The 57,671-nt window shown below is 38.9% G+C and carries 46 protein-coding genes and 1 tRNA gene (2 of these 47 cut by a window edge); 2 read left to right on the top strand and 45 right to left on the bottom strand.

Going from position 1 to position 57,671, the window contains the following annotated elements; genetic code table 11:
* The 37 genes from RB215_RS02165 to RB215_RS01990 all read right to left on the bottom strand — a co-directional run.
* Window positions 1-1,913, bottom strand: the 5' portion of a protein-coding gene (locus RB215_RS02165; RefSeq protein WP_309216793.1) for a nucleoside-diphosphate sugar epimerase/dehydratase. It extends 49 nt beyond the left edge of the window; only the first 1,913 of its 1,962 coding nucleotides appear in the window; the start codon lies at window positions 1,911-1,913; its stop codon lies beyond the left edge, outside the window.
* 485 nt (window positions 1,914-2,398) lie between these two features.
* Entirely contained in the window at window positions 2,399-3,577 is a 1,179-nt protein-coding gene (locus RB215_RS02160) for a DegT/DnrJ/EryC1/StrS aminotransferase family protein (RefSeq protein ID WP_309216792.1), read from the bottom strand.
* 45 nt (window positions 3,578-3,622) lie between these two features.
* Window positions 3,623-4,261: an acetyltransferase gene (locus RB215_RS02155; RefSeq protein WP_309216791.1), complete on the bottom strand. Its 639-nt coding sequence runs from the start codon at window positions 4,259-4,261 to the stop codon at window positions 3,623-3,625.
* Complete coding sequence (locus RB215_RS02150; protein WP_309216790.1) at window positions 4,254-4,853, bottom strand: sugar transferase; 600 nt, start codon at window positions 4,851-4,853, stop codon at window positions 4,254-4,256. Before RB215_RS02150 ends, RB215_RS02155 begins: the two co-directional genes overlap by 8 nt.
* Window positions 4,850-5,971 carry a glycosyltransferase family 4 protein gene (locus RB215_RS02145; protein ID WP_309216789.1) on the bottom strand — a complete coding sequence of 374 codons (1,122 nt, stop codon included), beginning with the start codon at window positions 5,969-5,971 and terminating at the stop codon, window positions 4,850-4,852. Before RB215_RS02145 ends, RB215_RS02150 begins: the two co-directional genes overlap by 4 nt.
* Window positions 5,971-6,861 carry a glycosyltransferase family 2 protein gene (locus RB215_RS02140; RefSeq protein WP_309216788.1) on the bottom strand — a complete coding sequence of 297 codons (891 nt, stop codon included), beginning with the start codon at window positions 6,859-6,861 and terminating at the stop codon, window positions 5,971-5,973. The genes RB215_RS02145 and RB215_RS02140 overlap by 1 nt, the downstream gene beginning before the upstream one ends.
* Before the next feature lie 195 nt (window positions 6,862-7,056).
* The gene (locus RB215_RS02135) at window positions 7,057-8,124 is read right to left on the bottom strand and encodes an EpsG family protein (RefSeq protein ID WP_309216786.1); all 1,068 of its coding nucleotides are present in this window, start codon (window positions 8,122-8,124) and stop codon (window positions 7,057-7,059) included.
* Window positions 8,125-8,476: 352 nt separating this feature from the next.
* Complete coding sequence (locus RB215_RS02130; RefSeq protein ID WP_309216785.1) at window positions 8,477-9,592, bottom strand: glycosyltransferase family 1 protein; 1,116 nt, start codon at window positions 9,590-9,592, stop codon at window positions 8,477-8,479.
* 56 nt (window positions 9,593-9,648) lie between these two features.
* Window positions 9,649-10,680 (bottom strand): glycosyltransferase, encoded by a 1,032-nt coding sequence (locus RB215_RS02125; protein WP_309216784.1) that lies wholly within the window; start codon window positions 10,678-10,680, stop codon window positions 9,649-9,651.
* Complete coding sequence (locus tag RB215_RS02120) at window positions 10,677-11,771, bottom strand: polysaccharide pyruvyl transferase family protein (RefSeq protein WP_309216783.1); 1,095 nt, start codon at window positions 11,769-11,771, stop codon at window positions 10,677-10,679. The genes RB215_RS02125 and RB215_RS02120 overlap by 4 nt, the downstream gene beginning before the upstream one ends.
* The gene (locus RB215_RS02115; protein ID WP_309216782.1) at window positions 11,768-12,790 is read right to left on the bottom strand and encodes a glycosyltransferase; all 1,023 of its coding nucleotides are present in this window, start codon (window positions 12,788-12,790) and stop codon (window positions 11,768-11,770) included. Before RB215_RS02115 ends, RB215_RS02120 begins: the two co-directional genes overlap by 4 nt.
* A complete protein-coding gene (locus RB215_RS02110; protein ID WP_309216781.1) occupies window positions 12,787-13,923 on the bottom strand; it encodes a polysaccharide pyruvyl transferase family protein in 1,137 nt (378 codons plus the stop codon). Before RB215_RS02110 ends, RB215_RS02115 begins: the two co-directional genes overlap by 4 nt.
* On the bottom strand, window positions 13,923-15,662 hold the full coding sequence (locus tag RB215_RS02105; RefSeq protein WP_309216780.1) for a thiamine pyrophosphate-binding protein: 1,740 nt from the start codon (window positions 15,660-15,662) through the stop codon (window positions 13,923-13,925). The genes RB215_RS02110 and RB215_RS02105 overlap by 1 nt, the downstream gene beginning before the upstream one ends.
* 19 nt (window positions 15,663-15,681) lie before the next feature.
* Window positions 15,682-16,743, bottom strand: coding sequence for an NAD-dependent epimerase/dehydratase family protein (locus RB215_RS02100; RefSeq protein WP_309216779.1), 1,062 nt, complete (start codon window positions 16,741-16,743; stop codon window positions 15,682-15,684).
* Window positions 16,740-18,278: a polysaccharide biosynthesis protein gene (locus RB215_RS02095; RefSeq protein ID WP_309216778.1), complete on the bottom strand. Its 1,539-nt coding sequence runs from the start codon at window positions 18,276-18,278 to the stop codon at window positions 16,740-16,742. The genes RB215_RS02100 and RB215_RS02095 overlap by 4 nt, the downstream gene beginning before the upstream one ends.
* A 383-nt stretch (window positions 18,279-18,661) precedes the next feature.
* Window positions 18,662-20,896 (bottom strand): polysaccharide biosynthesis tyrosine autokinase, encoded by a 2,235-nt coding sequence (locus tag RB215_RS02090; protein WP_309216777.1) that lies wholly within the window; start codon window positions 20,894-20,896, stop codon window positions 18,662-18,664.
* Window positions 20,897-20,911: 15 nt separating this feature from the next.
* Complete coding sequence (locus tag RB215_RS02085) at window positions 20,912-21,346, bottom strand: low molecular weight protein-tyrosine-phosphatase (RefSeq protein WP_192532831.1); 435 nt, start codon at window positions 21,344-21,346, stop codon at window positions 20,912-20,914.
* 12 nt (window positions 21,347-21,358) lie between these two features.
* Window positions 21,359-22,471 carry a polysaccharide export protein gene (locus tag RB215_RS02080; RefSeq protein WP_192532830.1) on the bottom strand — a complete coding sequence of 371 codons (1,113 nt, stop codon included), beginning with the start codon at window positions 22,469-22,471 and terminating at the stop codon, window positions 21,359-21,361.
* A gap of 1,304 nt (window positions 22,472-23,775) precedes the next feature.
* Complete coding sequence (galU, locus tag RB215_RS02075) at window positions 23,776-24,657, bottom strand: UTP--glucose-1-phosphate uridylyltransferase GalU (protein ID WP_309216776.1); 882 nt, start codon at window positions 24,655-24,657, stop codon at window positions 23,776-23,778.
* A 230-nt stretch (window positions 24,658-24,887) separates the two neighbouring features.
* Entirely contained in the window at window positions 24,888-26,054 is a 1,167-nt protein-coding gene (locus tag RB215_RS02070) for a nucleotide sugar dehydrogenase (RefSeq protein ID WP_309216775.1), read from the bottom strand.
* Window positions 26,055-26,097: 43 nt separating this feature from the next.
* Window positions 26,098-26,613, bottom strand: coding sequence for a hypothetical protein (locus tag RB215_RS02065; RefSeq protein ID WP_309216774.1), 516 nt, complete (start codon window positions 26,611-26,613; stop codon window positions 26,098-26,100).
* Window positions 26,603-27,793: a glycosyltransferase gene (locus RB215_RS02060; RefSeq protein ID WP_309216773.1), complete on the bottom strand. Its 1,191-nt coding sequence runs from the start codon at window positions 27,791-27,793 to the stop codon at window positions 26,603-26,605. The genes RB215_RS02065 and RB215_RS02060 overlap by 11 nt, the downstream gene beginning before the upstream one ends.
* 4 nt (window positions 27,794-27,797) lie before the next feature.
* Complete coding sequence (locus RB215_RS17820) at window positions 27,798-28,664, bottom strand: EpsG family protein (protein WP_375144252.1); 867 nt, start codon at window positions 28,662-28,664, stop codon at window positions 27,798-27,800.
* 80 nt (window positions 28,665-28,744) lie between these two features.
* Window positions 28,745-29,617, bottom strand: coding sequence for a glycosyltransferase family 2 protein (locus RB215_RS02055; RefSeq protein ID WP_309217151.1), 873 nt, complete (start codon window positions 29,615-29,617; stop codon window positions 28,745-28,747).
* 99 nt (window positions 29,618-29,716) lie between these two features.
* Entirely contained in the window at window positions 29,717-31,126 is a 1,410-nt protein-coding gene (locus RB215_RS02050; RefSeq protein WP_309216772.1) for an oligosaccharide flippase family protein, read from the bottom strand.
* A gap of 46 nt (window positions 31,127-31,172) precedes the next feature.
* Window positions 31,173-32,237: a TDP-N-acetylfucosamine:lipid II N-acetylfucosaminyltransferase gene (locus tag RB215_RS02045; protein ID WP_309216771.1), complete on the bottom strand. Its 1,065-nt coding sequence runs from the start codon at window positions 32,235-32,237 to the stop codon at window positions 31,173-31,175.
* Window positions 32,238-32,265: 28 nt separating this feature from the next.
* A complete protein-coding gene (gene rffA / locus RB215_RS02040; RefSeq protein WP_309216769.1) occupies window positions 32,266-33,393 on the bottom strand; it encodes a dTDP-4-amino-4,6-dideoxygalactose transaminase in 1,128 nt (375 codons plus the stop codon).
* Window positions 33,380-33,949, bottom strand: a complete 570-nt coding sequence (locus tag RB215_RS02035) for an acyltransferase (RefSeq protein ID WP_309216767.1) — start codon at window positions 33,947-33,949, stop codon at window positions 33,380-33,382. The genes rffA and RB215_RS02035 overlap by 14 nt, the downstream gene beginning before the upstream one ends.
* A gap of 7 nt (window positions 33,950-33,956) precedes the next feature.
* Entirely contained in the window at window positions 33,957-34,688 is a 732-nt protein-coding gene (phbB, locus tag RB215_RS02030) for an acetoacetyl-CoA reductase (RefSeq protein WP_010555583.1), read from the bottom strand.
* 20 nt (window positions 34,689-34,708) lie between these two features.
* A complete protein-coding gene (gene rfbA, locus RB215_RS02025; protein WP_309216766.1) occupies window positions 34,709-35,581 on the bottom strand; it encodes a glucose-1-phosphate thymidylyltransferase RfbA in 873 nt (290 codons plus the stop codon).
* Window position 35,582: 1 nt separating this feature from the next.
* Window positions 35,583-36,686: a dTDP-glucose 4,6-dehydratase gene (rfbB, locus tag RB215_RS02020; RefSeq protein WP_309216765.1), complete on the bottom strand. Its 1,104-nt coding sequence runs from the start codon at window positions 36,684-36,686 to the stop codon at window positions 35,583-35,585.
* The gene (locus RB215_RS02015; protein ID WP_309216764.1) at window positions 36,683-37,429 is read right to left on the bottom strand and encodes a glycosyltransferase family 2 protein; all 747 of its coding nucleotides are present in this window, start codon (window positions 37,427-37,429) and stop codon (window positions 36,683-36,685) included. Before RB215_RS02015 ends, rfbB begins: the two co-directional genes overlap by 4 nt.
* A complete protein-coding gene (locus RB215_RS02010) occupies window positions 37,429-38,415 on the bottom strand; it encodes a sugar transferase (RefSeq protein ID WP_309216762.1) in 987 nt (328 codons plus the stop codon). The genes RB215_RS02015 and RB215_RS02010 overlap by 1 nt, the downstream gene beginning before the upstream one ends.
* Window positions 38,416-38,490: 75 nt before the next feature.
* On the bottom strand, window positions 38,491-39,459 hold the full coding sequence (locus RB215_RS02005; protein ID WP_309216761.1) for a Wzz/FepE/Etk N-terminal domain-containing protein: 969 nt from the start codon (window positions 39,457-39,459) through the stop codon (window positions 38,491-38,493).
* A 252-nt stretch (window positions 39,460-39,711) separates the two neighbouring features.
* The gene (locus RB215_RS02000) at window positions 39,712-42,384 is read right to left on the bottom strand and encodes an SLBB domain-containing protein (RefSeq protein WP_309216760.1); all 2,673 of its coding nucleotides are present in this window, start codon (window positions 42,382-42,384) and stop codon (window positions 39,712-39,714) included.
* 122 nt (window positions 42,385-42,506) lie between these two features.
* Window positions 42,507-43,289 (bottom strand): DUF481 domain-containing protein, encoded by a 783-nt coding sequence (locus tag RB215_RS01995; protein ID WP_309216759.1) that lies wholly within the window; start codon window positions 43,287-43,289, stop codon window positions 42,507-42,509.
* Between the two features lie 32 nt (window positions 43,290-43,321).
* Window positions 43,322-44,140, bottom strand: coding sequence for a mechanosensitive ion channel domain-containing protein (locus tag RB215_RS01990; protein ID WP_309216758.1), 819 nt, complete (start codon window positions 44,138-44,140; stop codon window positions 43,322-43,324).
* A gap of 262 nt (window positions 44,141-44,402) precedes the next feature.
* Between RB215_RS01990 and RB215_RS01985 the strand changes: the two genes are divergently transcribed.
* Window positions 44,403-44,478, top strand: a tRNA-His gene (locus RB215_RS01985).
* Between the two features lie 524 nt (window positions 44,479-45,002).
* On the opposite strand, the gene RB215_RS01980 is transcribed toward RB215_RS01985, so the two are convergent.
* Window positions 45,003-46,544 (bottom strand): PAS domain-containing methyl-accepting chemotaxis protein, encoded by a 1,542-nt coding sequence (locus RB215_RS01980; protein WP_182684035.1) that lies wholly within the window; start codon window positions 46,542-46,544, stop codon window positions 45,003-45,005.
* A 382-nt stretch (window positions 46,545-46,926) separates the two neighbouring features.
* The gene (locus RB215_RS01975) at window positions 46,927-47,601 is read right to left on the bottom strand and encodes a tRNA-uridine aminocarboxypropyltransferase (RefSeq protein ID WP_192532463.1); all 675 of its coding nucleotides are present in this window, start codon (window positions 47,599-47,601) and stop codon (window positions 46,927-46,929) included.
* A 224-nt stretch (window positions 47,602-47,825) separates the two neighbouring features.
* On the opposite strand from RB215_RS01975, the gene RB215_RS01970 reads away from it, so the two are divergent.
* A complete protein-coding gene (locus RB215_RS01970) occupies window positions 47,826-48,278 on the top strand; it encodes a transposase (RefSeq protein ID WP_089367699.1) in 453 nt (150 codons plus the stop codon).
* A 433-nt stretch (window positions 48,279-48,711) separates the two neighbouring features.
* Here the strand turns inward: RB215_RS01970 and lpdA are convergent, their stop codons facing one another.
* The 6 genes from lpdA to ampD form a co-directional block, all read right to left on the bottom strand.
* Window positions 48,712-50,139 carry a dihydrolipoyl dehydrogenase gene (lpdA, locus tag RB215_RS01965; RefSeq protein WP_309216757.1) on the bottom strand — a complete coding sequence of 476 codons (1,428 nt, stop codon included), beginning with the start codon at window positions 50,137-50,139 and terminating at the stop codon, window positions 48,712-48,714.
* Window positions 50,140-50,296: 157 nt separating this feature from the next.
* The gene (aceF, locus tag RB215_RS01960) at window positions 50,297-52,249 is read right to left on the bottom strand and encodes a pyruvate dehydrogenase complex dihydrolipoyllysine-residue acetyltransferase (RefSeq protein WP_309216756.1); all 1,953 of its coding nucleotides are present in this window, start codon (window positions 52,247-52,249) and stop codon (window positions 50,297-50,299) included.
* Window positions 52,250-52,259: 10 nt separating this feature from the next.
* Window positions 52,260-54,926 (bottom strand): pyruvate dehydrogenase (acetyl-transferring), homodimeric type, encoded by a 2,667-nt coding sequence (gene aceE / locus RB215_RS01955; RefSeq protein ID WP_309216755.1) that lies wholly within the window; start codon window positions 54,924-54,926, stop codon window positions 52,260-52,262.
* A gap of 84 nt (window positions 54,927-55,010) precedes the next feature.
* Entirely contained in the window at window positions 55,011-55,760 is a 750-nt protein-coding gene (gene pdhR / locus RB215_RS01950; RefSeq protein ID WP_011327101.1) for a pyruvate dehydrogenase complex transcriptional repressor PdhR, read from the bottom strand.
* A 719-nt stretch (window positions 55,761-56,479) separates the two neighbouring features.
* Window positions 56,480-57,331 carry a beta-lactamase regulator AmpE gene (ampE, locus tag RB215_RS01945; RefSeq protein WP_011327100.1) on the bottom strand — a complete coding sequence of 284 codons (852 nt, stop codon included), beginning with the start codon at window positions 57,329-57,331 and terminating at the stop codon, window positions 56,480-56,482.
* A 13-nt stretch (window positions 57,332-57,344) separates the two neighbouring features.
* Window positions 57,345-57,671: the 3' portion of a 1,6-anhydro-N-acetylmuramyl-L-alanine amidase AmpD gene (ampD, locus tag RB215_RS01940; RefSeq protein WP_309216754.1), read on the bottom strand. It continues 228 nt past the right edge of the window; only the last 327 of its 555 coding nucleotides appear in the window; its start codon lies beyond the right edge, outside the window; the stop codon is at window positions 57,345-57,347.

The following is a 57,671-nucleotide window of genomic DNA, read 5'->3' as shown; positions in this document are numbered from 1 at the left end:
GATTCATTTTCAAGTCTGGCATTCCACACTAAATCACAAATACCATCAGTGGGGTTAAAGCCAGTTGGTGCATCGAGTAATAATTGGCGAATTTTTTCATGCTCAAAGTTATGGCATGCAATATCAAGCGCATCAATAAATACATTAAGCTCACTGAGCGGCAGCATTACTTCATGTGCGGTCATTATACGCTCATGCGGTGTTTGCTCTACGTTATCGCCTATTAATAGCTCTTCATACAGCTTTTCGCCTGGGCGTAAACCGGTACACTTTATTTCTATATCACCATGTGGATTCGCATCAGTTTTAATTTCGAGGCCCGATAACCTAACCATCTTGGTTGCCAAATCTTTAATTTTTACTGAGTCACCCATATCAAGTACAAATACATCACCGCCCTTGCCCATCGCACCCGCTTGTATAACAAGCTGTGCAGCTTCAGGTATGGTCATAAAGTAACGAGTTATATCAGGGTGAGTAAGTGTTATTGGGCCACCTTCTTTTATTTGGCGTCGAAACAGTGGTACAACTGAGCCACTTGAACCAAGTACATTACCAAAACGCACCATACAAAAACGTGTTTTGTGTTTAGCGCCTTGCTCTTGTGCTAAGCCTTGTAGTACTAACTCAGCCATTCGCTTAGTTGCGCCCATAACATTAGTTGGGCGTACCGCTTTATCGGTAGAAATGAGTACAAAGGTATCTACCTTAGCCTCAACAGCAGCCTTTGCAGCGTAGTAGGTACCAAATACATTATTACGTACACCTTCTACTACATTGTGCTCAACCAATGGCACATGTTTATAAGCAGCGGCGTGATAGATGGTTTGCACACCAAAGGTTCTCATTACCGTTTCAAGACGATTTACACGCTGCACTGAGCCCATAATGGGGATGAGTTCAATATTAAGCGCATTATTAGTAATGAATTCACCCAATTCTTTTTCAATTGAATAAAGGGCAATTTCACTGCGCTCAAACAACACTAATTTAGTTGGTTTAAGCTTTACTATTTGTCTACACAGCTCAGAGCCTATTGATCCACCAGCGCCGGTAACCATCACTACCTTATTGGTTATATTAGCGGTCATTAAATCATCTTTAGGGGTTACAGGATCGCGACCCAATAAATCTTCTATACCCACATCTCTAAATTCAGTAAGCTGTGCTTTACCTTCGACTATATCGGCCATGCCTGGTATTGAAAGTACTTTGATAGATAACGGCTCAAGTTGTGCGAGCACCTGCTTTCGCCTTGCACGGCTTTCACTAGGCATTGCCAGCAATATTTTCGTTGCTTTACGTTTTCTTATTAATTCATGTATCTCGTCAAACGCACGTATAGGAATGCCCTGTACTATCGAGCCATGCTTTGTCACGTCATCATCAATAAAAGCATTTACAAAATACTCTGGCCCCGCATTCAATGCCGTGGCTAATTGACGCCCAGATGAGCCCGCACCATAAATAATAACCGGCTCTTTGCTACCAGTAGTCATTTTTCCTATCAGTGCACGCACCAATACACGCGAGCCCCCTACTGTTAATAAACATAACCAAGCAAAAATAAACGGCATAGTGCGCGGTATACTTACCCCAGCAAAAAAAGCCAGTAACACTAGGCTCGCTGTAGTAATAAGCGTGCCTAATACAATAGCCCATAACGCTTGCGAGTTCATGTATCTCAGTACTGCGCGGTATAAACCCAATCCAATAAACGCATATAAAGCAATAGGGATTAACATTAATAACAGCAGCCAATTATCAGCACTTTTTAATGGCTCAAAGCTATCGAGCCTAACAATAAGGGCTAACCAAAAGGCGGTCGCTATAAAAAGTGAGTCAATGAAAAGCGTAATAAGGCGTTTTCTAGGCCTAGAAGCACTTAAAATAGAACGAATAAAACTATCCACGGCACGTTCCTTTGCGGTTCAATTACAGGGTAAAACCTGATATGATATTTAAAATTAACAACATTGTAACTATAACAAAAAACTCATTAATGTAAGTAGCTTTAAATGATGATTTATTTATTACACGCTTAGGGAGCAATTGCAGCTTAAGCGATTAATTGAGACAGTTAAAATAAGTGGGCGATGCGACTATTGGTGCATTAAATAATAGCAAAAAAGTGTCTCAAAAGCGTCTCAACGCTGAGACATCTTTAAAAATAAACTCTTATGAATTAATGCGTTAAACGCATCAAGAAAATATGCCTAATAGAATATACGATTGGGTGATGAGCTTATGTGCTATACATCTTATCAATTAATGAATTAAACAACCCACTTTATTCCAATCTGCATCATATAAGCAAATATTCAAGCATTAAGCCTATACAACGAGTACAGCTTATAATTATTAATTAATAATTATAAGCTGAGTGCTATTCACACCTTTAAGATTTAGAAGCCAATTCAAATACTTCTTTCATTACTTGTGTTGTTTTAGCTATTTCAGCTTCAGTAAGTGTTGGGTGTACTAAAAACATGATAGACGTTTCGCCCAGCTCTACTGCATTAGGTAAACGTTTTTCTGGGCGCCACGGGGTATTATCAAACGCTTTTTCAAGGTAAACCTCTGAGCAGCTTCCCTGAAAACATGGTATACCACGTTCAACTATTTCGTTAACAATACGGTCACGATCCCAACCATCAGCTAGTTGCTCAGGCTTAACAAACATATAGTGTTTATACTCAGCGTGCTCAATATAACTTGGTACGGTTACTAAACGAATACAACTAAATTCACTGGCAGCTTTATCTAGCTCAGCTCCATATGCTTGACGTTTAGCATTCCAATCAGCCATACGCGTTAGTTGAATACGACCTAGTACAGCTTGAATTTCGGTCATGCGCCAGTTGGTACCAAAGCTATCATGATACCACTTAAAGCCTGGTGGGTGTTCACGGTTATAAATTGCATCAAAGCTTTTACCGTGATCTTTATAGCTCCACATAGTAGACCATAACTCTTTAGAGTTTGTGGTTACCATGCCGCCTTCGCCACCAGTAGTCATTATTTTATCTTGGCAGAAACTCCACGCACCAACATGACCAATACTACCCACTGAACGACCTTTATATTTAGCACCATGTGCTTGGGCACAGTCTTCAATCACATAAAAGCCATGCTCTTTACTCAATGCCATTATTTCATCCATTTCAGCAGGCATACCTGCTAAATGCACCACAATCACCGCTTTAGTTTTTGGTGTAAGTACTGCTTTAATACTTTCGGCTGTAATTGCTTGGCTATTTAAATCAACATCAGCAAAAACAGGTGCTGCACCAGCGGTAACAATGCTTGAGGCAGACGCTAAAAATGTACGTGGTGTAGTTATTACTTCGTCGCCAGCGCCTACATTTAACGCTTTAAGTGCCAAATCGAGCGCTAGTGTGCCATTACCAAGTGCTATAGCAAATTTACTATCAGTCCAAGTAGCAAATTCTTTTTCGAATTCACGGCCTTCTGTGCCAGTCCAGTAGTTAACTTTATTTGATAAAACTACGCGACTAACAGCATCGGCCTCTTCTTGGGTGAAGCTAGGCCAAGGTGAGAAAGGGGTATTTAACATGGTATTCCTATTTATTCTATATAGAAAAGATCATAAAAAGTATTTTTAGTCGCTTTTTATTACAACAGCGGGAGAGCCATACGCTGTTACATTATCAGGTATATTTTTTACAACTGTACTACCTGCACCAATTAAACAGTTATCACCAATCGCTATCAATTGCATTACTTGACTGCCAATCCCAACCCAGCATTTAGCACCAACAGATACGCCACCAGCTAAAGCAGCATTAGGGCAAATATGAGTAAAGTCACCAATGATGCTGTCATGCTCAACGACAGCAGCGGTATTGATAATACAACCAACGCCAACTTTGGCAAAAGCATTAATAGCAGCGCCAGCAAAAACTACAGTTCCTGCAGCTATTGCTGCATATTGGCTTATTACTGCGGTTGGGTGAATTAAGGTAATAATGTTAAAATTACTTTGTTGAAGTAACTGTATTTTTTGCTGGCGAATTTCGTTATTACCTATAGCAACTACAACGTCATTATTTAACGTGGTAGTTGTATTATTTAGGGCTATTAAATTAGCGCAAGTACCGTGTATTGCCCAATGCTCAATATTTTTTTTACTTGGGTAAGCATCATCATAAAAATTAACTGTATATCCAAGTTGCTCAGCAATATCAGCGATTACTTTACCGTGACCGCTTGCGCCAACTATGGCCAAATTTTTAGTCATTATTAGAACCTTTAAATGGCTCAATAGTGACATGCCCATCAGCACTTATGCCTTCACGCACAAACACCTTTTTTACTGTTAATAATAATATTTTCATGTCGAGTAAAAAGCTTTGGTTATCTACATACCAAACATCAAGCTTAAACTTTTTATCCCAGCTAATGGCATTGCGACCATTTACTTGCGCCCAGCCAGTAATACCTGGGCGAACATTATGACGGCGCGCTTGCTCAATGCTATACAGAGGTAAATACTGTACTAATAAAGGGCGTGGACCAACTAAGCTCATATCTCCTTTTAATACATTAAATAAACCAGGTAATTCATCTAAACTCGTTGAACGTAAAAAAGCACCAAATTTAGTCATACGCTCATCATCTGGCAATAAGTTGCCATGCTTATCTTTACCATCAAGCATGGTTCTAAACTTCATCATTTTAAATATTTTATCATTCAAACCAGGGCGGTCTTGAGTGAATAGAATAGGTGAGCCTAATTTAAAACGAATAAGCACTGCGACGAAAATTATTACTGGTAATAAAACAAACACCGCGCTGAGCGCTGTGATAAAGTCGAATAAACGCTTAATCATTGTGATAGCCTACTTTGTTCATGTTCGTAAAATTTAATAAACTCGTCAACTATAAGACGCTCAGAGAATTCAGAATGAACACGTTTTAAAGCTCGTTCACTCATTCTCTTTAACAGTTCTTTATTTTGACATAAATTCAACATTTTTTCTTCGATATCAGCTGCATCTTCAACTTGATGTAAGACACCTGTCTCATTGTCAACAATTGCATCAGACAACCCATAAATAAGAGATGCTAATGTAGGTAGACCACACGCAGCAGCTTCAATAACTACATTTCCAAATCCTTCTCGATGACTTGGTAAGCAAAGTAAATCAGCCGCTGAAAAGTAGGCTACTATATCATCTGTAAAACCACAAAAGATCACGCCATCTGTATGATTCACTTCCGACAACAAACCATCCTCATCGGCACCAACAATAACAAGTACTGCAGAAACTTTCTTCGCAACGTTTCTATAGGCACTTAAAAGTTCAGGTATGCCTTTATCTTTTTTTAAGCGTCCTGCATATAAAAAAACAAACTCACCATCTTTAAGTTGAAGTTCAGCTCTTATATTGTCACGCTTTTCTTGCGAGAACTGGAATTTAGATAAGTTAACACCAGAGATTGAACCTTTGCCTAAAACCCCACTCTTAACTGCTGTTACAATCTTATTCTTGATTAAGAAAGATTGCTGAGAGGGACTATCAACTAGCACTGAAGTAGTAAAAGAGGCTGTTAGTTTATCTAGCGACTTCAATAAAAAGCGTTTAAAGCCAGTTTGAGTTGCCCATACTTGTCCCGTGAAGGTGTGGAACCTTAGTTCTACTCGTGACAACCAAGCTGCTATTTGACCTATAAACCCTGCCTTGGGCGTGAAAGTATGAACTATATCGTACTTTTCAACTTTGAGAATACCCACTAGCTTAATTAGAGATACAAGGTCATCGAATATAGAAGGCTCTCTTTGAATTTGGATCCGGATCATTTTTACATTAGCTGGCAAAAAGTCCTCATCGCCATGCCAATTAGAGATAACATGTATTTCATAGCTTTTCTCGATTTCTTTGATGAACGGCAGCAAAAAAGCTTTCACCGTCATAGGAGAAGCGGTGATAAAAGCGATTTTTTTCATTATTGGTGCTCTTTAAAGTTTTTGATTTTATCAATCTCATCATTGACGAGGTTGTATAGTTGACCACTTTGTGGAGTAGCTTTGTTCCTCAACGAAATTAATTTATTCATAATCCCTAAAATGTTAAATAAGCGAGTTACAAGTATCTTCAGCTCAATTTTAGAATAAAAAGAAAACCTCATACCAAAAGGAATTGTGGTTTTGTACTTCTCTCTAATTACATTTCTTTGATTTTTATATGCACGAATTAGTTTATCAAACTGTATAGAACTTTCTTCCCTATAAAAATAAAGGGGTTCTCTTATATAGCCTGCTTTTAAGTCATCCTTGATTAAAGCGTCGAGCCAAAGCTGGTAATCTTCCATTAGTTTTGCATTTTCATCATACAAATTCCTTAGGTACCACTTCCGCCTTACCATAATAGTGGCATGAGCAATTTCTGTAGAGCCTTGAACTCCATTTTTTAATGTTAGGTCTAGCCTTTTAGCCCCACTGGGTAACCTTATAGACATGACACTACAATCATTTGCGATGGAGCAAATACCTGTGGAAACCAAATCAACATCTTTATTTTCGTTCAAAAAGGTTACTTGTTTTTGAATACGGTTTAAAGCAACCAAGTCATCAGCATCCATTCTTGCAATATAATCCCCTTTAGCAATCTGAATAATCTGGTTTAGTCTGGCAGGTAATCCTAAGTTAATTCCATCTGAAATAACTTTTATCCGTGAGTCTCGAAAAGAATTAGCAATCTCGAGCGAGCGATCGGTAGAACCGTCATCGACCAGCAGCAACTCAAAATTTGAATAGTTCTGTAACAGTATACTTTTAACACTTTCGTACAAAAAATCTTCTGCATTAAAAAAAGGGATGCCTATTGTAACTTTCATTCAGATTCCATTAATAATTAGGTTATTCGGGACTAATTCTATATAAAAATTTATAGTAGACAACTTCAAGTTGAGCAGTTTCTAATTTAATTGCAGCAGAATAAGATGTACGTTTTAACCTCGTCATTTTTCACCCAAATTTATATACTTATCAGCATGTTGCCCAAAATAAACCTACAACTAAGATTCTCCAGCTTAAAAGAGCATACTTAAGCTTCTGTCTACTGTATATGGGTAGAGACCTGAAAAGTTGACTGTTGTTAAGTAAAAGTAAAGCACTGCGACGATAAGCACACTTAGCAATACAAAGCTGCGCGTACTGGCATTTTTAAAATAGAGCACAGACATAGGCAGTGAAAATATTGAAAATTGCGTAAAGTATACACTTAGTCGTAATATACCCGATGGGTTAAGAGATAGAATTATGGAAACCCAACCAATACACACCGCTATTAACATGGAAAGCAGGGAAATGTCATACAGCTTGTCATTAATTGTATTTAGCCTTTTACTCACCCACAACCACATAAGCAAGCTGGTGTTAAATAACACAGCGACTACCCCCCCTCCTTCAAAGTCGCTTTTTGCATATGATTGATAGCGCTGATCATATTGAGATGCAAAGTCCACCAAAGACGTCACCGACAGCGCAACCACAACGGCACACACAACAACCAGGATCAACTGCTTTGCATTTAACTCTTTTCTGAAGATAAAATACAAAGGCAAACAAATTAACATGGTTTTATGTACTAAAAACCCGAACAGCACAACTGCCAGATACTTTAATAGATTACCATTCAATACATATTTAATGGAATATAAGAACAAAGCGATAGCAATTGCTTGCCTGGCACCGTTAAAGTGGAAGGTATAAAAACCGAGCAAAAAGAAAAAGACAAATGAAAACAGTTTATAATTTGCATATTTACAAATGGTTGAGTAATAAAATAAACAAACTAAAAAGCTAATTGAGAACAAATGAAAAATTTGGCTTTGACTAAAAAATGTATAACTAACTTTCTTTGTAAAAAATGATAGCAATGCATACGCAGGCTCGCTAAAAAAGTTATTTTTTAAAAATAACTCAGAAAGTTCATCAGGGCCATTTCGCCAAATAAACAAATAAGATCCAGTATCAGTACCGACATTATATGCTCTTAATGCTGACAATAAGACAAGTAAACATAATGAGAGAAATAAAAAATAACGATAGCCAACAGCTTCTTTTTTACACAGCACTTCATAAAAATAAAAAAACAATACGCTAATTAAAAAGACACATAAATAAGATAACAAAACGAATTCAACTTATAGATTTATATAAAAATTCACTGCAATATGAAAAGAAAAGATTTTAAACTTCCAAACCAAATTGAAAGCATCTTAACCCAGCACCCAGCCTGATTTATTAGCTTCATCAAGAAAATTTAAATCATTAATATTCAAAATAAACCCATCTGAATTTCTTAAAAAATTTTAATGAAAAGGTATATTAGATTAAAACTACCATAAAAAACACTAATTACAGGCACCGCCATTCCTTCAGAGCTATAAAAAGGAAACTATACCAAAAATCAGCATATCCCCCCTTACTGCTACAACAGCATCTAGCTTAAACTATAATGACAATTAAACGTAAAATTAAATGCAGCATCATTAAACGTTCAGCCCCTGCTTTTGCAGAAAAGCCATGAGTTTCAAGAAATTGCTTCCTGGCTTCTGCTGAAGGCTTTGAGCATTTCACTATAGTCTGCATACGGGTTACCCACATCTCTGGAGAATCATCCAGGTCAACAAACTCAATCAAACCAATACCTAAATCGACTTCTGACGATATTGTGCTGGAAATCACGGCTGGCAATCCCGCAGCCTGCGACTCAACTAACACAACCGGAAACCCCTCATGTAAAGAAGGCATCAGCATCACATTCGCCGCAGCCATCAGTTCAGCAATATCCTCCCTTAGCCCGAGGAGCTTAATATGCTTCTCTAATTTCAAAGCGCGTATCTCTTCTTCTATCTTAGGTTGCTCATAACCAGCACCTACAAAAAGCATCTGAAACTCTTGCCCCGCATCACGTAAGGCTGCTGCAATTTTCACAGACCAGGTATAGTTTTTCACCGGCATCAGCCGCCCGACTTGGACAATAGTCATGCAGTCATCGGCAATTCCTAATTCCTGAATGGTAGTTGCACCATTAGCCCGAGTGAAGTGTTCAACATCAACAGCATTGGGGATGATCTCTACCCCTTCTTTCCCTGGGAATAGATATTTAGCAGCAGCTTGACCGCACGCTACATAGCGAGTAGGTACCCACGATATCAGCCAACGCATCACACGCTGGTACATGCGCCCCAGCACAGAGTAAGAGTTACCATCGCTGGTACTATGGGAGTGGGCAATACGAACGGGAACTCCTGCAAACTTAGCTGCAAGCAGGTTCAACCCGATATTGAAAAGCATATGGGAGTGAACAATCGGCCAGTTGCCTGCCTTAAGTACTCTATATAGTTTCCAAAATCGGCAAACCGGATTACTTCCCTTAAGACGTATAACTCGCCCCCCGAGTGCCTCAATCTCGTTATCGAAGTCACAGCGTTCTTCTGTAAAGTAAACAAAGTCAAACTGGAACTGAGAACTGTCTATTTCTCGGTACAGGTTCATGATCATAGTTTCAGCGCCAGCGCGATCCATTCGGCCAACGATGTGGAGTATTCGTTTTGTCATATAAGCAACTCAAACTTGGAGGTTGGTGAAGAGAATATTGTTGACAGAGTATTTAGCTACTTTGCGGGCTTAGTTAAGGAGCCGGCCACTTGCTGATTACGTCTGGCTGGCGATAATAAGGTCAGCAAGGCTCTCAAAGTGCGGAGTGCCGGCAACCCAACGCTTACAGGCAGGCGAAGCAGGATGGTTATTAGACACCGCCGAAAATTATAAGCGGGCACCAAAGCCTTGTTGCGAATTTCTTGGACACCGAGCTTCGCTTCCCTAAAAGCTTTTTCTAACAAACGTTCATCAATGCGAGTGAGTATGCTCCAGTAGCTGTCGTGCAATTTATTGCCTAATGCCGTTCTTATACCTGTGTCTGCAGCTTCCCCAACCATCGCAATCACAATAGCCTGCACGCGGTAAAGGTCAAGCAACTTGGACCCGGTTGACCCAGTGATTGAGGTTCCTCTCTGTCGGTAGTGATAAAGCCCGGCCTCTACTCTATAGATAGAGGAGGCCGTGAGACCAAGCCACCAGTGAAAAGGCCAGTCTTCGTAACAAAGGCCGACAGGAAACCTGAGCCCAGAGTCCTTGAACAGTTCTGCTCGCACAAATTTAAGCCAAGTAAAATGCGGCAATTCAAAGTATTCACACCCGGATCGCTCACCAGTTTTCGCAAGCTGTTCAACATCAACTACAGCCGGCTTTATGGGCTCACCATCGTCAAATGGAATGCAATCATAAGTGATCACATCCGCATTCAACATCTGAGTTGCACGGAAACAAACCTCAACCAGGCTCAGTTCAACAACATCATCCGAGTCAACAAACATCAAATACTCACCTGTTGCCGCCTCAATCCCTGTATTTCGGGCAGCGGATAGCCCGCTATTTTGCGCGTGTTGTATCAACCGAATACGCTTATCCGCTAAGTGCGGTTCAAGCGCCTTTAAGGAGTTATCTGTGGAACAGTCCTCCACCACAATAATTTCCAGGTTCTGATAGGTCTGCTGCCTAACTGAAACCAAGCAAGCATCAATGTAACGCTCAACATTGAAGACAGGAACGATAATACTAATTAGTGGATTTTCTACTGTGCTCATGATCGAGTCAGCGCCTCCTTTAGGCTAGCGTAGTTACTGAGCTCAACGGGAGATTTATTGAGTTCCCCACGCGACTCGGACAGAAGTTTATCTATCAGAGCCGGGATCTCATCAAGCTGCTCGGGCTCGACAAAGGCAAGACGTGGATGATCATTCAGCCAGTCTAACCAAGTTTGTCGTATCTTGTGATTTGCATTAGGCAGTACTAAACAAGGTGTCCCCGCGAGTAAGCATAAAATCATACCGTGCAGCCGATCCGTTACCACCAGGCTGGCCTTACGAAACTGGCTTAGCTTATCAGCCAGTAATTGTGCACAATGTGCTTCATCCAGCTGCATGCCCCCCGCATGCGTATCTGTTTTCTCAATTGGGTATCCGGTATTGGCCAGCGCGGCGTCAAGATTGGCATATTGTTCTGCCGATAGCAGAGATTCGCGATCATCGCGCAGACATCGCAGGATGCCCGAGGGTTGCGTGCAGTCTCTGGCGCCAAGTGTTCCTGCTGTAGCACTCATCACAATATCCGGCACCCAGCAAACATTTACATTTGAGTGATGTTTAAAAAGCTCGGTTAGTTTATTACGCGTAATAGACTCCCTTACACACACATGAATATCCGGATGCCGAGAATAGACTTTCACGATACGCTGCAAGGCACGGCTAGATGCTGGCGACTCACCCCAGTCGAGTGTTTGAGGGAAGCAGACGATCCGATTACAGGGGAAAGAACGAATTACCAGTTGGCGCAGCTCTTCTATATCCGGATACATAGTCCCCATATTGCCGCCGCCTATAATGGTGACCAAATCTCTTGGTTTTATCTGTTTTTTTATTGATTGCAACTGCGTTCTCGTTTTGCTAATAGGAACGCGAATAACAGTATACCCGCCGAGTGTTTTGGAAAGAAATGCGTCCTGAGCCGCGGTTATTGCCAGATCACCTATGTTACCGTAGTCAGCTGCGAGGAATATAAAAGCACGGGGGCCAGTAGGCAGTTCCACATTCTTTTTATTAACCCAAGTCGATAGAATAATTTTCACTTTTCTTGGGACCATGGGAGACACTTTTTTGATTAACGAAGCACTCATCATACTACTCCTACATTTTGGTTAGACATGCCACGAGAACGAAAAGCTATCCAGGCTCTTAGAGCCCTAAACATCCTTGCTCGAAATAATGTATGAGTGACCTTCAAACCGATAGTTTTCGGTTTTGGTGCACCCCATGCCAGGCAAGTTTTAACAAATTCTGAATTTCTAATACCATGCAACTCAGCAAGCTGAGCATCAATGTTGTCATTCCTCATGGCGTTAGACGTTAGCCAAGTGACTATATGAAGTAGATAATATTCACAGATATCCTGCTTAACGTACTTTGAAAGACCTTCCCCCCGAGAATGAATAGCCACGCGCGCTTCGAAATGGCTCTGCATATTTGCCAACAGGGCGGGCTTGTATTTTGGGCTAGAGAGCGACCCTTCGACCTCAAAGTAGGAGTAAAGTATATCTGCTACCCGGATAATCAGCTTCGCTTTGCTCACGGCCTCTATATTGAAAATGGTGTCTTCACCGAGACGAATTCTTTCATCAAACCTAAGTTCATCCAAAGTCTCGCTACGGTAGATCTTTGTCCACGCAAACCAAAATAACGGCAGATCCTTAGACACCGTCTCTAACAATTGTCTGCTCGAGTTCTTATGCTCAGCTACCTTTGGTGAAAATGCCCTGCGCTGGCCTGTAGTTGATACTCGTTCGTAACCAAAAACCACAATGTCCGGCTTCCGCTCACAAAGGGGCTCAAGTACTGAAAAGAAGTTTTCGGAAATTTGGTCATCGCTATCCACAAACGTAATATAGTCACCTTTAGCTCGAGACAGGCCGGTGTTACGTGCAGCGGACGGGCCTCCATTAGCCTGGGAAATCAAATGTATGAAATTGAAACGTTCTTCATACTCTTTTACAATTCCTGAAGATGAATCGGTGGAGCCGTCATCAATTACAAGAACTTCAATTGCTACGCTCTTTGTTGCAGATACGATACTATCGAGGCACGAAGATATGTGCTCCTCAGAATTATAGACAGGAACAATCACCGAGAATCTAGGCTTCATAGGTACTGCCTCAAAAACTTGAATGAACTCTCCTGTAACGAATCCAATCTGCGACGAACGTCATCAAAATCTATAGGCTCCACAAGCTTATCAATGTCATACTTAGCATCTGGATAAAGCAAGCGATCCTTAAGACCTACCAGCTCAAGCAGGGACTCAAACCTCGCAGCTCCGCGACCCGGATTCACAATTGCGATAAAAGGTTTTTCAAATATCAGAGAAAAAACGACACCATGGAATGAGTCTGTAACCACAAACTTAGACTGATGAAACCCTTCTACCCATTCATTTGTAGGTGGATAACAATAGTTGTCTAACTGATTGATTTTAATTAACTGCTCTGGTGAAGCAGCTTGCCTTGAAAAACATTCTTCCCCGAGACTTCGCGCCACGGCATCCTTCACTTCTTGCTTGAAACCGGTTGAATCAAGCAGGTAAGTTAGCACCCCTTTGCTATTCTGTGCACCTTCTTGGCAAAACTCCGATATATAATCCTGCTTATTTACGAGCAAGGTTGGATCTATAACCATCGACGCACTAACATCAAAATGCTTCTGGCACAAAGCTACTGCGTCTTTCTCTCTGACGGAAACAGCATCAAAGTTTTTTATAAGCTGCTTACACACTTTAGTTTGGCACTCTGAATACTCCCACTCACTTACACCAAAAGAAGCAGCATAAGAGACCTTAGTGGGTATATCAATCTGATCATCATATAGAAAATCTAAAAAATAGGTTTCAAGGCGTGGCGCATATTTAGGACGCCAAACCTGATCACTCCCAACAACAACAGCATCAAACCTTGATTTAGAGAAGTACTGACGCAGCGCTTGATCGTCGAAAATTGGCTTTGTACGATGTATATTTGAATCTATAAACTTAGCTTGATGACCGCGAATTTCTGCTAGGTTTTCGGAGTATAGAGTCTCCCCCCGAAATCTATAGATTATATTTTGAAGTGCCCGTTTGGTCTTTCCTGCGTATAGCCTGATTAAAGAGCTGTTTAAATTATAGTGGCGATCAACAGTGATCGGCTCATGCCCCATACTCCTAAGCACTCTTTGCAGCGCCCATGCTTGGAGAATTCCACCATAATTTGTTGATAAGGGCTGGGTGAGAATGGCTATTTTCATTATCTACCTAAAACTTTTTTAAGTGTGTTAATTGACTTTGTACCTAAAGCTTTTCTGACCGCTGATTTTGCAGAGCTCTTAAACTCTTTTTTTATGTTTCTTACCATTTCTAAAGCTTTACTTTCTTCATCGCTATCGGTAAAAACTTCAAATACAATTGATTGACCACCAGAGTCTTTAACTAAAAACTCCTTATATACTGACTCATACTCTTCTTTAGAAGAAGCGCTTATATATTTAAAACCTAAGTCTTGAGCATAATTTTTAATCAAAGTAGGTGATTTATTTCCATAATGCCCAGAAGCTGAAATAAACTCATCGGCCTGTTCACCAAAATGTGCTGCTACGTGATTATATTGTCTGAACTCGGTACCTTTACCATTATTAATAACCATTATACGAAGGTTATTGCCTGCATGACGATTTCCTATTGAATTCATATCATAAAAAAATGCAAGATCACCAATTACACAAAAGTAAAGTTTCTTAGGGTTTACAAGTGATGCTCCTAATAAGCTTGAAACCCCTCCATCTATTCCAAAACCGCCAACATTCGACATTGTTCTCACTGAAGAAGGTAAGTCAAACAGATTCCAAGAACGTAGGCTGTTTAAAATACCAAAATGAACAACTGAATCAGCAGGTATTTTAGCCGCAGTGCGGCTAGCAACCCAAACATTTGAAAAAGGCACCTCTGGGAACTCATTGCGTATGTCTAAAAGTTTTGACTGACACTGTTTTAAATATGCATCTGATTGTTTGTGTTTTGGATTTGTATAACGCTCAAAAAAGTTTTTTTCATCCATTTCAAATACATATTTTAAGCGCTGAAATGTATCACGAATCTCGCCATCTTCACTTACTCGCCAGACCTCTTTTCCAATCATTGCTAAACCAGAGTAATCCCCAGTAATTTCACCTATATGAATTGTAATATCAGGTTTGTCATTAATAGCTCCAGCCTGATCTTGGCTGGCTGCCAAAGAGTAAATTAATCGATACTTCCCTTTATAGCTACTAGTATGGTCACAAAAGACCACTGCGTTATTACTGCTACAAAAATCATCAAGCGCTTTTGTTTCCTGTTGAGAAAACTCACGATGAGCACCAATAAACACAGCAACACGACCTTTTAATTCGGGTAGTTTGTCAGTAAATGTAAAGCGATTCATAACACGACAAACCGGTAACGTTTTAGTTTCATAAGCGCGGCTATAACGAGTAGGTAAGTTAATATGTACTGGGCCACCTCCTGCGCGTTTTAGTTCAAGAATTGCTTGGTTAACTTTTATTTCACATTCCAAAAAGTCCTCATCATCTTTTACAATTGGCAAGGTAACGCTATGGCGTTGTGTATCATTTGGTTTATTACTACGGTCAATAACTTGTGCTACATGATGGCCTACCTTAGCAATATTTTGTGTAGAGGTAATTGCTAAAACGGGTAGCTTTCTATAATAGGCCTCGGTCATACCTGGCATATAGTTTCTTGATGCAGTTGCTCCAGTACAACTAATTACAACTGGTTCGCCAGTTTCGTGCGCCAACCCGCATGCCATATACGCTGCTGATCTTTCATCTACCGCTGAATAAACCTGGAAAAAATCGTCATGTTGCATACTGCAAACTAATGCCATGTTTGTTGTGCCAGGAGAAGCAATGACTTTACTTATTCCATTAGCTTTTAGTAATGCAATAATAATAAGAGCATTTTTTTCATCTGTATAAAATTTACTCATAATTTAACCTTCCGGGTGTTTAGTACTTTATAAATCGGTAAACAATATATTTAATTAACTGCTTAACACTTTTAAACTCATTAAAACTGGCTAGCTCAGAGGCATATCTGTCCATAATTGCCTCAGAACGCCAATCTATTCCCTGAAAGTTTGGACTTTTAAGAAACTCTTCAAAGCAGTTTGCCAGCATTAACTCGTGCTTATTAAAAGCTGCCACATTAACAAATTCAGCCACTTTAGCGTTATCAAATGAGCGATTGAACATGCGGTCGTAATTAATTTGATATTTACCATGCTTACAGCGTGAAAACTTATCTAAATCAAGCAATATGACGTTAGTTTTTTTACCTAAATGTTTTTCTAAAGCAGCAAGGTAAATCTTCAGTATATCATTCCAACTACAAGCTTTGCTTTGCGTAATATGATACGCCTCAGTAAGAGACTTTGGCTCTCCTATTAAAGCTGACATTGCATTAGCTACATCCAAACCATAAGTTAATGTTGTTAATTTTTTTGCAATATCTTCAGAAAAAATAATGGTACGACCCTTTAATGCTCGGTAGAGCCAACTTTCCTTCTCTAAAGTGCCTAACTGTAGCCTTTGCTCACTATAAGTGATGTAAGGCCTTATTATTGTCCAGTTTGTGTATTTTGACTTTTTTAAAAGGTCTTCTTGTCTTGCTTTAGCTAAAGAATACTCATCAGTAGCAAGGAATTCTTTATCAGATGAGCTATCAAGTAAGCGAGGAGAATCTTCTGTAATAGGATTTTGAGTATGTGAATAAACCCTTGCAGAACTAAGAAACATATATTGAGTGGTAGCTGCTAATAATTTGTCTAGCCGCTGTGCAAAGCTTGTGGTTGTGTATACCATAAAATCAACAATAGCATCCCACTGTTGGTCTAATAAAGAGTATAGAAACTCTTCATCTCTAGCATTTCCTTGAACATATTCAATATTAGTAGTGTTGTCGCGGATGGTACGAGTTGTTACAGTTACTTTGTCGCCTCTTTCAGCTAACAAGTTAACTAAGTGTTTACCCATTGCACCAGTACCACCTAAAACTAGAATTTTCATCATCTATTTAATAACCTATTAATTCGAACAAAAGCCATATTTTTTACTTTTAAACGCCACTCTTTATTCAGTCCAATAAAGTACATTGAAAATGATGAAAAAATAAAACTAAAAGCGATTATCAATACAGACCAATAAAAGCCTTTGGGTAGTAATTCATTTAATAAAAGAGTAGGAATACATGAGGCTAATACAATACTTATGACTGGCAGCACTGTTTTCTTTATGAAAAGCATCATAGGTAATGTAATTAAACGATTTAGTAAATACAATCGTACTGCAAACATTAAAACATTAGCGACTATAGCAACTATAAACACACTGTACGCAGGAGCTCCTTTTGCAACAGCAATCCAAGCTACAATAAATATTCCAATTTGCATTAAACCTAATGATAATTCATAGCCTTTCATTCTACCTGGTGCTCTTGCAGCAGCGGCTAATGGCATACTAATTGACATTATTAACGACTCAACTAAAGCTAACCTCGCAAACAAAATGGCATCTGAAGGGGCTGTTGTTAGCCATATTCCTAAGATAAGCTCCATTTTTAGCATCATGGGTAAAGCAAAAACCCAAAGTAGAAAAAAGGTGGCTTTACTTCCTGCGATAATGAGCGAAAACATATCTTGCCTTTCATTTGCAGCATAACTTTTCACTATTGCTGGGGTTAAACTTGCATTGAAATTATTCGAAAATATATTAACTTGGCTTGCAATTTGTACGGAAATAGCCCGCGCGGCAACGACTGCTGGATTGAATGCTTGATTTAAGAGCAAAGTTACAGCGTGTGTTCTTGCTACAGTTGATATTTGCCCAAACACAGTCCAACCTGTAAAACCTAATATTTCTTTGAAGACGGTGAAGTTCCAATAAAACTTCTTAAACTGACATTCATCATACTTATAAAGACAAAAGCCTATATACATTAATGCATTTATCAGCCCCACACACATGACTAATAACCCATAAAGTTCAAGTTTATCCCAATCAACATATTGAAGCAGATAAACAACGCCTAACTTAATAAAGGCTTCAACAATTGATATATAGGCATAAGTTTTCATATCTTCATGTGCCATAATAATGGCCATGAACGGTGTGGTGAACACGCTTAATATAAAGGTGATACTTGCAAAAAAGTAAAGAGACTTTGCAGCTTCAAAACGTCCATCTGGAACGACTAATTGGGTATCAACAAACCAGAGACCAATAGTCTGCAGAAGAGCAAATGCAATTACTGCTACACCCAAATATAAAATAAGATTAACCGAAAAAGTTTGATTTAGCTTTTCCGTGTTCTTTTCACCTAATGAAAATGAAAAAAAGCGCTGAGTTGCCATTGCTAATGAACCAGGTAAGAATGCGCTTAATGCTACTAGCCCGCCTACTGCCCCATAAATACCATAATCTTCAATACCTAAAACATCGAGAACAATACGAACAGTATATAAGCTGACAAATAGAATCAATATTTGGCGGAAATACAGCATTAGGGTATTTTTTGCTATCCGGTTATTTCTGTTTTCAGAGGTCATGTTAATGCTTTAATTCCATTTGCTAAGTTAGTAAGCCTTGATATATTTATGCTATCCATTAATGGCGTTAGAGAAGAAAACTTATAACCCCTTCCATTACACCCCTTAAATATAACCATAGTGAATAGAGATACTCATAAGTTTTAATATAAATAACATACGTTTTTATAACAGGATAAACCTAAAAGCTACGTAGCTATTGCGTAATAAAAACTTACTCGCTAATTATGAAGTTGCATTTTAGCAACTTTCTATCTCAGCTTTTATACACACCATTGAGACACTTTTTTCCATTTTGAGACAGTCAATTTAGACTATCTCATTGTAATACCTTGTTTTTATACTTTTATTAAAAAGTGCCCAATAGGCCACCGAAAAATGTACTATTTTTTATCACTTTCGTAAGCATAATTATAATACCCATAAGCATTGCTGGCTTTTTTAACTACGCCGTTAAATACCACGCCTTTCACATCTATACCATTTTGCTCAAAACGGTTACGGGTTAGCTCTATTTCGCGTAAATGGTTTTGTCCATATCGTGCTACGAGTAACGTAGTGCCTGTATGGGCGCTTACGATAGCTGCGTCGGTTACTGCTAAAATAGGCGGCGTATCTATAATTACTAAGTCGTACAGCGCGCTTACCTCTGCTACAAACTTACTAAAGTTGCTGTGCATAAGTAGCTCTGATGGGTTAGGTGGTATTTGACCTCGCGTAACGACGCTTAACCCTTCAACCGGAGTTACTTCGGTAACTTCCTCTAGGTTCAATCGACCTGATAGGTAATCGCTTAGGCCGTTTTCCCATTGTAATCCAAACTGAGTTTGCAGATAACCTTTACGCATATCGGCATCAACGATGAGTACTTTCTTACCACTTTGTGCTAATACTGTAGCTAAGTTAACCGATATAAACGATTTACCTACACCTGGGCTTGGGCCTGATATAGCGATTAAATTATTTTTTGCTTCCATCATCGCAAAGTGCAGGCTAGTACGTAAGCTACGCAGTGCCTCTATTGATAAATCGGCAGGGTTGTCGAGTGCTAATATGGTTTTGGCTTTAGGTATTTTACCTTTGCGTGTTCTTGTTGCAAAGCCGGTTAGCTTTTCTTGGTGATCTGAATGTGGCACGCTCGCATAAACAGGTATACCGAGTGCTTCTATTTCAGCTGGATCTTCTATGCCTTTGTGCATTGCTTTTTGTACTAATACAATAGCGACGCTTAGCATCCCACCTAACATGGTTGCCATTACTACTATTAGCGCTTTTTTAGGTTTTACTGGTTTACTAGTATTAACCTCAGCGTAATCGATTATACGTACATTACCTACTGTGCCAGCACGAACGATGTCTAGTTCTTGGGCTTTACCTAGTAGCAATGTATAAATTTGGTTACTTACTTCTACATCACGCTTTAAGCGTAGTAGCTCTTGTTGCGTTTCGGGTAAGCCACCTACTTCACCAATAAACTGTTGCTTTTGTTTATTAACCGCTGCAATTTGCTCAATAATACCCTGGTATGTTGGATGGTCTTTTTTAAATTTACGACCAACTTCTAAGCGTTTAAGTTCAAGCTCTTGTAGCTTTGTTTCTAGCAGTACCACTTGCTCTAATATGCCTTGGGTTTCTAGCGTTATATTTATAGTTTGGCGTTTTATTTGATAGTCGTTAAAGCGCTGCTCTGCATGCTCTAATTGCTTTTTAATTTCAGGGAGCTGTACTTCTAAAAACTCAAGCGACTTTTGTGCCTCAGCGCTACTACGCTCTACATTACGGCGTACATATATAGCTGCGACTTTGTTAAGCACAGTTTCGGCGTAATTTGGTTTAGTGCTTTGTAAGCTTAAATCAATTATTCCTGAATCTTTTCCTTTCTCGCTTGCACCAATTGCCGTTTGTAGGTCTAAAATTGTGTTAAGACGATCTTTACGACTCAATAAAAACTCTGTGCCTGGACGAGCATTTAAGCTGCGTATTGTTAAGCTAAACTTACCATTAGTTAGCTCTTCACCGACTTTACCCGCTAATATTTGCTCGTCATCGCCATTTAATAATGCAACGCTATTATTTGCTTGCGCTATTAAAGTATATGTTTGGTTAATTGCGTTGCGCGGTACATCGAACCTAAATACATTAATGCTTTCGCCACCCCATGCATATGAACTTGCACCAAAACTTGGCTCAGCTAAATCATTTTCTTGCAGAGGCGTAAATGTACGAAATGCACGGTTACCAATATATGGGAATAATTTAGGCTCTACTGTTATATCTAAATTTAAAGCGTCGACTGCTTCACCTATAATGCTGCGCGATTTAAGGAGTTCTATTTCGGTTACCGCTGCAGAGGTGCTTTCAAACATACCGCCCATATCGTCTAAACCAGGCACTGAACTACCACTGCTTTCAACTTGGAGCATCGCTGTTGCTTGGTAAACCGGCTGACTTAAAACCGCATAAACAACACCCACAAACATAAATACTGCTGTTAATGCAATTATAAAATATTTACGGTCGATTAAAGCACCTAACAATGCCATTAAATCTATTTCTTGTGACTGCGAAGCTGAACTATTTGTCTGCTTGGGTGTGCTGCTATTAGGCTGGGTATTCATTAAATTAGCCATTCCTTATAAATACTTTTGCCAAGCGCTACAAGCGCTGTCGATTAATGTGTATACGTGCTCAAATGCCTCTTGGCTTTGACGGTACGGATCGGGAATCTCAGTGTTATCAATCCATTTACCTAATAAAAATGTTTTACCACGTGCCTCTGGGTATTGACTATGTAAATCATTTAAATGACGCTGCTCCATGACTAAAATAACACTGTTCTGTGCAATTAGTTGCGAAGTAAGTTGGCGCCCTTGGTGTGGGTCCATATTAATACCGTGTGCTTGGGCTATTTTTTTTGCAGTAGCATCAGCTGACTTGCCTTCGAGTGCAGTTAAGCCAGCTGACGACACTGTTATATTTTTGCCTTCAAGCTTAGCTTTTAATATATATTCAGCAGTTGGGCTGCGGCAAATATTGCCTGCACAGACCACTAATACAGAATCAAACATGTTAATTAACCCTTAGTTATTAATGTCGTTAAGGTTATCAACTGTTGCTACCGAAGGTAGTAACAAGCTTATTACACGGTTCCAACGTGCCAGGGGTGCTGATGTTACATATACAATATCGTGCGGTTGTAATTCAAACTGCTCAGCCAACACCAATGCAGCTATGTTTTTAGCATGCAATTGGTATACATCAGCAATTACTCCAGTTTGCTCTACATTACTTTTACGCAGAACAAATATACCATTTGCGTCAGCAGTGCCTTCGTTCAAGCCGCCTGAGTCACTCAATGCTTCGGCCAAGTTTAAGCCATAACGATTAAGCTTTACTGAACCTGCTTTATTAACATCACCTAATACAAATACTTTTTGTTTATCGTTACGGTTAACATGCACTATATCGCCATGTTGAAGTAACCGATTTTGAGAAATATCGCCATTAGCGTAAAAATCTTCTAGCTTTATTACTTCTGTTTTATCGCCACGTGTAAAAGTAACCGTGCGCCAATCAGCTGCTTCGGTTAAGCCACCCGCTTGGTTAATAGCATCAATTAAGGTAAGCGGAGTATCGGTAACTGGGTATACACCAGGCTGTTTTACTTCACCCGTTACATACGCTTTTTGACTTTTAAAACTTACTATTTTCACGTCTACTTGAGGGTTTTCTATCACACGGGCTAAACGAGTTACTAAATCTTTACGCAGTTCGCTGATTGTATGTCCTGCTGCTGGTATATTAGATGCATAAGCGTAAGTTACCGTGCCGTCTTCTTGCACTTTAAAACCGTCGAACTCAGCTGTACGTTGTGTGCCTGCCGGTATAGTAAGTTCGGGATGGTCCCAAACACCTACTGTTACTACATCGCCCACACCTAATTTATATTGATAATCGCGGGTGTTAACCCCCACTAAACTAGAGATTGGTTTTGCTGCTGTGCGTGCTTTTTTTTGCTGGGTAATTAGCGCCGAATCAATTAGTTGAATATTAACTTTTTCGAGCTCTTGCTCTAAATTTTGTGTTTTCTCGTTTGATTCAATGCCTTCGTAATGGCTGCCAGGTATTATTGTACAGCCTGTCATTGCTAAAAATGCGAAAGAGGTAATGAGTGATTTACAGCGTAACGCCATTGTGCAGAATCCCAGTGTTTTTTAAATATTATAATTGTCCATCACACTCGATGGGTACTTATTTTGCGCAGTAATTAAAGCATGGATATAAAAAAAAAGATAGGTTCTAGACTCAAGGTTATATAGCCTTGAACTTACTACCTTCTGCCATATCAGTAACGCTTGCCCCAGCTTAGAGGAAAAACTTTATTTATATAGTTCTTCAGACACGCTCCACGTTCCAGTTCGTCGCAGAGCTCCTCTCGCTCCAGCTTGAAAGCAAAATTATTTGCTTGTCTAGCCCTTCGGGCACGCTTCACGTTCCAGTTCGTCGCAGAGCTCCTCTCGCTCCAGCTTGAAAGCAAAATTATTTGCTTGTCTAGCCCTTCGGGCACGCTTCCGCCCCTAGGTTGCAGTTCCTACGTACTGATGCAGCTTAAATTTTGATATTTATAAGCGAGATTAAAACTACAATTACAAATTGCATAAAGGTTATTGTATTTTTTGTTTTGGCTCGTCGCTTTTACCTTGCGTTACAGCACTGAGAATTGATTTTTTGTGACTGGCTTTGGAGAAGTGTTTTTTTATTTATTACGGGATACTCGCGATTTATTTCGAGGTTTACTGGTAATAATACTCGCTTTCCGTAGCTATCCACACTTTGAATCAATTGCAGACAACGCAATATAATACTAAATGAGCGCAGAATTATACCCGATGCTGTTCACATGTAAACAACTAATTGAAGGGTAGGTTTAAAGTTAAAAGGGTTGGCAAAAAATAAAAATGTCCTGTTATTAAGCTCCCTCTGTTTTATATTATTAGCTGGGTATTTTCCACTTTAGTACAGTTATGAGTCATGTACCAAGCGGCAAATACTCGCATGGTTGATCATGCAACGATTATTCATTGCGAAGGTGAAAGTTACGAGCACAAAATAGCGCTCAATAAGAGCAAATAAAATTCGGTGTCAACTGGCCAAGATTATTGATGCGAAGCCGATCAAGTTAATTGATTTAGATATTGACGATAGGTTTAAGCAATTATCTGTTATTCCATATATTAAAGGGGTACGTAAAAAATAGAGAGTGACCAGTTACTTTTATTTATTTAGATATCGACGAGTCTGAGGCTTTTGCTGTACCAACGTAGTAACACCAAAGATGGTAAAACGGGTATTTTCGCTTGCAGATTAAATTTTGGTAATAAATTAAATATCATATCAGTCGACTGTATAGCTAACTGGTATGATATTTACAGTAAAACGGCTCGCTGAATACGCTGATTGTTTTGCTTAAAGGTAAAATGATATGACTATATAAGGGCTAATTTACTAGCGCTTTTAAATGCTCTGTAAATTCTTCACCTAACGTTTCGTGGCGTAGGCTGTATTCAACAATGGCTTTTAAATAACCAAGTTTATCTCCACAGTCGTGTGAACGACCGCTCATATGAAACGCTTCTACTGTTTCTTGTGCTATTAGTGCATCAATCGCATCGGTAAGCTGTATTTCGCCACCAGCGCCAACATGTGTTTTAGCAAGTAGCGGCCAAATATTTTTACTTAATACATAGCGGCCAACAACCGCAAGGTTTGAAGGGGCAACATCAACATCTGGCTTTTCAACCATAGTTTTAATAGCGGCGCTTTCACCTGGGGTTAGCTCTACACCGTTAATATCTGCTATACCGTATTTGCTTACATCTTCCTGTGCTACAGGTTCAAGCATAATTTGGCTGGCTTGCGTTTCGTTAAAACGGGCAATCATTGCAGCTAAATTTTCAGTTTCTTGGTTAGCAGTAACGTCATCAAGAATTACATCGGGCAGTACCACCACAAAATCATCATCACCTATAATAGGCTTTGCGCACAATACAGCATGGCCTAAGCCTTTAGCTTCACCTTGGCGTACATGCATAATGGTTACATCAGGTGGGCAAATAGAACGCACTTCATCAAGTAAAACACGCTTAACGCGTTTTTCTAATGTGGCTTCTAGCTCAAAGCTGGTATCAAAATGGTTCTCAATCGCATTTTTAGAGCTGTGCGTTACTAATACAATTTCTTTAATGCCCGCAGCAACACACTCATTAACTATGTATTGTATTAGTGGCTTATCAACCAATGGCAACATTTCTTTAGGAATAGCTTTGGTCATAGGTAACATACGCGTGCCTAAACCGGCAACAGGAATTACAGCTTTCACGAATAGTCCTTTAATTAAGTTTTTTAATGGTTTTGATAAATTAGCAGCTAAGCCATATATCTAAGCTGAATAATTTTATCTTTTTTAAGTGCTGAGTAATACAAAGCACCATATACAAAAAACAAAAAACACCTAGCTCAAATTGAACTAGGTGTTTTAAATGTTCTAAGCTCTAATACTTGCTCATATTTATTGATCTTTTATCCGGTACCTTAAGTCTTTAATATTTATTAATCACTACCGAATAAATCACGTGTATATACTTTATCGGCAATATCACTAAGTTCTTCAACCATACGGTTAGACACCACTACATCTGATATTTGCTTAAATTCGTTTAAGTCTTTAATTACACGTGAATGATAGAACTCATTTTCCTCAAGTACAGGCTCGTAAACTACAACTTCAACACCTTTAGCTTTTATACGCTTCATTATACCTTGAATAGATGAAGCTCTAAAGTTATCAGAACCAGACTTCATAACTAATCGGTATATACCCACTACTTTAGGGTCGCGTTTTAGAATAGAGGCTGCAATGAAATCTTTACGAGTGGTATTAGCGTCAACGATGGCACCGATAATATTGTTAGGTACATCGGCATAGTTTGCGCGAAGTTGTTTAGTGTCTTTTGGTAAACAGTAGCCGCCATAACCAAACGAAGGGTTATTGTAGTGGTTACCTATACGCGGATCTAAACTAACACCTTGTATAATTTGCTTGCTGTTTAAGCCATGTGCTTCAGCGTAGCTGTCTAACTCATTAAAGTAAGCAACACGCATTGCTAAGTAAGTATTTGAGAATAACTTAATAGCCTCAGCTTCAGTAGAATCTGTAAAAAGTACTTCAATATCTTGTTTAACGGCGCCTTGCTTAAGTAAGTTAGCAAATACTTCGGCGCGTTCACTCTGCTCACCCACTACAATACGAGATGGATATAAATTATCATAAAGCGCTTTGCCTTCACGTAAAAATTCAGGCGAAAACAGTAAATTGTTTATACCTAACTCTTCTTTAATACGCTGTGTAAACCCTACCGGTATGGTCGATTTAATCACTAAAACCGCATTAGGGTTATGAGCTGTAGCCTCTTTAATAACCGCTTCAACCGAGCTGGTATTAAAGTAGTTATTCTCTACATCGTAATCTGTAGGAGTCGCAATAATTACAAAATCAGCGTTTTTGTAAGCTGCAGCTTTATCGGTAGTAGCTGTAAAGTTTAAATTATCACGGGTTAAAAATTCACTAATTTCGGTATCAACAATAGGCGACTGCTTCTTATTTAACAACGCTATTTTTTGCTCATCAATATCGAGCGCAACCACTTCATTATGCTGCGCTAATAACATAGCGTTAGAAAGGCCTACGTACCCTGTGCCTACTATTGTAATATTCACTTAAAATTCCACCATGTTCTTTGTTTAACAATTATAACTTGCACTAACTTTTGACACTACCAATACACTTAGCTGGTACACCACCATAAATAGCAAATTCCCTTACCTGTACTTTTGAAATGACTGAGTTAGCAGCTAATAATGACCCCGTAGGGAGTAATGAACCAGCAGTTAAAGTACAATTGGCACCAACCCATGCTCCTAGGCCTACTACAATGGGCGACTTTATAGAGTCACCAAATCGAAAAGAACCATTAACTGCTGAATGATTCCCCGAGACTAGAACACTACTAAAACCAATCATAACTTGCTTTTCTAACGTTATTTTATCAATAGCATTAACAACTACAAATGGGGCTAAATAAACATCATCATTAAAAAAGCAATTTTCTAAATTTTTTATAATAGCTGTTGCAGACACCTGTAAGTTTTTAGCTGGTGTAGGCATACCTAAATTATATAAATAACCTCGTATCCGCATAATAAATGGGATATCAGGGAAAAAATACATTAAGGTTCTTACAAACCAAGCATATAAAAGCAGTAACTTATGCTTCACGAGTATCCTCCTCTAAAATATTCTTTAGATATTCAACCCAATAAGCTTGGTTAGAATATTTCGCCATCTTTTCAGCACCCTTTCCTAACCTCTTTAGTAGCTCATCATCTTTCAGTAAAGACTCGAGCGCTATAAGCAGTTCTGATTGATTACCTGGTGTGAATATCAAGCCGTTTTCAGCGTTTTTAACAAACGCTTTAACGCCACCTACTTGAGAAACAATTACAGGCTTTTTATGCGCCCACCCTTCCATAATAACACGCGGAAAACCTTCATAATGGTTATTAGAGGGTACAACGATAACAGAAGCCCTATCAAAGTATTCTGACAATGCTTGATGCGGAAGCTGTCCGGTAAATTGAATATTACCTTCTAAATTTAACGCCTTAACTTTTTGTTGCGCTTTTTCAAGATCAGGACCATCGCCAATAATGGTTAGCTTTACTTTAGCTTGTAGTTGGTTTACTACGGCTATTAAATCAAATATACCTTTATCGTCAACAATACGCCCCACAAAAAGTAGGTTTAATACTCCTGAATTATCACCCTTTTCCTCGCTGGACAACTGAGGGGTTTTTGCCATTAAATCTACGAACTGATGAGTGTTTTTGGGTGAGTATTTACGGCTGAAGCTCTCAAGCACATCGCCTGTGCACAAGTTGATAGTGTTATAATGCTTGCAAATCTGGCTCAGTTTAAAACGTAAATATCTTGAAAATAGAAAACCAAATATTTTCTCAGGCAATGTGTATTTTGGGTCACGCCAAGTATTTGAGGCGTTAGCACACATATGGTGAAGCACCTTTTCACCCGCTTTCAATGCCTGTAAGCCAAATAAAATACTGCCAATTGATGGTGTACGTAACCAAAAATAAGCGCCACTATGCTCAGCAATAACTTTATCCGCAGTTGCCTTGTATTGTTTTATATAATTTCGATTAAAAATACTCTTTATCGCAAAGTCTTTTGTCGATGAATAGCTTGGAAATGGGTAAAAGTGACTTTCATCTACCACGGTACTATAGCTAATAGGCTTTGTATTAGCTTTTTTACTCGGCGAGCAAACAAAAACAGAGTCGTTACCTATAGTATCTTGTAAAAACGCAGCGGAGGTCGGCTTTGCATAATAGCTTCCCTCGTGTAGTTCAAAGGTTTCGCCGACAAATGCAACTATTTTCATTTAATTAAACCTTTAATGTAATTGTAAATAACTTCAAATAGCAAAAAATGCAATAAAGTATAAAGAAAGGGAAGAATAGTTTTTTCTTGCCTATACTTTGATAAAAATAATATAAAACAAACGGTTCTAACAAAGTATATACGAGAGTGAAGCGTCCAGAAATTACAGATGACTTTGCAAATATAAGACTGAAAACAATTATAATAAAGCTTAAATATATATACTCCGAATACTTCCTATTAACAGGCCTTGTTAACAAAAAAAGTAGAAGAAATAACGATAAAAATAGATAGATTAATGAAGATAACGACTTCCCTTCTTGAAATTTAGTTCCAACATAATAATAGTACCCACTTTGGACTAATATAAAATCCATTAATAAACTTATTGCGACTAATGAAAGTATAAATAAAAATAACCATAACAAGTTTTTTTTCAGAAGTATCTTACGTTTTACATTAAGAAAATACTTCATCGAATTCGATAAAAAGAAAACAATTATGATTGAGTTGTGAAATAAAACAGGAAAAAGTGATGCTAACCAAAAGTATTTTTTTCTATAAAGAAGAGAAAATAAAACTAAAAACAAACAAATAGCAAAAGCAAACCTAACTTGAGTGCCTAATAACCCTTGAGATAAGAAAACCAAATTTGGAAATGCAAGTAAAAAAACCCTATTATTTCGATAAAATAAAGCTATTAATAACGACTCAACTAAAAGTAATAAGATCCAAAAATATGAAAAATCGATATTAAAATACTTAAAGGGAAGGGTTAATAACTCAAAGCCTATTTCAAACTGCCACCAATCATTCTCATAATTAGCTAAATAATTTCCATAATCAGCATTTAGCTCTCTATCAAAGTTCATTAATAAAAATAACAATGAAAGTAATACTAGCTTCAAGCCGAATAAATAATATTCGTTTTTCTTATAAATCAATTTCATTACTATTTAAGAACCCCAGTCCATTTTAGTAATTTTTTTAGATTTAGTAGCACTAAGGACTTTATAAATAAATGTGGCATTCTTTTTTTCATTGCAAAGCCTAAGGCTATATTATACTGCTTAGCAGCGATCATAGAACGTAATATGACTAAATAATTAAAGCCTTTAACTGCTTTTTTACTCATAAGATATTTATAGCCCTCTAACCAACTTAATGAAAAAGTGAAGTCGTTTAACTTATGAATTTGTATAAACTCATAAGCAACCTCATTTGAAAACACAAACTTTACATCAGCTTCTTCAAGTGACAAGCAAAATTGGTAGTCCTGATGGCGCTTTAAATCATGAAAAGGGACTTTTTTCGCAAGTTCCTTACTTAAAAAAATCCCACTAGTTTGGATTAACTCTTGAGCAGAAAATAAATATTCAGCCACGGTTTCTTTATCATGTATTGCACGTGTAGGTCTAATAAACTCTCTCGAACCATCAATTATTTTACATCGAGAGTAAATAACTACTTCAGGATTAAAATTTTTACTCTTTTCATTATATAAATTTAACTGTTTTTCTAGTTTATTATCATACCAAACATCATCATAGTCTAAAAAGGCAATGAATTGCCCTTGCGCATTATTTACACCGGTGTTACGTGCTATACCGCCATTGCTATTTTTTTCATGACGAATAATTTTAACTCTGGGATCATTTATTTGCTTTAGCTCCGATTTAGCAGAAATCGGAGAGCAATCATCAACAACAATCACTTCAACAGTACAGTTAGTTTGATTTAATGCGCTTGTTACCGCACTAATTAATCTTCCACTTTCCTTAGAATAAAAAGGGATAATAACACTTATTAATTGACTCAAGGGCATTTTTCTCACTGCAATTCCATGCTTTTTTAAAAGCTTAATTGTACCAAAATTATTTTATGTTCTCTTTTCTGCATAAGATTTAGAGTAATAGTCGGCACTTTAACTTTTTTTCTTAAGCAACCAACTTTTTAAATCTTGCAACTCACTTTTAAAGAAAATTAGTACACTAAATAACATTAATAACCAAAATATTATTAATTGGGTATTATAGTTTCGTCCATATAAACTTGTGATTACAGCCCCCGCTACAAGCAAAGTGGAGTAGCCATACATGGCTAGCCTCGGAGTTGGTTTCCATAGGTAAATAGCAAACTCTGTTCGCATTATAAAAAACACCCAAAATGCAATGCATGTACTCACTGCTGCTCCTGCTGCTCCATAAATTGGAATAAGCCACCAGTTACCTAGAAGATTGATTATAAAAGCTATACAAGCGGCCAGCATTGCAAAACCCGACCGACGGGTAACCCCTATACCAACAACTGTAGTTTCAGATAAGGTATATAATAGTGGGTAGCCTAAGCAAGACAGTAAAATCCACTGTACGGCATAATAAGGCTCTGGTAAGAGTAACGTTATCAACCAAGAAAACAAACCGGCTAAGCTAAATAATATAATGACAGCTAAAAGAACATATCTATTTACTTGTAAAATTTTATCTAGGTTTTCCCCTTTTGCTGCCCATTTATAAACTGTTGGCGCCCATACAGTAGAAAAAACACTTTGGAAAATAGTCGCCGCAGCAGCAAAACTAACCGCAACGGAGTATAAGCCTAGTTGCTCATAGCTAGAAAGCTCTTTTAATAATATTTTATCTGTCGCTGTTAACCCCCAAAAGGCCAGCCCACCAAAAATTAATGGTGTACCAAATCTTAGCAAGCTTTTTAAATAGGTATAGTCTATCTGCTCTTTTATAGCAGCAAGCCACTCCATACGCGTATTCCATGCATAAATAATACAAACAAATACAGTTGCAGCAACATTAGCTAATAGCAAATTGATAAGAGTTTTATCTATCGATAAAACGACATAACTAACAATGATCAAAATTAGCAGCAACTTGGGCAGAACTTGACTCATTGAGTATGCAAGGCCTTGCTCATTCATGCGTAAAATTAGTGAGAGAAAACGTGAAATAAAGGTTGCTAAAATAACCAATGTCACTAACAGACTTAAAAGGTAGCTATCGATTTCGAACAGCCAGAGCGAAATAACACTATTAGCCCCAAGCAATATACTAAGTATAATAATTAAGAGTAATAACCCGGGTAATATTGCAGCCTTAAACAAAGCGGGTTTACATTTTGTTTCGTGAAACTCACGCACATAAGCTTGATCTAACCCTAAACTAAAGAGCAATGTACAAAAACCGTTCACCACAGTTAACATAGCCAAGCGGCCAATATCTTGCTGTGAAAAAAACCATGTTATTATTGGTAACGTTATAAAACCCAGTAGTGCACCACCTAATGGGCCAAGTGCAAATGCGGCTATTTTTTTTGGTGTCATTAATTACTCAGTAATTTAGTTAGCAGAGTTTATTGAGATAGAATAATCAGGAAAATAAATTGCGTAGTTGCATTAAGTAATTCTTTTCTGAGAAGTAATCCTTAATTACCTTAATGTTTTCTGTGCTTATGTATTTATCTAACGCATTTAATTCGTTAATGTTTTTAACTTTAATTCCTTTTTCTTTAAAAAATTGCCATTGAGCAGTCGAATCTCGTAAATAAACAGTTTTACCTAAGCCTAGTAGGGTAATTGTATTGCCCATGGCCTGTTGACGCTTATGGTTAAATATTGCGACATCAATTGTCCCCAAAAATGACAAGTATTCGTTAAACTCCATAAAGTCTGTTATGGGTTTGAACTTTTCACCAAACATTAACTTACCTTTAGTTATAACTCGCTGAGCATATTCAGTCGAGCCATATGATAAAGGCAAATATATATTTATATTTTCATCTTTAAATGGCAGCAGGCGCTCTAATACTTCTATATGGTTATTACTAGGATCAGCTGAGTTGCCAATTTGAATATTAATAAAGCTATTATCACTTTTTGGTACTGCATACTCTTTGTAGAGATTACTTGAATACATTAAACACTCATGTTGCTGGCCTTTAGCATTATACCAGGATCTAGCTAGCTCTAAGTCGCCATGAATATAAGTTACTAAATGCCCAAAGTTCCTTATAGCTATTTTTCTAAAAAACTCTTTTAATCGCCACTTAATGGTACGTTTGTCGTATGAGTGACTATATAAATCCCCTCCCCATATGACCCAGTAACATTTTTTAAATTGCCAAGGAATGCAACATAAAAGTATCACTAAATTTATATCAAATAACCCATGAAGTATCACTTTATCTGCTTTATGTATTTTGAAAAGCACACTTAGTACGTTTCTCACTCCCTTCAAAGTCCTTTGCTTTAATAAAGTTACTTTCTCTGATTTTTTTATTTTCGAGTCAGCCATTCCACTTGTTAGAAAAAAATCATGCTCTTCAAAGTTAAAGTGTGAGCTTACAAACTCTATAAAAGGCGGGATAAATTTATCACAATTACCTATGTGTAAAATTCTTTTACCATTCTCCGAACTTGCTAAAAGTTCTTGCATATACTAAACCTCAAAAGGCTTACTGTGATCAATTATCAAAAAAAGTAAGAGCCGTCTCAATTATATGTTGCTGCTGTTGTGCTGTTAGCCCGTAATATAAAGGAAGCCTTGCCAGCTTTGAGCTTTCAAGAGTAGTGTAGATATCTTTTCCTGCAAACTCCCCAAACTGTTTTCCTGCTGGACTTGAGTGCAGTGGGATATAATGAAAAGGTGTCGTAATATCCTGCGTTCTCATATAACTAATAAATTCATTTCGCTCTTCATTTGAGCTCAATTTTATATAAAACATATGCGCGTTATGCGTTAATGAATCCGGAATATGAGGTAGCTGTTCAGCCTTTAGTTTTAGGCTGAGTTTATTGTAATAACGTTCCCATATTGATAAACGGAAATTATTTATCGTGTCTGCAGCTTCAAGTTGAGCATATAAATACGCAGCTTGTAACTCGCTTGGTAAAAAGCTCGAGCCTATGTCTTGCCATGTGTATTTATCGACAATACCATGTAGGAACTGGCTACGGTTTGTTCCTTTCTCACGTATAATCTCAGCTCGTTCAACTAGCTTAGGGTCATTAATTAAAATAGCCCCGCCTTCACCACCCGATGAGTAGTTTTTAGTTTCATGAAAGCTATAGCAGCCTATATGACCAATAGTTCCTAGTGCTTTACCTTTATAGGTAGACATTACGCCTTGTGCTGCATCTTCTACTACCCACAAGCCATGTTTTTCTGCGATAGCGAGTATTGTATCCATTTCACAAGCTACACCTGCGTAATGTACTGGCACTATTGCTTTTGTTTTAGCCGTAATAGCAGCTTCAATGAGTGTTTCATCAATATTCATTGTGTCCGGACGAACGTCAACAAATATAATTTTTGCACCACGTAATACAAACGCATTCGCTGTAGATACAAATGTGTATGAGGGCATTATAACTTCATCACCAGGCTGAATATCAATCAGAATAGCAGCTAGCTCTAACGATGCTGTACATGAGGGAGTTAGTAATGCTTTTGTTGTGTTGAAGCTGTCTTCAAACCATTTTTCGCATTTTTTAGAGAAGTAACCATCGCCGCATAACTTGTCTGATGCAATCGCTTGCTCGATATACGCTAATTCTGTACCTATTTTAGGGGGGATATTAAAAGGGATCATTGTTATCTCTTAAAAATTCAATTTCTAGTTCAAGTAAATTCTTCTTTCTTTCTTTTACACGCTTTGCTGGGTTTCCAACGTAAATCCCCCAAGGCTCAGTAGTTTTGTTAACTAGAGACATGGCACCTACAGAGCAGCCCTCTGCAAGCTTTACTCCTGGAAAAACAATTGATCCAGCACCGACAATTACATGCTTAGCTAAATGCACATGTTTTTTCGTCTCTTTTTTATATTTAGTCGGTATTGTAGGGTTTGTTAAAGTTCGACCAGAGTAATCATCCGACTGACTGAATACTTGTACTTGATAAGCTAAACCTGAAAAGTCATCCATTTGAATACCTTTCTCACCGCCAGCAACTAGACAAAATGGTGCTATATGGACATATTGACCTATTTTTACGTTACCTGAAATAACACAAAAATCATCAATTCGGCTGTTATTACCAATCTCAATTTGATCTGGATTATATATTGCAGCTTTGTCGCTAATTTTGACATTCTTACCAAGCGCTTTAAAGCCAACACTTTGTAATTCAATATCTGTTAAATATGCCATTTTATAATTACCCTATGAATAAGCCGCCATTTACAGGAATATTCGCACCTGTAATGTATGAGCAACAATCACTCGCAAGAAATGAAGCTACATTAGCAATTTCTTTTGGCTCAGCCAGTCGCCCTAATGGAATGTTGTCTTTTATGCCTTGCAATATATCAACTCTAATATTCTTCATCATTTCGGTGTTTGTATAACCCGGAGATATTGTATTAACTAAAATATTACTTCTAGCGCCTTCTTGCGCTAATGCCATTGTAAATCCATGGACACCAGCCTTCGAAGATGAATAATTTACTTGACCTGCCTGACCCTTTTGACCATTAACAGATGAAATGTTAATTATTTTTCCACCGCCGTTCTCTTTCATTATTTTATATATTGGTTGTGTAATATAAAATAATGAATTTAGATTAGTATCGATTACACTTTTCCAACTTTCCAATGACATTTTATGAAAAAAACTATCACTTGTAATACCTGCATTATTTACAAGTAAATGAACTGAACCTTCAAGCTCACTAATTTTAGCAATCATCTCTTCAACAGCTAATAAACTTGTGACGTCGCACTTAAATAAGCGACAATCATTTGATAGAGAATTTACCCAAGAATCATTTGCTTCTTGATTATCAGCCCTTGATATACCAACAATAAAAAAACCATCCTGACTTAGCTTCTGGGATATAGCTAAGCCAATACCTCTTGTAGCACCAGTTACTACGGCTATTTTTTTCATTACTAACTCACTTTATAATTTCAGCTGGCAATACTTTTTAAATACTGCCCGTAACTATTTTTTTCTAGTGGCTTAGCTAGTCTTAAAACTTCTTGCTTTGTTAACCAGCCATAATTTAATGCAATTTCTTCTAGGCAAGCTATTTTATACCCTTGTCGCTTTTCAATAGTCTCTACAAATTGAGCCGCTTCAAGTAAGCTTTCATGCGTGCCAGTATCAAGCCAAGCAAAGCCACGACCAAGTATTTCAACATTAAGCTTATTTTGCTTTAAATAAATTTCATTTAAGCACGTTATCTCTAGCTCACCTCTATGCGAGGGCTTAACTTGTTTTGCTATTTCTACAACAGAATTATCGTAAAAATATAAACCGGTTACTGCTAAATCAGACTTTGGTTTAGCTGGCTTTTCTTCAATGGAAATAGCCTTTTGGTTCTCATCAAATTCAACAACACCAAAACGTTCCGGATCTTTTACTTGATAGCCAAATACAGTCGCCCCTAGTCCGTTCTTAGCATTCTCAACCGCATGCTTTAACTTAGGTGAAAACCCTTGCCCATAAAAAATATTATCACCTAGCAATAAACAAACGTCGTCAGAGCCAATAAACTCTTCACCTAAAATAAACGCTTGAGCCAAGCCATCTGGGCTTGGTTGTATCGTGTAACTAAGCTCAATGCCAAAGCGTGAGCCATCACCTAATAATCGTTTAAATGATTCTTGATCTTCAGGTGTAGTAATAATTAAAATTTCACGTATTCCCGCTAACATCAACACAGAAAGCGGATAGTAAATCATTGGCTTATCATAAATTGGGAGTAACTGCTTGGATACACCCATAGTAATAGGATAAAGGCGTGTACCGGAGCCTCCGGCAAGGATAATTCCTTTCATGCTATTTTCCTTTAGCTGTCATATTTATTTCGCCCAGACGCTCACGCTGATATGAACCATCTTGTACGTTTTGACACCACGTTTGATTATCTAAATACCATTGAACGGTTTTACGTAGGCCTGTTTCAAAGGTTTCGACCGGTGTCCAGTTTAGCTCTGCACTCATTTTTGATGAATCAATAGCATAACGTCTATCGTGACCAGGGCGATCTGCCACGTACGTTATCTGTTCTGAGTACGGGGAGTCCTTAGGCACTAAAGTATCTAGAATACTGCAAATACTTTTAACAACTTCAATGTTTTGCTTTTCGTTATGACCACCAATATTATATGTTTCACCCACTTTGCCTTCGGTTACTACTTTATAAAGTGCACGTGCGTGATCTTCTACGAATAACCAATCTCTAATCTGATCACCTTTTCCATAAATCGGTAGTTTTTTACCTTCAAGGGCATTAAGTATTACTAATGGTATTAATTTTTCAGGGAAATGATATGGCCCATAGTTATTTGAGCAATTGGTTACAACTGTAGGAAAGCCATACGTACGTAGCCAAGCACGTACCAAATGATCGCTAGAGGCTTTGCTTGCTGAATATGGGCTGCTAGGTGCATATGAAGTTTGTTCCGTGAATAACGGTAGCTCTTTACCCAAAGCATTCCCTTCCTGTTCATCTGGGTGAGGTAAATCACCATATACTTCGTCGGTAGAAATATGATGAAACCGAAAAGCTTCCTTTACTGTATCAGTTAATGTATTCCAATATTCTCGAGCTGCCTCTAAAAGATTATAAGTGCCAACAATATTAGTTTGTATAAACTCTGCAGGACCAGTTATAGAGCGATCTACATGGCTCTCTGCAGCTAAATGCATTACTGCATCGGGCTGGTGTGTGGCAAACACACGATCAAGCTCTGTACGGTTGCAAATATCAACTTGTTCAAATGCATAACGTTCATCATTAGATACACATTCTAGTGACTCTAAATTACCTGCATAAGTAAGCTTGTCTAGGTTTACAACTGAGCTTTTGGTATTTGTTATTATATAGCGTATTACTGCTGAACCAATAAAACCAGCTCCACCGGTAACTAATATTTTCATACTGAGTGTTTTAAAAAACCTTTAACGGAATAAATAAAAAAATGATAAGTAGCATTAAAAATATTTAGCTTTACAACGTCTCGATAAAAACGCCATTGCCACTTTAAAATTTCAAGCTTATTTTGCGTCATGCCTGAGTCAACACGATATAAAGCAAGTACATTAGGGATACTCTGAGCTTTTGGTAGGTCTTTTAATATATCAAGCCAAAGGCCCATATCTTGTCGTTTACGTATTAAAGGCATATACTTTTTACCCAACTTTTCAACATCATACACTGCTGTTAAGCAGCCTATGACATTACTACTTAATAGCTTTTTATAGCAAGTAAACTCTGGTGGTATGACAATACCTTTCTTCTCATCACCCTCAACTTTTTGATAAGCAGTAAACGTAAACGCATAATCATTTTTAAGCATAAAACTAATCTGAGTAGTGAGCTTCTCGGGTAACCACTTATCGTCGGCATCTAAAAAAGCAATGTATCTTCCTTTAGCTTTTTTAATTGAGTTATTGCGCGCGATTCCCGCCCCACCATTTTCAGCATTTACAAATAGTTTTATGCGTACATCTCTATCTGCATAAGCTTTAACTATTGCTTGTGTACCATCTGTAGAGCGATCATCTGTTATTAATAACTCCCAGTTTGCATAAGTTTGAGAGAGAACAGATTCTATAGACTGCTCTATGTATTGATCGGCATTATATGCAGGCATGATTATTGAGACTAAAGGCAGCTTCATTAGCGCCCCATCCCGAACAACACAGTTTTCACGGTTAGCAATAAAATTTTAATATCTAACATTGATGAATGGTGCTTAATATAGTGAATATCATATTTATGCTTCCAAATTGCATCTTCGACAGATGCACCATAAGGGTAGCTAACCTGTGCAAGCCCTGTCACCCCAGGCTTAACTGCGTGACGAAAACGATAATATGGTATCTCTTTCTCTAAGTCCCTAATAAACACCTCTCTCTCTGGCCGAGGGCCTACTATCGACATTTCCCCTTTTAAAACATTAATCAGTTGCGGAATTTCATCTATTCGCGTTTTACGAATGAACTTACCCACTTTAGTTACTCGTGCATCATTTTTGGAGGCCCATTGAGCGCCATCTTTTTCAGCATCGTTACGCATAGATCTAAACTTGTATACATAAAACTCTTTGTTGTACTGTCCTGTGCGCTTTTGCCTAAATAAAATCGGACCTGGGCTTTCTAATTTAATTAAAATTGCTGCGATTAGAGCCAACGGAAAGGTAACTATAAGTAATAAAGTAGCACTTATTAAATCAATAAAGCGTTTAGTCACTTGAGTTCGCTTGTTTGACAATATTGAAAATGCTTTTTGATGTAAAAAGTAGCTACTATGCAGCAAGCGTACTTCAGTATATTTCAAACGCTCATCTAAATAGCTAACAAGTGGCTCAACCCATGCTCCGCATTCTGTTGCATTAACCAAAAATGTACGTTGTACAGATGTTAAATGAGCACTTTGATAATGACAAATTACTTTTTTAGTTAAATCTGTAATGCTGTAATCATTAACGATAATATCAAATGAATAGTCTTCAATTATTGCACCTATTTTGCTCGCGTATTCTGGCGGACAAAAAACATAAACAAATTTTTGCTTAAGCGCTTCTTTTTTAGACTTGAAGCTCTCAGAAAACAAAAAAGCCGACTGCTCATCAAATATTTTTTCTGGCTTTTTTTCAAGAGTCATAGCCATTCCTTGTAATGTATTTTCTGTTTTTTAAAAGTGTGAGGTAACGTAATTGCTGTATAATCAAGTCTACTCTCACCTTTTCTTAATAAAATATTTAACTATTACAACAAGCATACCAAGAATGCCACCAAGAAGAGTACCTAGTAATGCTATTAAAGCCCTCTTTGGCTTAAACTTTTCTTCTGGCACTAATGCCATATCAATCGTTTTAAATACGTATTCGTCTCGTACTTTAGCAAACATAATTGTTTTAGTTTGCTCTTCAACTAGTTTATAAAGTACCGCACGTATATCGGCGATTTTAGTTTGTTCTAGCTGTTGAGTTAAAAAGTCAGTGCTTTTTATTGCTTCTAAAACATCGCGCTCTTTCATAGTTTTATTTATATCTTTAATCAGCCAACTAACCCATTGCTGAGCGACATAAGGTGATACATGCTCTACTGATAATGTAACCATACCCGTTTCTTTATCAGTGTTCGTACTTATAATTTTGCTAAACACCTTAAAAGCCTCTTGCATTGATGGCTTTGGCTTAAAAGGCGCTTGTACTTCACGTAGCCACTTATTGTTTTGAGCATCGAATATTTCGCTATCATAAATAACTTTGTTAGCTTGCATATCCCATGATTTAGCTGCCATCAGGTCAGGTAAAACATTATGTTTTTGTATAAAGTCGCTGGTAAATTGGCGTGATTTTAATACTTCAATCGCTAATTGCGCTTTATTGCTTGAACCACCACCTAAATTAACACCCGCTAAACTTGCTAAGCCACCAAACTGCCCCGCTAAACTAGCTAAACCACCTGCTTGCTCTTGTTCTGCAGCAGCTAGTAGCGCCTCTGATTTATATATATTAGGTTGGTTCATTGCATAAACAACTGATGCAACTGCGAACAGTGCTGTAATTGCTATTATTAACCATTTTCCTTGCCAAATTACAGCAAACAGCTCACGTAAATCGATTTCGTCGTCAGCGATGTTATTGTTATGGCTTTGCACGTATTCGTTATTCTCTTTTATATTTGCTTGGTTATTGTTCATATAAATCTCGGTTGATAGCTAAAGCTATTTATTAGTCTTGCAGCCAGGCTTGCGGTCCGGTTCGTCGCAGAGGTGTCTTGCTTCAGCTTGGAAGTAAAACCATTTACTTTCAACTCATTCAGACACGCTTCCGCCCCTAGGTTGCAGTTCCTACGTACTGATTTAATTGCTAATTTTTGTTTTTACTATTTTGTAGATACTAACTAAAACCAAAGGGTTGCTTTGGCTTTAGTTACTAATTTATTACTTTAATTAAATACTACCAATTGCTGCAACTGCGACACCCAGTTGATAAAGGATCTGGGTAGCTGTGCTCCACAGCGTTAGCTTATCCATATGCCCTGCGTCCATAGGTACTACTATGGTGTCACCAGCCTCTAACTGCTCTGAGTTATTAACTGCAAACCAATTACCCGTGTTAGGTATTTTTACCGAGCCATTCGCTTTAATTATATAAATGCGGTCGTCATCGGCACGCTCTTTAAGGCCACCACTTAGCTTAAGGTAGTCGTCTACGCTTATACCCGCTTTATATAAGTGAGTAGTTGCATAATTAACCTCTCCCACTACGCTGATAGAGTCGCGCTTACTAGGCACGTAAAGTGTATCGCCATCTTGTAGCACTAAGTTTTGCTGGTTATTTGCAATTAAAGGCAGGTCAATCACTAAACGCCCAACTGCTTCCACGCTAGCCAAATCGTTAAGTAACTTGTTCATTTCGTCGTACGAAAGCGCACTGCTACTTACAGAGTCTTGAAAGCTTTTAGATGCCACATCGCGACGCAGTTCAGTTGCCAAACGCGCTAACTGCTGTTGCTCTTGCTGCTTAACCGATTGGCGAATAAACACCGCAGCTTTTTGCTCTGCAAAATCTGAAAATCCACCCGCACGCTCTAGTAAATTAGTCAATGTTTCGCCGCGGCGAATTGTGTAAGTTCCTGGGAATAATAGCTCGCCCTTTAAAGTTACTTTTACGTTTTCTTGCCAGTTTGGAATTGCAAAAATATTGATACTGTCTTTACTGCGCAGTGTAATGTTACTTTGAGGGTTTCCTTTAATGGCACTTGCTAAATCGAATCTAACATGCTCAATTTGAGATCCATCGTTAATTGCTATGCGTGTTATTTCTGCTTGTTTTGTATAAGCCGACTCAAGCAAACCGCCTGCAGCGGTAACTAAATCAACAACACTTCCATTAACCATTAATGGGTAAATACCTGGGTACGTTACACTGCCATTAATTTCAACTAGCTGCATTTCTTTATTAAGTGATGCTTGTTGTTTTAATTTAGCTATTATCGGCGATAACAATTTATTGCGGCTAAAGAAGGTAAACTCCTCTGATACTAAGCTTTTATTATCCGCTGTTTTTTTAGACACCTGAGAAATAGTTAAAGTTTGATCGCTATTTTGCAATGCAGTATTAATACTTAGTTCGGCACCAACGTATTTTTCAAACTCTTTTTGTTCGTATTTATGCCACAGCTCTGTTTTGAGTTGCTGTTCTTGCTGTTTTTGGCTTAGTGCCATATTTTTAAGCGCTAACTGCTCAGCCTGTTTTTCTTCAAATCGGCTAAATATAATTATTTTATCGTTAGCGCTCAGAGCTAAGTCGTTTTCGCTATTTTTAATAATGGCGAGAGCTACATCAAACTGATGTACTTGTATATCGCCATTAATGTTTACTTCTCGTACTACTAAACCATAGCTTAAATCAGCTTGCGGAAGTAGGTCGCCACGTACCGACTTTAGTACATCGGAAATACGTTTACCTTGGTGCCATTGATAGCTACCAGGGCGTACTACGGCACCGATTAAATTAACTGAATTTTTATATTGTGAGCTTATGGTATTAAAGCGTACGCGGTCACCGTCTTGGGGAATATAGTTTATGCTATTAGCAGAAAAGTCTACGGTAAGTACTTCTTTACGATTGTTGCTAAAACGCTCTACGACTGCATTTTTAGTATAGGCACCTGGTTTTAAGCCGCCAGCCATAGCTAGTAATTCTTTCGCCGTTTCGCCTTTTTTAAGTTCGAATATAGCTGGGCGTTTAACTAAGCCTTCTACTGTTACTTGAGCACCAACTGAAGGTACAAATACGGCGTCACCGGGTTTTAAAGTTATATCGTTACTGCTATCACCATGAATTAGTAGGTCGTACAAATCAAAATTAGCAACTACTTTACCCGCACGCTTAACCTGAATGTTACGCAGTGAAGCAATATCCGACACACCACCACTTACAAATAATGCATGCGATACAGTAGTTAAAGACGATACATTATAACTACCAGGCTTGTATGCTTCGCCAAGTACTAAAATACGCATGCTGCGTAACTGGCCGAGCGACACAAATACTTTAACGCCAATAATTTCTTGTTCTACTTTAACTTTTATTAATTCTTTAACTTCAGCGAAGGTTAAACCTGCCACTTGTACTGGGCTTAAGTTAGGAATGCTAATGCGCCCTTCGCGATCGACTATTACTTCAAAGCTATCGCTTTCTTTACCATAAAAGTTAATTAGTAGCTGATCGCCACGCCCTACAAGGTAGGTGTCGGGCACTGCTGCGGTTTCGCTAGGCATAAATGTAGTCGGTTCACCGGCAAAAAGTTCGTAACCAAATGGTTTTACTTCGTCTGTTTTTGGTTTGAATTGATTTTTGTTAATTTCTGCTTGGTTTTGCTGCTGTGTAGAATCGCGCTCACCAATTGTTGGTTCTTCAACAGTAGGTTGATTACTTGATTGGCTTGACCCAGTTATTACCGATAGATCAACACCATACTGCTTTGCCAATGCCTGCTGTTGAGACTTTGGTAATTTTTTAAATTGCTCTATTTGCGACGCACTCGGGGTGAGTGCTAATGTGCTAAAGCTACATATTAATACTAAAGCACTAAACAAGTGTTTAAAAACGTTCACGAGTGGGTATTTCCCTAGGTCTACAACAAGAATTGCTGTGTATTGTACATTACTATTAAACTAATAAAAAAGGGGCTTTCGCCCCCTTAGTCATTTAAATGTCATTAACTTGGTATTATTGGTTAAAAACTGTAAACCAATGTTAGTGAGGTCTCTGTATCGGTACTTTCTTTGTCATCAGCAACGTCTGAGTTGTTAATAATGTTGTAAGCAACCTTCATTTGTAATGAACCATTTATTTTAGCAAGTAGTGCAGTTTCTGAACGTGTTTTGGTGTTAGTGTCACCATACTCTACGGTTACTAATTGCGTAAAACGGGCGTTATCAGAAATCTTCCAGTTGTAATCTAACTTACCTAAAGCAATAATTTCGCCTTCGTATTCACCAGCAAGTGAATTACCATTTTCGTCAACTTCTGTGCTTACATCTGGATACTTAAAGTACTTATAACCAGGACCAATTTCAGCATTTAACCACATGGTTTTTTCGTTTAATAAACGTAAACCATAACCAGCAGAAACTACCGACTCACTTCTATAGGCACCAAAATAGTCTGAAACGTGTGAACCATAAATGAATAGGTGCGAGTGTTTTTCATTTAATTTGTAATTGCCTTGTGCAGAAATAGCGTATTTTTCGTTAGTACGCTGTTTGTCTTTTGTACCATCGTCGTTTTCTACTTCGTCTTCTTTATAAATACCGTCGATTTTGTACTCATTATTCCAACGTTCTAGATGATGCAATACCTTAATACCACCTTTAAGTGTGGTGGTTTCGGTGTTACCGCTGGTAATAATAGCGCCTAGCTCACTGGTAACTTCCCAGGTTTTTTGCTCAGCGTCGTCTGCAAATGCGTTAGTTGCTGCTGTTGCTGCAACTAAAATTGATAAAAGCTTTAGTTTCATTTAAAAATAACCTTTGTATAGCTGTAAGTAAATTAATCTTGTTTGCGTAAATGTACATCCATTTGAGGAGCTGGAATATTGATCCCTTGCTCATCAAATATGATTTTAATTTCTTCGAGTAAACTCCAGTATGTAGGCCAATAATCGGCTGACTCAACCCACGGGCGAACTATAAAGTTTACGCTTGATTCAGCAAGCTCAGATACTGATACGTTATAAGCCGGATCTTTTAAAATGCGTGACTCGTTATCAAGTATTGATTTAAGCACTTCTTTCGCTTTGCGTAAGTCGGCGTCGTAATCTACACGAATTACCAAATCAATACGGCGTGTTGACTCGCGTGAGTAGTTAACGATTGCATCTGACATGATTTTTGAATTTGGCATTATGATAACTTTGTTATCTGGGGTGCGCAGCTCCGTTGAAAATATTTCTATTTTTTTAATGGTGCCGGCTTTATTACCTGCCTCTACGTAGTCACCCGATTTAAAAGGGCGCAGTAAAATAATTAACACGCCCGATGCAAAGTTAGAAAGCGAGCCTTGCAGTGCTAGACCTACGGCTAAACCTGCAGCACCTAAAATAGCGATAAATGAAGTTGTTTCGATACCTATTTGCGACAGCGCCATTAAAACGGTCGCCATAAATACTATGGCAAATACAATACTAGAAACAAAAGAGCCTACTGCTTTGTCTACTTTCTTTTTGTCGAATGCTTTTTCGGTTAAGTTTGCACAAAATTTTGCAATTCGCCCACCTAATAAAAAGATAACCAGCGCTATTACCGCTTGTATTCCATAATGTAAAATTAGGCCTGAGTTTTCATTAAGCCAATTGAGTACCGATTCCATTTTGTGGTCCCTGAAAGTCGTTCATCTGATTTTATCGGCAAATTATATATTATTTACATTTTAGATTCATTACATAATGGGTTTGCATAAATAAGTTTTAACCCAGTTACTTATTAAAGTAATAGTTAACTTGGCTGCTTTTCATGCAAAATACACACTAAACATGCTATTTCGCTCTTTTTTTAATTTTTTTCACTTTTTTGCTTCACAACTTTTAATACTTTATGTATTATGCGCCTCACACCAACCAAGGTGTGTTGTGGCGGTTGTAGCTCAGTTGGTAGAGCCCCGGATTGTGATTCCGGTTGTCGCGGGTTCAAGCCCCGTCAATCGCCCCAATTTTTCTTTCCACAAGAAAACTTTAAATTCCTTACGTTGCTTCTCAAATTTTTACGCTTTTAAAAACCCATATTAAACAAACAAAAATACAGAACTTGTAGTAGGAAATTTACCTTGCGCTTTTTTGATTTTTAACAAGCGCGGCATAAAGCCCCGCCTACAATAAACACACCCCGTAAGCGGGAGTTTACCTCGCGCAAATTTTAGCAAGCGCGGCATAAAGCCCCGCCTACAACAAACACACCCCGTAAGCGGGAGTTTACCTCGCGCAAATTTTAGCAAGCGCGGCATAAAGCCACGCCTACAACAAACACACCCCGTAAGCGGGAGTTTACCTCGCGCAAATTTTAGCAAGCGCGGCATAAAGCCCCGCCTACAACAAACACACCCCGTAAGCGGGAGTTTACCTCGCGAAAATTTTAGCAAGCGCGGCATAAAGCCCCGCCTACGGGTAATTTAAACACCGAGCTTGGCTTAATCTCTGCCTAAAACCTAATGCCTGAAACCTGCTCTTACCCGCCCTTTAATCTACTTTGAAAGATAGCCCTAATGATGCAAGCATTTTTGAGCGTTTATCAATAGAATCTGATTCGACTTCTACTAATTGTGCTTGAGTTAGGTTTTCGCTTGAGGTTTCACTAATATTGTAAATGTTACGGCTAATCTCTTGCGATACCATGCTTTGTTCTTCGGCAGCTGTAGATATTTGGCCCGTGAGATCTGAAATATCACTAATAGAAAGATGCACCTGAGAAACTACCTCTTGTGTTTGGCGTGTTTCTTTAACACAGTCTTCGGCAGCGTTTTTTCCAACTTCCATCGTTTTAGACCAGCTTAATAACGTTGACTGCATTTCTGCTATAGATGTTTGTATTTGCTCAGTGGCAGAGTGGGTTCTACTTGATAGCGCGCGAACTTCATCTGCAACGACAGAGAAGCCTCTACCATGCTCTCCAGCACGCGCTGCCTCTATGGCTGCGTTTAACGCAAGTAAATTAGTTTGATCTGCAATACCTTGAATTTCTTGCATGATATCGCCAATTTTACCTGCCTCTTTGGCTAATTCTGTTGCTGAATTAGCTGAATTATCTACCTCATTTGCGAGTAAAGAAACTTTATCCATAGTTTGCGACATAGCCTGCGTAGCTGCTTCACAATTTGAATGCGCTTGATTTACTTTCTGGGTAGTTATAACAGTACTTTTGGCAACTTCATCAATTGAGTTAACCATTTGCTCAACCGCTGACGAAACCTGATGTAGCTCTGCAGCTTCTTTTTCAACTCCCAATTTAGATTTTTGAGCAACGGCTTTGAGAGAGTTGGCACCCTTTTCTAAACTCAATGTTCCATCGATGATCCGCCCTACTATTGTAGTGACTTTTCCTTCGAGTAATTTAATTTGAAAATCAGCAAAACTAAATATATTACTGCCCGAAAACACATGGCGAGAGATACTGTCTGACTCAGTTTTTCTTTTTTTAAGGTATCGCTGTGATAAAACGAGTTGATCATAATAAATAACAAATGGCAGAGGAATAAACAGCAAAATAAACCACAGTGAATAACTAGCTAACCAAGCAAAAAGTGCACTAAAGCATAAATATAGAGGGAGTTTGAGTGCCGACAGATTATGAGTAAATGTATTTATAGACTTGCCACTATTAATACGCTTATACAGATTTTCTGCGCTGTTTAAGTACTCAGGTAATAGTCGGCGCCTAACAGATTGATAGCCTATTTTTTTTCCATTTTCATAAATTGGCGTTACAAATGCGTCAACCCAGTAGTATTGACCATTTTTACATCTGTTTTTAATTGCACCTCGCCAAGCAATATCATTTTTTAAATTAGACCATAAATCGGCAAACGCAGCTTTGGGCATATCAGGGTGGCGCACCATACTATGGTTATTACCTACTAGCTCGTCTAATGTATACCCAGCAACTTTACAAAAGTTATCATTTGCGTAAGTTATAACTCCTTGCAAGTCTGTAGTAGAGAGTAGTTCTTCATCAATACCAAAAGTAACTTCCTGGTCGACTATCGCTTGTTTTTGCTGACTCATTTGAATGATATTCCCTTAGGGTGATATATCGCTGAAGGATAATTTATAAATGTAAAAGGCGCAATTACAATACTTTTTTATTTGCTTTATTTTTTAAATAGTAAAAAAGATTGACTAAAGTGAGTGTGTTTTTAGTTATAAATGACTATCCATAAAATAGTAGTCTGTTTTTTGAGTAATGTGAGGAAAGCAGGGAAGAAGTTATAAAAATATTAAAAGCGTTAGGTATGAGGTTCTAGCTAAGTGATATAGACCGAGCCTGACTTGTAGACGGGAGTTTACCTCGCTCAGTTTTTTAATTTTAACAAGCGCGGCATAAAGCCCCGCCTACGAGCAACTTAAACACCGATTTTGGTTTAATCTCTGCCTGAAACCAGCCCTTTTACTCTGGCCTGCCTTTATTGCGTTTACCTAATAAGTACGCGTCGCGGAATTTTATAAAATGCTGTTCTAATTTAGAGGCTGCATCCTTCTCTCCCGCTAACGCTAACACCATAATGGCCACTTCTGCGGTGCCAAGTTGATGCGCATGGGGAGCAACGCGAAGGCGGTAGTCTGAGAGTTTGTCGGCAGTGATCGACAATACCGGAAGGTTATCTAAATACGGACTTTTGCGGATCATTTTTTTAGCTTCGCGCCAGGTGCCGTCTAAAAATATAAATAGCGGTTTTTTACCGGCTGTTATATTTACTTCAGTTACCGCTCTGCCCGGCTCTACATCTTCAGCAGGAAATACAACCATAGGTTGATATTGAGGATCGTTTATTAATGCTAAAAGTTTGGCATCGGGATCAGTTCTGTCCCATCTAAATGCATAGTTTTCAGGTACTATTTCGGCAATTAAACGCCCAGTATTTGAAGGTTTAAAGCTTTCATTATGATACATAAGTAAACAAACAGCGGCGTCGCAATCGGCTTGTACAACCCCTTCACAAATACAGTAAAGCTCTGCAAGTAGGCATTGCTGGCAACGTGTCATTTTAGCGCCTCGAGCGTTAAACTCACGGCGCGATTCGCTTATTTGTTGGGCACGTAATGCTAAAACGGCATTTTTCACTGGGGGGTTTACCTTAAATAAATTAGGCGCGCATTGTAGCTAAACTTGATGAAAATAGATATGTAAGGGCTTTAGGTATTAACAAGGTGATACAACCCTATAGGCGGAAGATCACCTCGCGCAATGTTTTTTAATTTTAACAAGCGCGGCGTAAAGCTTTACCTTAGGCAAATTTAAAAATTACTGCTACTTTTAAATTATGACTTTTCTAATGATTATTTTAAATGAAAAAATCACAGCTACTTCGTAAAGGGCGTGTATCTTTAGCTAATCACTATTACAACGTAACTCTAGTTACATATGACAGACAATGCTTATTTACTGATCTTTATTTAAATAGATTATTAATAAATGAAATGAGAATTCTGGAGGAACAAGACGCATCTAAAACGATTGCCTTTGTGTTTATGCCCGATCATATACATTGGTTATTTCAATTAAAAATGAGCTCTTCTCTTAGCTGCTTGATTCGTACATTCAAAGGTCGCTGTACAAAACAAGCAAGGGAGCAATTTTTAATACAAAAGCTGTGGCAACCTGATTTTTATGACCATTTAATTAGGGATGAAAGCGACTTAACTAATTGTGCTCGTTATATAGTAGCAAATCCCCTTAGAGCATCTTTAGTTAAGAGTGTTGCTTTTTATCCTCATTGGGATTGTATTTATATTACTTGAACTCGCGCAATGTTTTTTAATTTTGTTACCAGCAAGCGCGGCATAAAGCCCGCCTACAACCCCCCCGTGGGCGGGAGTTTACCTCGCGCAATGTTTTTGAACCTTAAACAAGCGCGGCATAAAGCCCCGCCTACAATAAACACCCAACCCTGTAGGGGGAGTTTACCTCGCGCAATGTTTTTGAACCTTAAACAAGCGCGGCATAAAGCCCCGCCTACAATAAACACCCAACCCTGTAGGGGGAGTTTACCTCGCGCAATGTTTTTTTAAATCTTAAACCTTAAACAAGCGCGGCATAAAGCCCCGCCTACGGACGGCCTAAACACCGAGTTTGGTTTGATCTCTGCCTGAAACCTGATACCTAAAACCTGCTTTTTCGCCCATAAAAAAACCCAAGCTGGGCTTGGGTTTTTAAACAATTAACTAAAAGAAATTACTTTTTCTTTTTAACTGCTTTTTTATTTGGTAAGTCAGTGATTGAACCTTCGTAAATTTCAGCTGCTAGGCCGATTGATTCGTTCAATGTTGGGTGAGCATGAATGGTAAGTGCTAAGTCTTCGCCATCTGCGCCCATTTCTACTGCTAGGCCAATTTCGCCTAGCATTTCGCCTGCGTTAATACCAACCATAGCGCCACCGATTACACGGCCACTTTCTTTATCAAAAATAAGCTTAGTAGAACCTTCAGTACGTGCAGATGCAATTGCACGACCTGATGCAGCCCACGGGAATACCGCAGTTTCAATGCTAAGGCCTTGCTCTTTTGCTTCTTTTTCAGTTACACCAACCCACGCCATTTCTGGATCTGTGTAGGCAATTGAAGGAATACATTTAGGATCAAAGTAATGTTTTTGACCAGAAATAACTTCAGCTGCAACGTGTGCTTCGTGAACCGCTTTATGCGCAAGCATAGGTTGGCCAACAATGTCGCCCACTGCAAAAATGTGCTCAACGTTTGTTTTAAGCTGCTTATCAACATTAATAAAGCCGCGCTCATCAACGTTAACGCCTGCTTTATCTGCATCAAGTAACTTACCGTTTGGTGTACGGCCAACTGCTACAAGTACTTTGTCGTAACGTACTGGTTCTGCTGGTGCATTTTTACCTTCAAACGTTACATATAGGCCATCGTCTTTTGCGTCAATGCCCGTTACTTTAGTAGAAAGCATTACATTAAATTTGTCGCTTACGTACTTTTGGTAAATTTTAACAATGTCTTTATCAGCAGCAGGTACTAGTTGATCAGCAAATTCAACTACGTCGATTGCTGAGCCTAGTGCACGGTATACTGTGCCCATTTCTAGGCCAATAATACCACCACCAAGTACAAGTAGCTTTTCAGGGATATCTTTAAGCTCTAGTGCGCCAGTTGAGTCAATTACGCGATCATCTTCTGGGATGAAAGGTAAGCTAACTGGTTTAGAACCTGCAGCAATAATTGCGTTATCGAACGTAATTGTTGTTGTACCGTCGGCGCCTTCAACAGCAATGGTGTTGCTGCCAGTAAATTTACCGTAACCGTATACAACTTTAACTTTACGCATTTTCGACATGCTAGTTAAGCCACCAGTTAGTTGGCCAATAACAGAGTCTTTCCATGAACGGATTTTGTCTAAGTCAATTTGTGGTGCGCCAAAAGTAACGCCATGATCGGCCATTGCCGCTGCGTCATCAATTACTTTAGCTACGTGTAAAAGCGCTTTTGAAGGGATACAACCCACATTTAGACATACACCGCCTAGTGTATCGCGAGACTCAACTAGTGTAACTTCTAAGCCCAAGTCAGCAGCACGGAAAGCCGCAGAGTAACCACCAGGACCACCGCCTAGTACAACAACTTGAGTTTTTAATTCGTTGCTCATGCTATTACCTTAATTATTTGAACGGGACACAGCCCCAAGGTTTAACTGCCATGCTTCTGCGAGGCAGAAATTCTGTGCAAAGATTGTATCATTGCAAATGGTAAAAATCCCAGCAAAAAACAACTGGCTGGGATTTGATTTCATACATTTTTAGCGATTACATCACTAATTGACGAATATCGCTCATGTAGCTTGCCAGCGTAACAGTAAAGCGTGCTGCTAGCGCCCCGTCAATCACTCTATGGTCGTACGACATTGACAATGGCACCATAAGTTTTGGTTCAAACTCTTTACCATTCCATTTTGGCTTCATTTCAGATTTAGACACACCTAAAATAGCCACTTCTGGCGCGTTAACAATCGGCGTAAATGCCGTACCGCCAATACCGCCTAAGCTTGAAATAGTAAAACAGCCACCTTGCATATCTGCCGAGGTAAGCTTACCGTCGCGTGCTTTAGCTGATACTTCCATTAGCTCGCGCGATAGTTCAATAATGCCTTTTTTATCAACATCTTTAAACACAGGTACTACTAAACCATTTGGCGTATCAACCGCTACACCAATATTAATGTACTTTTTAAGAATTAAGCTTTCGCCATCGTTAGACAGTGACGAGTTAATAGTTGGAAATTCGGCCAACGCTTTTGCTGCAGCTTTCATTACAAATACTAATGGCGTAATTTTAACACCTAGCTTTTTCTTCTCGTTAAGGGCATTTTGCTCTTTACGGAATTCTTCAAGGCTGGTTATATCGGCTTCGTCGAACTGAGTAACATGTGGGATTTGCACCCAGTTACGGTGTAAGTTTTTACCCGATAGCTTTTGAATACGCGATAGTTTTTTCTCTTCAATTTCGCCAAACTTAGCAAAATCAACTTTAGGCCATGGAATAAGCCCAAGCTCACTACCGCCTGCATTGCCTTTACCTGCCGACAATTGACCAGATTCAACTTGCTTAACTAGGTTTTTAACATAGTTTTGCACGTCGTCTTTTACTACGCGGTTTTTACGACCAGAGCCTTTTACGTTAGCTAGGTTTATACCAAACTCACGTGCTAAGCGGCGTACCACAGGCGATGCATGTGCATACGCGCTGTTATCAGCAAAGCTTTCGTTGCTAGCTGCTGGAGCAGATTGCGTCGCTGTTTCGGCTTTTGGTGCTGGTTTTTCGCTTTTAGCAGCAGGTGCTGACTTTTCGGCTTCAGGTTTAGCTGCTGCAGCAGGTGCGCCACCAGCAACTTCAAAAACAAAAATTAACGAGCCGGTCAATACTTTATCGCCCGTAGCTACTTTAATTTCTTTAACTGTGCCTGCAAACGGTGCCGGAAGCTCCATTGCTGCTTTGTCGCCTTCAACGTTTAGTAACGATTGATCTTCAGTAACGCTGTCGCCAACGGCTACTAAAATTTCGGTCACTTCAACTTCGTCGCCACCAATATCAGGCACGTTAACTTCTTTTGTGCTTGATGCTGAGCTTTGCTCGGCCGCTGGCGCTGCTTTAGTTTCGGCTGGTGTTGACTCAGCAGCAGGTGCTGCAGACTCACTACCTGCTACTTCAAATACAAATACCAATGAACCGGTTTTTACTGTATCGCCAGTCGCTACTTTAATTTCTTTAACTGTGCCAGCAAATGGCGCAGGTACTTCCATTGATGCTTTGTCGCCTTCAACGCTTAAAATAGACTGATCTTCGCTAACGCTGTCGCCAACGGCTACTAAAATTTCAGTTACTTCAACTTCGTCATCGCCAATATCTGGCAAGGTTACGTCTTTTGCTGCAGAGCCAGAAGCCGCTGGTGCTGGCTTAGCGTCAGTTGCAGGCGCTTTTTGCTCTGCTGCACTGTCGCTTTTAGCTGTACTTGCGCTTTCGCCTTCACTCTCGCCTTCAAAGATAAACACTAAAGAGCCAGTAGCTACGTTGTCGCCAACGCTTACTTTAATCTCTTTTACTGTGCCAGCAGTGTCGGCCGGCACTTCCATTGATGCTTTGTCGCCTTCAACGGTTAGTAATGCTTGGTCAACTTCAACAACGTCGCCAACGGCTACTAAGATTTCGGTTACTTCTACTTCATCACCACCGATATCGGGTACTTTAATTTCAATACTCATTGCAAACCTCTTATGCGTACAGTGGGTTAAGTTTGTTGGTGTCGATATTGAACTTTTTAAGTGCTTCAATAACTACCGACTTTTCAACTTCACCACGTTTAGCAAGTTCAGATAACGTAGCAACTACAACGTAGTCTGCGTTAACTTCAAAGTGACGACGAAGGTTTTCGCGGCTATCAGAGCGGCCGTAACCATCGGTGCCTAACACTTTATAGTTATTGCTAGGAATAAACGAACGCGCTTGCTCTGCGTAATTTTTCATGTAATCGGTTGCTGCAACCGTTACTAAATCGCTTAATACGCTAGTGATATACGCTGTTTTTTGCTCGCCTTCAGGGTTAAGCATGTTAAAGCGCTCAACATCTTGGCCATCGCGCGTTAGCTCGTTAAAAGACGTTACCGAGAATACGTCAGACGCAACACCGTAGTCTTCGCTCAATACTTTAGCTGCTTTACGTACTTCAGTCATAATAGTACCCGAGCTTAATAGCTGTACGTTGGCTTTTTTGCCTGCGTAGCTTTCTAGCTTGTAAATACCTTTACGAATACCTTCTTCAGCGCCTTCTGGCATAGCTGGCTGATGGTAGTTTTCGTTCATTAACGTTAAGTAGTAGTAAATGTTTTCTTGATCGTCACCATACATACGACGAATACCATCTTGAATGATAACCGCTACTTCGTATGCGTACGTTGGATCGTAAGAAATACAGTTAGGTACTGTGCTGGCAAGAATATGGCTGTGGCCATCTTCGTGTTGCAAGCCTTCGCCGTTAAGCGTAGTACGACCGGCTGTTGCACCTAATAAGAAACCACGTGCTTGCTGATCGCCTGCCATCCATGCCATGTCGCCAACGCGTTGGAAACCAAACATAGAGTAGTAAATGTAAAATGGGATCATTGGTAAATCGTTGGTGCTGTAAGATGTTGCTGCAGCAACCCATGACGACATTGCACCTAACTCGTTAATACCTTCTTGCAGTACTTGACCCGATGTAGCTTCTTTATAGTAAGAAACAATATCGCGATCTTGAGGTGTGTAGTTTTGGCCATGCGGGTTATAAATACCAATTTGGCGGAACAAACCTTCCATACCAAAGGTACGTGCTTCGTCGGCAATAATAGGTACTATGTTTTTACCAATGCCTTTGTCTTTTAATAAAATATTAAGTGCACGAACAAAACCCATAGTGGTAGAAATATCACGTTTTTGCTCTTCAAGTAGCGGGTTAAACGCCTCTACTTCTGGCACTGTTAGCTTTTCGCTAAAGCGTGCAATACGCTTAGGTGTATAACCTTTAAGCTCTTCACGACGAGCGTGTAAGTAAGTGTGCTCTGGTGAGCCTTCTTCAAGCGTTAAATATGGCAGTTCGGTTAGTTGCTCTTCAGATATTAAATCGTCAAGGCCTAAGCGTGAGCGTAGGTGTGCAACATGCGACATGTCCATTTTTTTAACTTGGTGCGCAATATTTTTACCTTCAGCCGCTTCACCCATGCCATAACCTTTAACAGTTTTAGCAAGAATAACAGTAGGACGACCTTTGGTTTCTTCTGCTTTTTTAAACGCAGCAAACAATTTAGATGGCTCATGACCACCACGCTTAAGCGCAAAAATTTCGTCATCTGTCATATCAGCAACAAGTGCTGCTGTTTCTGGGTAACGACCAAAGAAATGCTCACGTACATACGCGCCATTTTTTGCTTTATAGGTTTGGTAATCGCCATCAACCGTTTCGTTCATTAGTTGTAATAGCTTACCGGTTTTATCTTTAGCCAGTAATATATCCCAACCGCTGCCCCACACTAGCTTAATTACGTTCCAGCCAGCGCCTTTAAATAGGCCCTCTAGCTCTTGAATAATTTTACCGTTACCCATAACTGGGCCATCTAGGCGCTGTAAATTACAGTTAACTAAGTAACATAAGTTGTCTAGCTTTTCGCGTGCAGCAAATGAAATAGCGCCACGAGATTCTGGCTCATCCATTTCGCCATCACCTAAAAACGCATATACACGTTGGTTTTTAGTGTCTTTTAAGCCACGGCCGTCTAGGTATTTTAAAAAGCGTGCTTGGTAAATAGACGAAATAGGACCAAGGCCCATAGAAACCGTAGGAAACTGCCAAAATTCAGGCATTAATTTAGGATGTGGGTACGACGGTAAGCCTTCGCCACCTACTTCTTGACGGAAGTTATCTAGCTGCGATGCCGATAAACGCCCTTCAACAAATGCGCGTGCATAAATACCCGGAGAAATATGCCCCTGGTAATAAACTAAGTCGCCGCCGTCTACATCGTTTGGTGCTTTAAAAAAGTGGTTAAAACACACTTCGTAAAATGCCGCAGACGATTGGTAAGACGCCATATGGCCGCCTAAATCGAGATCTTTTTTCGATGCACGCAATACAATCATAATCGCGTTCCAACGAATTATTGAACGAATACGGCGTTCAATATTTACATCTCCCGGGTAAGCAGGTTCTTGCTCTACCGGAATTGTATTGACGTAGTTAGTGGTAATACCCGTTGGCATATCTACGCCATCTAAACGGGCTTGCTCTAACACTTGCTCAAGTAAAAACTGAGCTCGTTCAACACCTTCTTCGCGCACAACCGATTCAAGAGCTTGTAACCACTCTTGTGTTTCTAGCGCGTCTACGTCAATTTTATTGACTTCAGACATATGGAGGTTTCCTTATGTTTAAAATACGAATGTTGTGTATTTAACACATCCCTACTTATTAGTTTTGAGTAAGGGTGTATTTGCTTAATTTTGTTTGGTGCGTCTTAAACTGCGTTCAATTCGCGAATGTTCTTTACCCGCTTCCAGTAATGCTTCTTCTATATAGGCTAAATGCGCATTACTAGCTAAGCGTGCTTCTTCGGGCTTACCTTCAATAACAGCATCCATTAGCAAACCACGGTGGTGGCCTAATTGGTTACTGATATCTGATTTTGTTAATAACACGGTTAAATTTTGTAATACATTTTGCTCAAGCAATGCCTGCATGCCTCTCACTAAATGTAGTAAAACAATGTTATGTGACGCCTCTGCAATACAAAAATGAAAAGCATTTATTGCTTTCGCTTTTTGTTGTAAGTCGTCTTGTACCAAAGCAATTTGATCAAAGCTTTGTTTTACTTTAATAAAATCGTTATTGGTGCCACGCAGTGCAGCGTAATACGCGGCAATCCCTTCTAATGCATGACGAAATTCAAGTAAATCAAACTGCGATTCAGGATGTTTACTGATCAAATCAAACAGCGGATCAGTAAGCCCTTCTTCCAGCTGATTTTTTACATACGTACCGCCGCCTTGGCGCCTAGTTACTAAACCTTTAGCTTCAAGCTTTTGAATCGCTTCGCGCAGTGATGGCCGCGACACTTCAAATTGCTTAGCTAACTCACGCTCCGGTGGCAGTTTTTCGCCTGGTGCCAACGACCCCTCAAGAATCATGTTCTCAAGTTGTTGTAAAATCACATCCGATAATTTTGCAGCTTTAATCTTTAAAGACATCAGTTAACGTCCGCGTTGTATAAATACCAAAAGCCCTTAAAACCAGGCTTTGAACTGAACAATTTAACCAAAAGGTAAATTGGTCATACCAAATTTTGGCATACGGTAACAAAAAGCCTAATTGCTGTCAATTTACAGTAGCTTTAAGGACACTTAGCCAGCGTAACGCATTCAGCGCAAAGTTTAAAGAATACACAAAATAGTATAAATAAAGAAAGGTAAATGAGACGAAAATAAATTGGTCAGACCAGGGAGGGTAAAAGTGATAACGGAGAGTTTAGGTGTTAGCAGTCAAAAATAAGTAAACACCCCATAGCCCGCAGTGTAACTTTAATTACAGCCCGTTTATTCACAAGGAGGTTAAGAGCGCTACGCTTTAGAGCAGTGAAAAGTAATAGCTTAAAATGTTAACTTTTTAATGTTTTCTCATTTACTCTCATTGCCTTCTCTTTGTGAAATAGTATCTTTGTTTGAAAAGAGAAGTGTAAAACCGCACTTACACAATCCACACACCGTGCTTAGTTTTATCTTTTGTCTGGAATTTGTAGTGCCAAGCTTGCTGGCGCGATATTTTTAACAAAAACTATAATTACTTAAAACATTCGCACTACGTGCGCGCGGTGGCAAGCCCCTCGCCTACGTATAACCTCAAACACCGAGCTTGGCTTTATCTCTACCTAAAACCTGACGCCTAAAACCTGACGCCTAAAGCCTGCCCTTTAATCCAGCCCACCAAACAGGGTTAATAACGCAATCAGTACTAAATAAAACAATACATTACGTTTTACCAATTTAATCATACAAGTGGCTTCGTACGCGCAGTCGTAGTAGCGTTTTTCTACTTGCTCTGCGGCTAAGGCAGTGTAAGTAACCACTTTGCGGTTAGGGCTTGAAAAATCAAGCGCGTAGCGTAACCAGCAACTAGTGCCTTTATTAAAGTTACCTATTACTAAATAACCAAAGCTGGTAATACGCGCTGGTAACCAGTCAAGCCAAAATAATAATCTGTGTAGCATTTTAGAATGCTTTGCTATTATTTCGTCGTCATCTTGCGTTACTAAATCGGCGAATGTGCGTACGAGTGCATATAAAACCGCACCGGCTACGCCTAATATTACAAACCAAAAAATCACCGCGCAGTAAAATCTAAAGTTAACCCATGCCAGGGTTTGCCCAACTGTTTCGCCGTCTTGTTCTTCTTCTGTACGATTTTGGCCCATTTGTAGTGCATATAAAGTGGCTGCGGTTTTATCATCTCGGGTTAAAGCATTTAAGTACGACTTATATAAAGCACGCTGTTTAGCACAACCAAAACACACGAGTAATATTGTTACATTAAAAATAAGTTGCCACAGCACAAAGTCAGATAGCAAATATAAACAACCAATAGCCAGTACAGGTAAAAGTAACCACACTAAAAAACCAACACCCGAGCCAAATACGCCTTTATTAGTAAGTAGGTTTGCCGAGCGATTTACATAACCATCTGCGTAGTAGCTAATTTGCCAATGGGCTGAACGAGCACCTAAGCGCTCAAGTATTAATGCAATTATTATCGAAACCAAAATCATTGTTGTTACTCACTTAGCCTGATTGTTTAAGCATAGTTAAAAATAAATGCCAGTTAAAGCTACTACCGGGGTCTGTTTTTCGCCCTGGTGCTATATCGCAATGCCCTACAATTCGCTCTATTGTTATATTTGGGTAGCGTTGCATTATGGCTTTACTTAGTGTTTTTAAACTAGTGTATTGCGCTAAAGTATAAGCTGTGGTGTCGGTTCCCTCAAGCTCAATGCCAATGCTAAAGTTATTGCAGTTAGTTTGCCCGTTAAACTCAGACGCCCCAGCATGCCATGCTCGTTTATTAAATGGCACGTACTGCACTAGCTCACCACTGCGTTTAATAAAGCA

Origin of the sequence: Pseudoalteromonas sp. HL-AS2 (assembly GCF_031198805.1) — a bacterium.
GTDB lineage: Bacteria > Pseudomonadota > Gammaproteobacteria > Enterobacterales > Alteromonadaceae > Pseudoalteromonas > Pseudoalteromonas nigrifaciens.
Note: the sequence above shows the minus strand (reverse complement) of the source record. Positions and strands in the feature narration are given on the sequence as shown.

What these genes read in the sequence shown, in the direction of transcription:
- RB215_RS02160 (WP_309216792.1), bottom strand. Translation starts at nt 3,577, where the DNA reads ATGTTAAATACCCCTTTCTCACCTTGGCCTAGCTTCACCCAAGAAGAG.
- RB215_RS02155 (WP_309216791.1), bottom strand. Translation starts at nt 4,261, where the DNA reads ATGACTAAAAATTTGGCCATAGTTGGCGCAAGCGGTCACGGTAAAGTA.
- RB215_RS02150 (WP_309216790.1), bottom strand. Translation starts at nt 4,853, where the DNA reads ATGATTAAGCGTTTATTCGACTTTATCACAGCGCTCAGCGCGGTGTTT.
- RB215_RS02145 (WP_309216789.1), bottom strand. Translation starts at nt 5,971, where the DNA reads ATGAAAAAAATCGCTTTTATCACCGCTTCTCCTATGACGGTGAAAGCT.
- RB215_RS02140 (WP_309216788.1), bottom strand. Translation starts at nt 6,861, where the DNA reads ATGAAAGTTACAATAGGCATCCCTTTTTTTAATGCAGAAGATTTTTTG.
- RB215_RS02130 (WP_309216785.1), bottom strand. Translation starts at nt 9,592, where the DNA reads ATGACAAAACGAATACTCCACATCGTTGGCCGAATGGATCGCGCTGGC.
- RB215_RS02125 (WP_309216784.1), bottom strand. Translation starts at nt 10,680, where the DNA reads ATGAGCACAGTAGAAAATCCACTAATTAGTATTATCGTTCCTGTCTTC.
- RB215_RS02120 (WP_309216783.1), bottom strand. Translation starts at nt 11,771, where the DNA reads ATGATGAGTGCTTCGTTAATCAAAAAAGTGTCTCCCATGGTCCCAAGA.
- RB215_RS02115 (WP_309216782.1), bottom strand. Translation starts at nt 12,790, where the DNA reads ATGAAGCCTAGATTCTCGGTGATTGTTCCTGTCTATAATTCTGAGGAG.
- RB215_RS02110 (WP_309216781.1), bottom strand. Translation starts at nt 13,923, where the DNA reads ATGAAAATAGCCATTCTCACCCAGCCCTTATCAACAAATTATGGTGGA.
- RB215_RS02105 (WP_309216780.1), bottom strand. Translation starts at nt 15,662, where the DNA reads ATGAGTAAATTTTATACAGATGAAAAAAATGCTCTTATTATTATTGCA.
- RB215_RS02100 (WP_309216779.1), bottom strand. Translation starts at nt 16,743, where the DNA reads ATGATGAAAATTCTAGTTTTAGGTGGTACTGGTGCAATGGGTAAACAC.
- RB215_RS02095 (WP_309216778.1), bottom strand. Translation starts at nt 18,278, where the DNA reads ATGACCTCTGAAAACAGAAATAACCGGATAGCAAAAAATACCCTAATG.
- RB215_RS02090 (WP_309216777.1), bottom strand. Translation starts at nt 20,896, where the DNA reads ATGAATACCCAGCCTAATAGCAGCACACCCAAGCAGACAAATAGTTCA.
- RB215_RS02085 (WP_192532831.1), bottom strand. Translation starts at nt 21,346, where the DNA reads ATGTTTGATTCTGTATTAGTGGTCTGTGCAGGCAATATTTGCCGCAGC.
- RB215_RS02080 (WP_192532830.1), bottom strand. Translation starts at nt 22,471, where the DNA reads ATGGCGTTACGCTGTAAATCACTCATTACCTCTTTCGCATTTTTAGCA.
- RB215_RS02060 (WP_309216773.1), bottom strand. Translation starts at nt 27,793, where the DNA reads ATGAAAATAGTTGCATTTGTCGGCGAAACCTTTGAACTACACGAGGGA.
- RB215_RS17820 (WP_375144252.1), bottom strand. Translation starts at nt 28,664, where the DNA reads ATGAACTTTGATAGAGAGCTAAATGCTGATTATGGAAATTATTTAGCT.
- RB215_RS02055 (WP_309217151.1), bottom strand. Translation starts at nt 29,617, where the DNA reads ATGCCCTTGAGTCAATTAATAAGTGTTATTATCCCTTTTTATTCTAAG.
- RB215_RS02050 (WP_309216772.1), bottom strand. Translation starts at nt 31,126, where the DNA reads ATGACACCAAAAAAAATAGCCGCATTTGCACTTGGCCCATTAGGTGGT.
- RB215_RS02045 (WP_309216771.1), bottom strand. Translation starts at nt 32,237, where the DNA reads ATGCAAGAACTTTTAGCAAGTTCGGAGAATGGTAAAAGAATTTTACAC.
- rffA (WP_309216769.1), bottom strand. Translation starts at nt 33,393, where the DNA reads ATGATCCCTTTTAATATCCCCCCTAAAATAGGTACAGAATTAGCGTAT.
- RB215_RS02035 (WP_309216767.1), bottom strand. Translation starts at nt 33,949, where the DNA reads ATGGCATATTTAACAGATATTGAATTACAAAGTGTTGGCTTTAAAGCG.
- phbB (WP_010555583.1), bottom strand. Translation starts at nt 34,688, where the DNA reads ATGAAAAAAATAGCCGTAGTAACTGGTGCTACAAGAGGTATTGGCTTA.
- rfbA (WP_309216766.1), bottom strand. Translation starts at nt 35,581, where the DNA reads ATGAAAGGAATTATCCTTGCCGGAGGCTCCGGTACACGCCTTTATCCT.
- rfbB (WP_309216765.1), bottom strand. Translation starts at nt 36,686, where the DNA reads ATGAAAATATTAGTTACCGGTGGAGCTGGTTTTATTGGTTCAGCAGTA.
- RB215_RS02015 (WP_309216764.1), bottom strand. Translation starts at nt 37,429, where the DNA reads ATGAAGCTGCCTTTAGTCTCAATAATCATGCCTGCATATAATGCCGAT.
- RB215_RS02010 (WP_309216762.1), bottom strand. Translation starts at nt 38,415, where the DNA reads ATGACTCTTGAAAAAAAGCCAGAAAAAATATTTGATGAGCAGTCGGCT.
- RB215_RS02005 (WP_309216761.1), bottom strand. Translation starts at nt 39,459, where the DNA reads ATGAACAATAACCAAGCAAATATAAAAGAGAATAACGAATACGTGCAA.
- RB215_RS01995 (WP_309216759.1), bottom strand. Translation starts at nt 43,289, where the DNA reads ATGAAACTAAAGCTTTTATCAATTTTAGTTGCAGCAACAGCAGCAACT.
- RB215_RS01990 (WP_309216758.1), bottom strand. Translation starts at nt 44,140, where the DNA reads ATGGAATCGGTACTCAATTGGCTTAATGAAAACTCAGGCCTAATTTTA.
- RB215_RS01980 (WP_182684035.1), bottom strand. Translation starts at nt 46,544, where the DNA reads ATGAGTCAGCAAAAACAAGCGATAGTCGACCAGGAAGTTACTTTTGGT.
- RB215_RS01970 (WP_089367699.1), top strand. Translation starts at nt 47,826, where the DNA reads ATGAAAAAATCACAGCTACTTCGTAAAGGGCGTGTATCTTTAGCTAAT.
- lpdA (WP_309216757.1), bottom strand. Translation starts at nt 50,139, where the DNA reads ATGAGCAACGAATTAAAAACTCAAGTTGTTGTACTAGGCGGTGGTCCT.
- aceF (WP_309216756.1), bottom strand. Translation starts at nt 52,249, where the DNA reads ATGAGTATTGAAATTAAAGTACCCGATATCGGTGGTGATGAAGTAGAA.
- aceE (WP_309216755.1), bottom strand. Translation starts at nt 54,926, where the DNA reads ATGTCTGAAGTCAATAAAATTGACGTAGACGCGCTAGAAACACAAGAG.
- pdhR (WP_011327101.1), bottom strand. Translation starts at nt 55,760, where the DNA reads ATGTCTTTAAAGATTAAAGCTGCAAAATTATCGGATGTGATTTTACAA.
- ampE (WP_011327100.1), bottom strand. Translation starts at nt 57,331, where the DNA reads ATGATTTTGGTTTCGATAATAATTGCATTAATACTTGAGCGCTTAGGT.